54 protein-coding genes (2 of these 54 only partly in view) are annotated in these 55,823 nt (G+C 69.5%); 33 read left to right on the forward strand and 21 right to left on the reverse strand.

Annotated features, from left to right (window positions below; all coding sequences use genetic code 11):
* From KCI33_RS03835 to phnN, 6 genes are all read left to right on the forward strand, one after another.
* Positions 1 to 493: the 3' end of a carbon-phosphorus lyase complex subunit PhnI gene (locus KCI33_RS03835; protein WP_212523437.1), read on the forward strand. Its footprint begins 590 nt before the window's first position; only the last 493 of its 1,083 coding nucleotides appear in the window; the start codon falls outside the window, past its left edge; it ends in the stop codon at positions 491 to 493.
* A gap of 5 nt (positions 494 to 498) precedes the next feature.
* On the forward strand, positions 499 to 1,368 hold the full coding sequence (locus KCI33_RS03840; RefSeq protein WP_282960706.1) for an alpha-D-ribose 1-methylphosphonate 5-phosphate C-P-lyase PhnJ: 870 nt from the start codon (positions 499 to 501) through the stop codon (positions 1,366 to 1,368).
* Positions 1,369 to 1,441: 73 nt separating this feature from the next.
* Positions 1,442 to 2,212, forward strand: a complete 771-nt coding sequence (gene phnK / locus KCI33_RS03845; protein ID WP_212523439.1) for a phosphonate C-P lyase system protein PhnK — start codon at positions 1,442 to 1,444, stop codon at positions 2,210 to 2,212.
* Positions 2,213 to 2,217: 5 nt separating this feature from the next.
* A complete protein-coding gene (locus KCI33_RS03850) occupies positions 2,218 to 3,195 on the forward strand; it encodes a magnesium transporter CorA family protein (protein WP_212523440.1) in 978 nt (325 codons plus the stop codon).
* Between the two features lie 22 nt (positions 3,196 to 3,217).
* Positions 3,218 to 3,898 (forward strand): phosphonate C-P lyase system protein PhnL, encoded by a 681-nt coding sequence (gene phnL, locus KCI33_RS03855; protein ID WP_212523441.1) that lies wholly within the window; start codon positions 3,218 to 3,220, stop codon positions 3,896 to 3,898.
* Complete coding sequence (gene phnN, locus KCI33_RS03860; protein ID WP_212523442.1) at positions 3,898 to 4,440, forward strand: phosphonate metabolism protein/1,5-bisphosphokinase (PRPP-forming) PhnN; 543 nt, start codon at positions 3,898 to 3,900, stop codon at positions 4,438 to 4,440. Before phnL ends, phnN begins: the two co-directional genes overlap by 1 nt.
* Here the strand turns inward: phnN and KCI33_RS03865 are convergent.
* Entirely contained in the window at positions 4,422 to 5,111 is a 690-nt protein-coding gene (locus KCI33_RS03865) for a DUF1045 domain-containing protein (protein WP_212523443.1), read from the reverse strand. The genes phnN and KCI33_RS03865 overlap by 19 nt on opposite strands.
* A 79-nt stretch (positions 5,112 to 5,190) precedes the next feature.
* Between KCI33_RS03865 and KCI33_RS03870 the strand changes: the two genes are divergently transcribed.
* Positions 5,191 to 6,330, forward strand: a complete 1,140-nt coding sequence (locus KCI33_RS03870) for an alpha-D-ribose 1-methylphosphonate 5-triphosphate diphosphatase (protein WP_212523444.1) — start codon at positions 5,191 to 5,193, stop codon at positions 6,328 to 6,330.
* A 63-nt stretch (positions 6,331 to 6,393) separates the two neighbouring features.
* A complete protein-coding gene (locus KCI33_RS03875; protein WP_212523445.1) occupies positions 6,394 to 6,732 on the forward strand; it encodes a phasin family protein in 339 nt (112 codons plus the stop codon).
* A 52-nt stretch (positions 6,733 to 6,784) separates the two neighbouring features.
* Here KCI33_RS03875 and argE read toward each other — a convergent pair whose 3' ends face one another.
* Together argE and KCI33_RS03885 are read right to left on the reverse strand one after the other, a co-directional pair.
* A complete protein-coding gene (gene argE, locus KCI33_RS03880) occupies positions 6,785 to 7,963 on the reverse strand; it encodes an acetylornithine deacetylase (RefSeq protein ID WP_212523446.1) in 1,179 nt (392 codons plus the stop codon).
* Position 7,964: 1 nt separating this feature from the next.
* Entirely contained in the window at positions 7,965 to 9,149 is a 1,185-nt protein-coding gene (locus KCI33_RS03885) for a M24 family metallopeptidase (RefSeq protein ID WP_212523447.1), read from the reverse strand.
* Positions 9,150 to 9,311: 162 nt separating this feature from the next.
* On the opposite strand from KCI33_RS03885, the gene KCI33_RS03890 reads away from it, so the two are divergent.
* The 5 genes from KCI33_RS03890 to KCI33_RS03910 all read left to right on the forward strand — a co-directional run bounded on the left by KCI33_RS03890 (position 9,312) and on the right by KCI33_RS03910 (position 13,879).
* Positions 9,312 to 9,569 carry a hypothetical protein gene (locus KCI33_RS03890; protein ID WP_212523448.1) on the forward strand — a complete coding sequence of 86 codons (258 nt, stop codon included), beginning with the start codon at positions 9,312 to 9,314 and terminating at the stop codon, positions 9,567 to 9,569.
* A gap of 240 nt (positions 9,570 to 9,809) precedes the next feature.
* Entirely contained in the window at positions 9,810 to 10,304 is a 495-nt protein-coding gene (locus tag KCI33_RS03895) for an Lrp/AsnC family transcriptional regulator (protein WP_212523449.1), read from the forward strand.
* Between the two features lie 111 nt (positions 10,305 to 10,415).
* Entirely contained in the window at positions 10,416 to 11,900 is a 1,485-nt protein-coding gene (locus KCI33_RS03900; RefSeq protein ID WP_212523450.1) for an NAD-dependent succinate-semialdehyde dehydrogenase, read from the forward strand.
* A 132-nt stretch (positions 11,901 to 12,032) separates the two neighbouring features.
* Entirely contained in the window at positions 12,033 to 13,403 is a 1,371-nt protein-coding gene (locus KCI33_RS03905; RefSeq protein ID WP_212523451.1) for an aspartate aminotransferase family protein, read from the forward strand.
* A gap of 68 nt (positions 13,404 to 13,471) precedes the next feature.
* On the forward strand, positions 13,472 to 13,879 hold the full coding sequence (locus tag KCI33_RS03910; protein WP_212523452.1) for a hypothetical protein: 408 nt from the start codon (positions 13,472 to 13,474) through the stop codon (positions 13,877 to 13,879).
* A 190-nt stretch (positions 13,880 to 14,069) separates the two neighbouring features.
* Here the strand turns inward: KCI33_RS03910 and KCI33_RS03915 are convergent, their stop codons facing one another.
* The 15 genes from KCI33_RS03915 to KCI33_RS03985 all read right to left on the reverse strand — a co-directional run bounded on the left by KCI33_RS03915 (position 14,070) and on the right by KCI33_RS03985 (position 29,635).
* On the reverse strand, positions 14,070 to 15,755 hold the full coding sequence (locus KCI33_RS03915) for a bifunctional protein tyrosine phosphatase family protein/NAD(P)/FAD-dependent oxidoreductase (protein ID WP_212523453.1): 1,686 nt from the start codon (positions 15,753 to 15,755) through the stop codon (positions 14,070 to 14,072).
* A gap of 132 nt (positions 15,756 to 15,887) precedes the next feature.
* On the reverse strand, positions 15,888 to 16,589 hold the full coding sequence (locus tag KCI33_RS03920; protein WP_212523454.1) for an HAD-IA family hydrolase: 702 nt from the start codon (positions 16,587 to 16,589) through the stop codon (positions 15,888 to 15,890).
* Positions 16,586 to 17,245 (reverse strand): phosphoglycolate phosphatase, encoded by a 660-nt coding sequence (gene gph, locus KCI33_RS03925; RefSeq protein ID WP_349252175.1) that lies wholly within the window; start codon positions 17,243 to 17,245, stop codon positions 16,586 to 16,588. The genes KCI33_RS03920 and gph overlap by 4 nt, the downstream gene beginning before the upstream one ends.
* A complete protein-coding gene (locus tag KCI33_RS03930; protein WP_212523455.1) occupies positions 17,245 to 17,799 on the reverse strand; it encodes a thioredoxin family protein in 555 nt (184 codons plus the stop codon). The genes gph and KCI33_RS03930 overlap by 1 nt, the downstream gene beginning before the upstream one ends.
* Positions 17,799 to 18,743: an MBL fold metallo-hydrolase gene (locus KCI33_RS03935; RefSeq protein WP_212523456.1), complete on the reverse strand. Its 945-nt coding sequence runs from the start codon at positions 18,741 to 18,743 to the stop codon at positions 17,799 to 17,801. Before KCI33_RS03935 ends, KCI33_RS03930 begins: the two co-directional genes overlap by 1 nt.
* Positions 18,744 to 18,808: 65 nt before the next feature.
* Positions 18,809 to 19,507, reverse strand: coding sequence for a ribulose-phosphate 3-epimerase (rpe, locus tag KCI33_RS03940; protein ID WP_212523457.1), 699 nt, complete (start codon positions 19,505 to 19,507; stop codon positions 18,809 to 18,811).
* Entirely contained in the window at positions 19,504 to 20,451 is a 948-nt protein-coding gene (cbbX, locus tag KCI33_RS03945; RefSeq protein WP_212523458.1) for a CbbX protein, read from the reverse strand. The genes rpe and cbbX overlap by 4 nt, the downstream gene beginning before the upstream one ends.
* A 76-nt stretch (positions 20,452 to 20,527) precedes the next feature.
* The gene (locus KCI33_RS03950; RefSeq protein ID WP_212523459.1) at positions 20,528 to 20,917 is read right to left on the reverse strand and encodes a ribulose bisphosphate carboxylase small subunit; all 390 of its coding nucleotides are present in this window, start codon (positions 20,915 to 20,917) and stop codon (positions 20,528 to 20,530) included.
* A gap of 12 nt (positions 20,918 to 20,929) precedes the next feature.
* The gene (locus KCI33_RS03955) at positions 20,930 to 22,393 is read right to left on the reverse strand and encodes a form I ribulose bisphosphate carboxylase large subunit (protein ID WP_212523460.1); all 1,464 of its coding nucleotides are present in this window, start codon (positions 22,391 to 22,393) and stop codon (positions 20,930 to 20,932) included.
* A 35-nt stretch (positions 22,394 to 22,428) separates the two neighbouring features.
* Positions 22,429 to 23,508 carry a class II fructose-bisphosphate aldolase gene (gene fba / locus KCI33_RS03960; RefSeq protein ID WP_212523461.1) on the reverse strand — a complete coding sequence of 360 codons (1,080 nt, stop codon included), beginning with the start codon at positions 23,506 to 23,508 and terminating at the stop codon, positions 22,429 to 22,431.
* A gap of 11 nt (positions 23,509 to 23,519) precedes the next feature.
* Entirely contained in the window at positions 23,520 to 24,728 is a 1,209-nt protein-coding gene (locus KCI33_RS03965; protein WP_212523462.1) for a phosphoglycerate kinase, read from the reverse strand.
* Positions 24,728 to 25,723: a type I glyceraldehyde-3-phosphate dehydrogenase gene (gene gap, locus KCI33_RS03970; protein ID WP_212523463.1), complete on the reverse strand. Its 996-nt coding sequence runs from the start codon at positions 25,721 to 25,723 to the stop codon at positions 24,728 to 24,730. The genes KCI33_RS03965 and gap overlap by 1 nt, the downstream gene beginning before the upstream one ends.
* Positions 25,720 to 27,723, reverse strand: coding sequence for a transketolase (gene tkt / locus KCI33_RS03975; RefSeq protein WP_212523464.1), 2,004 nt, complete (start codon positions 27,721 to 27,723; stop codon positions 25,720 to 25,722). Before tkt ends, gap begins: the two co-directional genes overlap by 4 nt.
* An 11-nt stretch (positions 27,724 to 27,734) precedes the next feature.
* Positions 27,735 to 28,607 (reverse strand): phosphoribulokinase, encoded by an 873-nt coding sequence (locus KCI33_RS03980; RefSeq protein WP_212523465.1) that lies wholly within the window; start codon positions 28,605 to 28,607, stop codon positions 27,735 to 27,737.
* 20 nt (positions 28,608 to 28,627) lie between these two features.
* The gene (locus tag KCI33_RS03985) at positions 28,628 to 29,635 is read right to left on the reverse strand and encodes a class 1 fructose-bisphosphatase (protein ID WP_212523466.1); all 1,008 of its coding nucleotides are present in this window, start codon (positions 29,633 to 29,635) and stop codon (positions 28,628 to 28,630) included.
* Positions 29,636 to 29,740: 105 nt separating this feature from the next.
* Between KCI33_RS03985 and cbbR the strand changes: the two genes are divergently transcribed.
* Positions 29,741 to 30,661: a LysR family regulator CbbR gene (gene cbbR, locus KCI33_RS03990; RefSeq protein ID WP_212523467.1), complete on the forward strand. Its 921-nt coding sequence runs from the start codon at positions 29,741 to 29,743 to the stop codon at positions 30,659 to 30,661.
* Positions 30,662 to 30,679: 18 nt separating this feature from the next.
* Here the strand turns inward: cbbR and KCI33_RS03995 are convergent, their stop codons facing one another.
* Positions 30,680 to 31,570: a LysR family transcriptional regulator gene (locus tag KCI33_RS03995; protein WP_212523468.1), complete on the reverse strand. Its 891-nt coding sequence runs from the start codon at positions 31,568 to 31,570 to the stop codon at positions 30,680 to 30,682.
* A gap of 114 nt (positions 31,571 to 31,684) precedes the next feature.
* Between KCI33_RS03995 and KCI33_RS04000 the strand changes: the two genes are divergently transcribed.
* The 19 genes from KCI33_RS04000 (at position 31,685) to KCI33_RS04090 (ending at position 54,395) form a co-directional block, all read left to right on the forward strand.
* Entirely contained in the window at positions 31,685 to 32,590 is a 906-nt protein-coding gene (locus tag KCI33_RS04000) for a LysR family transcriptional regulator (RefSeq protein ID WP_212523469.1), read from the forward strand.
* Positions 32,587 to 33,987, forward strand: a complete 1,401-nt coding sequence (locus tag KCI33_RS04005; RefSeq protein WP_212523470.1) for a DASS family sodium-coupled anion symporter — start codon at positions 32,587 to 32,589, stop codon at positions 33,985 to 33,987. Before KCI33_RS04000 ends, KCI33_RS04005 begins: the two co-directional genes overlap by 4 nt.
* Before the next feature lie 175 nt (positions 33,988 to 34,162).
* A complete protein-coding gene (locus tag KCI33_RS04010) occupies positions 34,163 to 35,209 on the forward strand; it encodes a C4-dicarboxylate TRAP transporter substrate-binding protein (protein ID WP_212523471.1) in 1,047 nt (348 codons plus the stop codon).
* Between the two features lie 108 nt (positions 35,210 to 35,317).
* A complete protein-coding gene (locus KCI33_RS04015; RefSeq protein WP_212523472.1) occupies positions 35,318 to 35,827 on the forward strand; it encodes a TRAP transporter small permease in 510 nt (169 codons plus the stop codon).
* 4 nt (positions 35,828 to 35,831) lie between these two features.
* Positions 35,832 to 37,169 (forward strand): TRAP transporter large permease, encoded by a 1,338-nt coding sequence (locus KCI33_RS04020; RefSeq protein ID WP_212523473.1) that lies wholly within the window; start codon positions 35,832 to 35,834, stop codon positions 37,167 to 37,169.
* Positions 37,170 to 37,206: 37 nt separating this feature from the next.
* On the forward strand, positions 37,207 to 38,016 hold the full coding sequence (locus KCI33_RS04025) for an IclR family transcriptional regulator (RefSeq protein WP_212523474.1): 810 nt from the start codon (positions 37,207 to 37,209) through the stop codon (positions 38,014 to 38,016).
* 86 nt (positions 38,017 to 38,102) lie between these two features.
* On the forward strand, positions 38,103 to 40,199 hold the full coding sequence (locus KCI33_RS04030; protein ID WP_212523475.1) for a 3-hydroxyacyl-CoA dehydrogenase NAD-binding domain-containing protein: 2,097 nt from the start codon (positions 38,103 to 38,105) through the stop codon (positions 40,197 to 40,199).
* Positions 40,200 to 40,215: 16 nt separating this feature from the next.
* Complete coding sequence (locus KCI33_RS04035) at positions 40,216 to 41,391, forward strand: acetyl-CoA C-acyltransferase (protein WP_212523476.1); 1,176 nt, start codon at positions 40,216 to 40,218, stop codon at positions 41,389 to 41,391.
* A gap of 15 nt (positions 41,392 to 41,406) precedes the next feature.
* The gene (locus tag KCI33_RS04040) at positions 41,407 to 42,603 is read left to right on the forward strand and encodes an acyl-CoA dehydrogenase family protein (protein WP_212523477.1); all 1,197 of its coding nucleotides are present in this window, start codon (positions 41,407 to 41,409) and stop codon (positions 42,601 to 42,603) included.
* 1 nt (position 42,604) lies between these two features.
* On the forward strand, positions 42,605 to 43,738 hold the full coding sequence (locus KCI33_RS04045) for an acyl-CoA dehydrogenase (RefSeq protein ID WP_212523478.1): 1,134 nt from the start codon (positions 42,605 to 42,607) through the stop codon (positions 43,736 to 43,738).
* Between the two features lie 3 nt (positions 43,739 to 43,741).
* Complete coding sequence (locus KCI33_RS04050; protein ID WP_212523479.1) at positions 43,742 to 44,167, forward strand: PaaI family thioesterase; 426 nt, start codon at positions 43,742 to 43,744, stop codon at positions 44,165 to 44,167.
* A complete protein-coding gene (locus KCI33_RS04055) occupies positions 44,164 to 44,964 on the forward strand; it encodes an enoyl-CoA hydratase family protein (RefSeq protein ID WP_212523480.1) in 801 nt (266 codons plus the stop codon). Before KCI33_RS04050 ends, KCI33_RS04055 begins: the two co-directional genes overlap by 4 nt.
* The gene (locus KCI33_RS04060; protein ID WP_212523481.1) at positions 44,961 to 45,995 is read left to right on the forward strand and encodes a nitronate monooxygenase; all 1,035 of its coding nucleotides are present in this window, start codon (positions 44,961 to 44,963) and stop codon (positions 45,993 to 45,995) included. Before KCI33_RS04055 ends, KCI33_RS04060 begins: the two co-directional genes overlap by 4 nt.
* Positions 45,992 to 47,524 carry an AMP-binding protein gene (locus KCI33_RS04065; protein ID WP_249138902.1) on the forward strand — a complete coding sequence of 511 codons (1,533 nt, stop codon included), beginning with the start codon at positions 45,992 to 45,994 and terminating at the stop codon, positions 47,522 to 47,524. Before KCI33_RS04060 ends, KCI33_RS04065 begins: the two co-directional genes overlap by 4 nt.
* Positions 47,525 to 47,789: 265 nt before the next feature.
* Entirely contained in the window at positions 47,790 to 49,049 is a 1,260-nt protein-coding gene (locus tag KCI33_RS04070; RefSeq protein ID WP_212523482.1) for an imelysin family protein, read from the forward strand.
* Between the two features lie 21 nt (positions 49,050 to 49,070).
* Positions 49,071 to 50,609, forward strand: a complete 1,539-nt coding sequence (locus KCI33_RS04075; protein ID WP_212523483.1) for a di-heme oxidoredictase family protein — start codon at positions 49,071 to 49,073, stop codon at positions 50,607 to 50,609.
* Positions 50,609 to 51,592 carry an imelysin family protein gene (locus KCI33_RS04080; protein ID WP_212523484.1) on the forward strand — a complete coding sequence of 328 codons (984 nt, stop codon included), beginning with the start codon at positions 50,609 to 50,611 and terminating at the stop codon, positions 51,590 to 51,592. The genes KCI33_RS04075 and KCI33_RS04080 overlap by 1 nt, the downstream gene beginning before the upstream one ends.
* Before the next feature lies 1 nt (position 51,593).
* Positions 51,594 to 52,673, forward strand: coding sequence for a DUF1513 domain-containing protein (locus KCI33_RS04085; protein WP_212523485.1), 1,080 nt, complete (start codon positions 51,594 to 51,596; stop codon positions 52,671 to 52,673).
* A 213-nt stretch (positions 52,674 to 52,886) separates the two neighbouring features.
* Positions 52,887 to 54,395, forward strand: a complete 1,509-nt coding sequence (locus KCI33_RS04090) for a malonyl-CoA synthase (RefSeq protein ID WP_212523486.1) — start codon at positions 52,887 to 52,889, stop codon at positions 54,393 to 54,395.
* 151 nt (positions 54,396 to 54,546) lie between these two features.
* On the opposite strand, the gene KCI33_RS04095 is transcribed toward KCI33_RS04090, so the two are convergent.
* Both KCI33_RS04095 and KCI33_RS04100 read right to left on the reverse strand, forming a co-directional pair.
* On the reverse strand, positions 54,547 to 55,290 hold the full coding sequence (locus tag KCI33_RS04095; RefSeq protein WP_212523487.1) for a fumarylacetoacetate hydrolase family protein: 744 nt from the start codon (positions 55,288 to 55,290) through the stop codon (positions 54,547 to 54,549).
* Positions 55,287 to 55,823 carry the 3' end of a CoA transferase gene (locus tag KCI33_RS04100; RefSeq protein ID WP_212523488.1) on the reverse strand. 675 nt of this gene lie beyond the right edge of the window, so 537 of the gene's 1,212 nt are visible here — the last part of the coding sequence; the start codon falls outside the window, past its right edge; its stop codon occupies positions 55,287 to 55,289. The genes KCI33_RS04095 and KCI33_RS04100 overlap by 4 nt, the downstream gene beginning before the upstream one ends.

A 55,823-nucleotide genomic window follows, 5' to 3' on the forward strand; every position in this document is an offset into this window, starting at 1 on the left:
CCGCGGCGACGAGGGGTTCGTGCTGTCAATGGCCTATTCCACCCAGCGCGGCTACGGCCGCAACCACCCTTTCGTGGGCGAGCTGCGGGTGGGGCAGGTGGCCGTGGAGATGGACATCCCCGAGCTCGGCTTCGCCGTCGAGATCGGCGAGATCACCCTCACCGAGTGCGAGACGGTGAACCAGTTCAAGGGCTCCAAGACCGAGCCGCCGCAATTCACACGCGGCTACGGCCTGACCCTCGGCCATACCGAGCGCAAGGCGATCTCGATGGCGCTTGTCGACCGCGCGCTGCGCTGGAAGGAACTGGGCGAGGACAATGTGGGCGCCCCGGCGCAGGACGAGGAATTCGTGCTGAGCCATGCCGACAACATCCAGGCCACCGGCTTCCTCGAGCACATAAAACTTCCGCATTATGTGGACTTCCAGTCCGAACTTGAACTGGTGCGCAAACTGCGCGCCGAGGCGGGGCAGGCAGGTGAGGCCCGGACATGACCGACCTGAACCAATATAATTTCGCCTATCTCGACGAGCAGACAAAGCGGATGATCCGCCGCGCGCTGCTCAAGGCGCTGGCGATCCCCGGCTACCAGGTGCCCTTCGCCAGCCGCGAGATGCCGATGCCCTATGGCTGGGGCACCGGCGGCGTGCAGGTGTCGGCCGCCTGCCTGACGCCAGAGGACCGGTTCAAGGTGATCGACCAGGGCGCCGACGACACCACCAACGCGGTCTCGATCCGCAAGTTCTTCGAACGCACCGCCGGCGTGGAAACCACCGAGCGCACGGCCGAGGCGACTGTGATCCAGACCCGCCATCGCATCCCCGAAGAGCCGCTCGGCGAGGGGCAGATCCTGGTCTACCAGGTCCCGATCCCCGAACCTCTGCGTTTCCTCGAGCCGCGCGAGACCGAGACGCGCAAGATGCACGCGCTGGAGGAATACGGGCTGATGCATGTGAAGCTCTACGAGGATATCGCGCGCCACGGCAAGATCGCCACCTCCTACGCCTATCCGGTGAAGGTCCAGGGGCGCTATGTGATGGACCCGTCCCCGATCCCGAAATTCGACAACCCCAAGATGGAGATGGCCGCGATCCAGCTGTTCGGCGCCGGGCGCGAACAGCGCATTTACGCGGTGCCGCCCTACACAAGTGTTGTCAGCCTCGATTTCGAGGACCATCCTTTCGAGGCCAGCAAGGTCGATCAGCCCTGCGCGCTGTGCGGGGCCGGCGACACCTATCTCGACGAGGTGATCATGGATGATGAAGGGGGGCGGATGTTCGTCTGTTCCGACACCGATTACTGCGCCACGCGCCGGGCGGAGGGCCATCTCGGCGCGCTGGGCGTGCCCGCTGAGGACAGCGCGGCATGAGCGCGGAAAAATCTTCCCAGGATCTTTGCCGGGACTTTTCGGAAAAGCCCCGGCCGGCAAGAAGGAGAGGGCAATGACGCCTCTGCTGGACGTCCGCAACATCGCCAAGCGCTACGGTGCCCGCATCGGCTGCGCCGATGTCTCCTTCGACCTCTATCCGGGCGAGGTGATGGGCATCGTGGGCGAGAGCGGCTCGGGGAAATCCACGCTGCTCAACTGCCTCGCCGGGCATCTTGAACCCGACGCCGGCGAGGTCCTGTTCGACACCCGCGCCGAGGGGCCGAGGGACACCGTGACCATGTCCGAGCCCGAGCGGCGCATGCTGGCGCGCACCGACTGGGCCTTCGTGCACCAGAACGCGCGCGACGGGCTGCGCATGGGCGTCAGCGCGGGCGGCAACGTCGGCGAGCGGCTGATGGCCGTGGGCGCGCGCCACTACGGTCAGATCCGCGAACAGGCGCTGGATTGGCTGGAACGGGTCGAGATCGCCCCGGATCGGATCGACGACCGCCCCAGCGCCTTCTCCGGCGGCATGCAGCAGCGGCTTCAGATCGCGCGCAACCTCGTCACCGGGCCGCGGCTGGTGTTCATGGACGAGCCCACCGGCGGTCTCGACGTCTCGGTGCAGGCGCGCCTGCTGGACCTGCTGCGCGGGCTGGTGCGGCAGATGGGGCTGTCGGCGATCATCGTGACCCATGACCTCGCGGTGGTGCGGCTGCTCGCCGACCGGCTGATGGTGATGAAATCGGGACGGGTGGTGGAAACCGGCCTGACCGATCAGGTTCTGGACGACCCGCAGCATGCCTACACGCAGTTGCTGGTCTCCTCGGTTCTGCAGGTGTGAGCGGGATGCTGTCGGCCTACGAATATCGCGACGGGCGGCTGGTGGCCGCCGGGGAGGCGCTGGAGCAGACGATCTGGATCGACCTGTTCCAGCCGACCGAGGAGGATCTCGCCCGCGCCGCGCCGCTGGCCGCCGGGGCGACGCTGCCCAGCCTCGCGGACATGAAGGAGATCGAGATCTCCAACCGGCTCTACCGCGAGGGCGACGTCGATGTGGTGACCGTGATGCTGCCGGCGCTGGAGCCCGATGAAACGATCTCGACGGGGCCGGTCACGTTCATGCTGGGCCCGGAGCGGCTGATCACCATCCGCCACCACGCGCCGCGCCCCTTCCAGACCTATCCGCAGCGCGCCGACAAGAGCGGCTTTGGCTGCGCCACGCCCGAGGCCGTGGCGCTGGGCCTGACCGAGGAGATCGTGGCGCGGCTCGCCGACCTGCTGGAGCGGGTGGGCGACAGGCTCGACGGGGTGTCGCGCGACGTGCTGGGCAGGCCGGGCCACGGCGCCCGCCAGCAAAGCGCGCAATTGCAGACGGTGCTTGAGCGCGTCGCGCGCGCGGGCGACGTGCTCAGCCGGCTGCGCCTGTCGCTGCTGACGCTGGAACGCGGCCTCGGCTTTCTCATGCAGACCGTCGTGGCGCCCGGCCCCAAGGATGGCACGAGCCCGCTGCGCGCGGTGATCGCGACCCAGCTGGCGGACATTCACGCGCTGGTCGAACATGCCGATTTCCTGTCCTCGAAGGTCAGCCTGGTGCTGTCGGCCACGATGGGGATGATCGACCTGGCGCAGAACGACACCGTCCGCATTGTTTCTGTGGTGGCCGCGCTGTTCATGCCGCCGACGCTCATCGCATCGCTCTACGGCATGAACTTCACCCATATGCCCGAACTCGCCCAGCCCTGGGGCTACCCGGTGGCGCTGGCGCTGATGGTGGCCTCGGCGGGGCTGACCTTCCTGTTTTTCAAATGGCGGGGCTGGCTCTAGCGCCCCCGCAAAGGACGGACCGATGATCCAGATCAGCGACCTTGAGAAAAGCTTCACCCTGCACAACCAGGGCGGCGCGGTGATCCCGGTGATGGCTGGGGCGCACCTCAGCGTGGCCCGCGGCGAATGCGTGGCGCTGGTGGGTGCCTCGGGCGCGGGAAAATCCACCCTGATGCGGATGGTCTACGGCAATTACCTGTCGCAAGGCGGAATGATCCTGGTGGGCGGCGTCGATGTCGCCAGCGCCGAGCCGCGCGAGATCCTCGACCTGCGCCGCCGCACGCTGGGCTATGTCAGCCAGTTCCTGCGCGTCGTGCCCCGCGTGCCCGCCGTCGAGGTGGTGGCCGAGCCGCTGTTCTGCGTGGGCGTCGCGCGCGACGAGGCGCTGGCGCGCGCCCGCGCCCTGCTGGCGCGGCTGAACATCCCCGAGCGGCTGTGGGGCCTGTCGCCCACCACCTTCTCGGGCGGCGAGCAGCAGCGCGTGAACATCGCCCGCGGCTTCGCCCACGACTACCCGGCGCTACTGCTGGACGAGCCCACCGCCAGTCTCGATGCGCGCAACCGCGAGGTGGTGCTGGACCTGATCGAGGAGGCCAAGGCGCGCGGCGCCGCGATCCTCGGCATCTTCCATGACGAGGCCGCCCGCGACCGGGTCTGCGACCGCGAACTCGACGTGTCGGGCTTCACGCCGCGGGCGGCGTGATGGCCGGGCGGCTGTTTGCCGTGGTGGGCCCATCGGGCGCGGGCAAGGACACGCTGATGGCCGCGGCCGGCGCGCGTCGGCCGGATCTGGTGCTGGCGCGCCGGGTGATCACCCGCCCCGCCGATGCCGGCGGCGAGGCGTTCGACGGCGTGACCGAGGCCGAGTTCCTGAAGCGGCGCGACGCGGGCGATTTTGCCCTGTGGTGGCAGGCGCATGGCCTTTATTACGGTATTCCCGCCAGCATCGACCGGGCGCTGGCCGAGGGCCGCGACGTGGTCTTCAACGGCTCGCGCGCGGTGCTCGCTGCGGCGGTGGCGCGCTATCCGCAGATGGCGGTGCTGCTGGTCACCGCCAGCGCCGAGGTGCTGGCCGAACGGCTGGCCGCGCGCGGCCGCGAAAGCGCGGGCGAGATCGCCGCGCGACTGGGGCGCGCGGGCTTCGCCCTGCCGAAGGGGGTGGAGGCGCGCGAGATCCGCAATGACGGCGCGCTCGGCAACGCGGTCGCCGCCATGCTGGCCGCGCTTCAGCCCGAGAGGGCGTAGCGGTGCAGCAGATGGAACCGCCCGTCCTCCGCCTCGCCGAACAGGCACAGGTTGTCCACGCGGAAGGGCGCGGGCAGGAGCGGGGCCACGACGGGGCCGAGCGCGGCCTCGACCGCCCCGGCTTCGCCGCGCTCCAGCCTTCCGGTCAGGGTCAGGTGAAAGCGGAATTCCCCAAGCACATAGGGGTAGCCCCATTTCTCCAGCAGCGCGCGCTGCGCGGGGCTCAGCCGTGCCGGGTTGCGCCGGGCGATCTCGGCCTCGGACGGCGGCGCGCGGAACCGGTCGAGCGCCCGCACCGTCTCTGCCGCCAGTGCCGCCAGCGCGCCGGTGTCGCCTTTCGGCGTCAGCGCGAGGAAGGCGCCCAGCCGCGACAGCCCCAGCCCCTCCAGCGCGACCGGCGCCAGCCGCGCGCAGAGCGCCTGCGCCGCCGCGTGCAGCGCCTGGGCGCTTTGTCCGCCGGCCAGGCGAAAGGGGGGCTTGATCGTGCCGTGAAAGCCGTATTTGCGCGGCGTCTCGGTCAGCTCCGCCACCGGGCGGGGCAGGGCGGCGACATCCGGGTGCGCCACCTCTTTGCCCGTTGCCGGGTCCCAGCCCAGCCAGGCCGCGCCGAATTCGGCCAGCGGCCCCGGCTCAGGCGCGAAATAGATGGCGTAACGCCTGTAATCCCACATGGCCTGTCCCTGCCTTGTCCTGCGCCTCAAATGCGCCCGAGCTTTGGCATGGCCCGCGATCTTCCTCAAGGAGACATGCATGTCTGAGACCGTTTTCGCCAATGCCACGCTGGTGTTGCCGACCGAGACCCTGCGCGGCGCGCTGCGGGTGGAAGATGGCCGGATCGCCGCGATCGACGCCGGCGCCTGCGTGCCCGCGGGCGCTGTGGATTGCGGCGGCGATCTGCTGATGCCCGGCCTGATCGAACTGCACACCGACAACCTGGAGCGCCACATCCAGCCCCGCCCCAGGGTCGACTGGCCGCACGCCAGCGCCATCATCGCCCATGACGCGGAACTGGCGAGCGTGGGCATCACCACCGTCTTCGACGCGATGCGCGTGGGCTCGATCCCCACGGGTAAGGGCCGCTACAAGGCCTATGCCCGCCAGCTCGCCTCCGAGTTGCTGGAGTTGCGCGCCAGGGACGCCCTTCGGATCAGCCATTTCCTGCATCTGCGCGCCGAGGTCTGCTCGGAAACGCTGGTGGCTGAGATGGCGGAATTCACCGATCACGACCGGGTGGGCATCGTCAGCCTGATGGACCACACGCCGGGCCAGCGGCAATTCCGCGACATCTCCAAGCTCAGGCAATATGTGATGGGCAAGAACAACCTCTCCGAGGCCGAGTTCGCCGAGCATGTCGCCAACCTGACCGAGCTGCGCGCGCGGTTGGGCGACCGGCACGAGGCGGCGGCGGTGGCCGAGGCGCGGCGCTACGGCGCGATCCTGGCCAGCCATGACGACACCACGGCCGCGCATGTGGCCACCTCGGCCGCGCATGGCATCAAGCTGGCCGAGTTCCCCACCACGGTCGAGGCCGCGCGCGCCTGCCACGACCACGGCATCGCGGTGATGATGGGGGCGCCGAACCTGATCCGGGGCGGGTCGCATTCGGGCAACGTGGCGGCCCGGGATCTGGCCGAGTGCGACCTGCTGGATATCCTTTCGTCCGATTATGTGCCCTCGGCGCTTATGATGGCGGCGGTGATGCTGGGCGACCTGTGGGACGACATGGCGCGCGGCATCGCCACCGTGACCCGGGCGTCGGCCGACGCCGCCGGTCTGCCCGACCGTGGCCGCATCGAGATCGGCGCGCGCGCGGATCTTGTGCGTGTCGCCCGGATCGAGGGCACGCCGATGGTGCGCGCGACCTGGGTTCAGGGGCGGCGGGTGGCCTGAGGTTTTGCCTGCGCCGCCTTTTGCTGTATGAGAAGCGCCACAGGCAAAAAAGGAGGCCCTGCAATGGCGAAGAAACCGGACCCGACCGACCTGACCAATCCCTTCGCGGCCTTCATGCAGGCCCAGGCCCAGGCGATGGGGCGGATGACCGCCTTCAACGGCGCCGTGGCCGAGGCGATGGGGCGCTACGGCCAGGAATTCGTCGGCTTCGTGCAGGACCGCCTGGAGGAGGACGCACGGACCCAGCAGGAGCTGCTGGCCTGCCGCGACCTCACCCAGCTGGCCGAGATCCAGAGCCGGTTCCTGGAACGCGCCATGCAGCAATACACCGACGAGACCGGCAAGCTGGTCGATCTCGGCCGCGAGATGTTCGATCAGGCGGTCCGGCAGGCGAAGGGCTGAGATCGCAGGCTCTACTGCCCGGCGGTTTCCGCCGGGCAAGGGCGCCCTGACCTCAGGCGCTGCGCGGCACGGCCATCAGCATCGGCGCGAGGCCGGCCAGCATGCCCAGGCAGGCGTCGAGCTGGTCGCGGCTGACGAACTCGTCTGGCTTGTGGGCCTGCGCGATGGAGCCCGGTCCGCAGACCACCGCCGACATGCCCAGCGACTGGAATAGTCCGGCCTCGGTGCCGAAGGCCACGCATTCCGCAGCGTCGCGTCCGGTCAGCTGCGCCACCAGCGCCCGGGCGGCGTTGCCGGGCATCGGCTCCAGCCCTGCCACCTCGCCGATCACCTGCGTCGAGATGTCGGCGGCGGGATGGACCGCACGCATCGCCGGCAGCAACTCTTCCTCGACGTAGCGGGTGATCTCCTCTTTCACGAAATCGGCGTCGGCCTGCTGGACGGGGCGCATTTCCCATTCCACCTCGGCCTTGCCGGCGATCACGTTATGCGCGACGCCGCCCGCGATGCGGCCGAGATTGATCGTGGTCCAGGGCGGGTGGAAGGGGCTGTTCGACGGCGCGCGCTCGATCAGCGCCTGTCGCAGTTCCAGCAGGCGGGTGACATAGCGCACCGCGTATTCGGCGGCGTTGACGCCAGCGTCAGGGTCCGAGCCGTGGCCCTCAAGCCCGATGAATTCGGCGGTGTATTCGCAGCAGCCCTTGTGCGCCTCCACGATATGCATGAGCGTCGGTTCGCCGATGACGGCGATGGAGGGACGCAGGCCGCGCAGGCGCAGCGCCTCTACCAGCGCCTGCCCACCGAGGCAGCCGACCTCCTCGTCATGGGTGAAGGCGAAATGGATCGGGCGCGAAAGACGCTGTGCGGCGAAGTCCGGCGCCATCGCCACCGCGGCGGCGATGAAGCCCTTCATGTCGCAGGTTCCGCGGCCATAAAGCCGCCCGTCCTCGCCGCGGTGCAGGGCGAAGGGGTCGGTGGACCAGTCCTGATCCGCGACCGGCACCACGTCGGTATGGCCCGACAGCACGATGCCGCCGTCCCCCTCCGGGCCCAGCGTTGCGAAGAGGTTGGCCTTGGTGCCCGAACTGTCGGCCAGCACCTCGACCCGCGCGCCGATATCCTCCAGCCGGTTGGCGAGGAAGGCGATCATGTCGAGATTGCTGTCGGAGGAAACGGTGGGAAAACCGATCAGCTCGGCCAGCAGCGCCTCGGTGTCTTGCAGCCGTCCCATGTCAGCCCTTCACGATCAGCTTGCGCGGGCGGTTGCAGAAGGTCTCGGCCGGGCCGCTGTCGCGGATCAGGATCGACTCGGTGATCTCAAGCCCCCAGTTCTCCATCCACAGCCCCGGCATGAAATGGAAGGTCATGCCCGGCTCCAGCACGGTCTCGTCCTCGGTGCGCAGCGAGACGGTGCGCTCGCCCCAGTCGGGCGGGTAGCTCAGCCCGATCGGATAGCCGCAGCGCGCGCCGCGCTCGATGCCCGCGCGCGTCAGCGGCGCGGCAAGGGCATTGGCGATGTCACAGGCGCGGTTGCCGGCGCGCGCGGCCTCCAACCCCGCTTCCAGCCCCTCGACCAGTGCCGCCTCGGCGCGGAGGATGTGCTCGGGCGGGGTGCCGAGGAAGACCGTCCGGCAGAGTGGCGCATGGTAGCGGCGGTAGCAGCCCGAGATCTCGTAGAAGGTGGCCGCCCCGGTTTCGAACCTGCGGCCGTCCCAGGTCAGGTGCGGGGCGGCGGCATCGGGGCCCGAGGGCAGCAGCGGCACGATCGCCGGGTAATCGCCCCAGTCCTCGCCCGTGCCGCGGATCGCGTCGCGCAGGATCTCGGCCACCAGCTCGTTCTTGGGCAGGCCGGGCTCGACCCGCTCGACGATGCCATCGACGATGCGCTCGGAGATCGCCGCCGCGCGGCGCATGAACCCCAGTTCCTCGTCCGATTTCACGCCGCGCTGCCAGTTCACCAGCGCCGTGGCGTCGATCAGCTCGGCCCCGGGCAGTTCCTCGCGCAGGGTCAGGTAAGCCTTGGCGGAGAAATAGTAATTCTCCAGCTCCACGCCGATCCGCTTGTCGCCGTAGCCACGCGCCAGGATGATCTCGGCCAGGTCCTGCATCGGGTGGCGCTCGGTCGATTGCACGAAATGGTCGGCATAGCCATGCACCTGGCTGTCCACCATCCAGACCGTGCGCAGCGCGCCGTTCGCGTCCTGCCGGCGGCCCCACCACAGCGGGTCTGCATCGTGGAACACCAGCACCCCCTGGTGCACATAGAAGGACCAGCCGTCATAGCCCGTCAGCCAGGCCATGTTCGAGGGATCCTCGACAAACAGAAGGTCGATGCCGGCCTTCTCCATCGCGGCGCGGGTCTTGGCCAGGCGGCGGTCGTATTCGGCACGGCTGAACGGGGCATGCTGTTCGGACATGGGCGGACTCCGGGTAAGGGATGCGGGATGTTGACTTTTGGGGGGGGCGCGTGCTGCGTTGCGAATGCGTTACGCCTGCGCCCACTGTGACAATGTCGCACGCCGCCGCCAAGAACCTGCCCGACGCGACATTCTCGTGTCTGTCCGCGACAAGGAGGCCCCATGTCCCCGACCCTGGCCGACATCCTGCGTGGCCGGGCCCGGATCGCCCCGGTGGCGACCGGCGCCCCCCTGGTGCCCGCGCCGGATGCCCGCGCGGCCGCCGGGCGGCCGGTCTGGCTGAAGCTGGCGAACATGCAACCGCTCGGCGCCATCGTCACCGGGCGCAATCTGGACATGGCGCGGTTCGCCCGTATCGTGGGCGGGAAAGACGTCCGGCTGGGCGCGATCTCCGCGAAAGGGCAGAGCCATGGCGCATGACATCCTGATCCCGACCGAGGCCGCGGGGCGCGCGGCCGAGCGGGCGGGCCAGTGCACCCGCGGCCTGCCGCCGGAGCCGGGCGGTCCGATCACCGGCGGATGTCCCGGCGCGCCCCGCGCCCGGACAGATCACGATCTGCGATCTTTCCGGCAGGGGCGCCCGCGGCAGCGCCATCCCCACCGATGCAGCGGCGCGCGAGAAATGCGCCTGAACCGGCCTCAAGACAAGGGCGTAACCGAATGACAAGGTTGGACAATCGCGATCTGGAGATTTTGCGGATCCTGTCGCGCGAAGGGCGCATCACCAAGGCCGAGCTGGCCGGCCGGATCAACCTTTCGCCCACCCCCTGCTGGGAGAGGCTGAAGCGGCTGGAGAAGGCCGGGATCATCGAGGGCTACCGCGCCGAGATCGGCCTCAAGGCGCTCGGCCCGCATGTGATGGTCTTCGTCTCGGTCGAGCTGGAGGGTCACCGGGCCGAGGATTTCCGCCGCTTCGAGACCGCCATCGATGCGCAGCCCGAGGTGACCGGCTGCTGGGCGCTGGGCGGCGGCTTCGACTACCTGCTTCAGGTGGTCACCCGCGACATCGACAGCTACCAGCGACTGATCGACCGGATGCTCGATGCGCGGATCGGGCTGGCGCGCTATTACAGCTATGTGGTGACCAAGCCGGTGAAATCCTCCGGGCTGCCGCCGCTGGAGATGCTGCTCGGCGAGGGCGGGCAGAAGAAGTGACTGCCCGCGCCGCGCGCGCAAGGTGATTTTTCTCCGGCCGCGGGCGCCTTTGGTCACATCCTCGCCCGGAAACGGGCCAGTGTCGGTGCAACCCGGCACAGGAGGTATGTCATGACCACGCAAAAGCCCCTTCCCGTTTCGGCCCTCTCCGGCCTGCGCGACCCGCGGCTGGTGCGCGGTTTCTCCTATATCGGCGGGCGCTGGTGCGCCGCGGCCGATGGCGCGACCTTTGCCGTGACCGATCCCGCTGACGGCGCGCATCTGGGCGAGGTGGCCAGCCTCTCGGCGGCCGAGAGCGCGGCCGCGGTGGACGCGGCGCAGGCGGCCTTTGCCGGCTGGTCCGGACGCCTGCCGCAGGAGCGTTCGGCGCTGCTGCGCCGCTGGTTCGAACAGATCGTCGGGAACCGCGAGGATCTGGCGCGGCTGATGGTGCTGGAGCAGGGCAAGCCGATCTCCGAAGCGCGCGGCGAGATCGACTATGCCGCCAGCTTCGTCGAGTTCTACGCCGAGGAGGCCAAGCGCCCGAATATCGAGGGGGTGACCAGCCATCTGCCCGACGCCGAGGTCGAGTTGTGGCGGGAGCCCGTGGGCGTGGCCGCGCTGATCACGCCGTGGAACTTTCCCTCGGCGATGCTGACGCGCAAGGCTGCCGCCGCCTTGGCCGCCGGCTGCACGGTGGTCGCGCACCCCTCGGCCGAGACGCCGTTCTCGGCGCTGGCGCTGGCCGAACTGGCCGAGCGCGCGGGGCTGCAGCCGGGGGTGTTCAACGTGGTCACGGGGGACGCGCCGACCGTGGTGAAACCCTGGACCGGGGACGCGCGGGTGCGCGCGCTGTCCTTCACCGGCTCGACCGGCGTGGGCAGGCTGCTCTACCGCCAGTGTGCCGACACCGTGAAACGGCTGGTGCTGGAACTGGGCGGCCACGCCCCCTTCGTCGTCTTCGCCGATGCCGATCTCGACCGCGCGGTGGTCGAGGCGATCAAGGCCAAGTTCGCCACCTCGGGGCAGGATTGCCTCGGCGCCAACCGCTTCTACATCGAGCGCCCGGTCTACGAGGAATTCTGCGCCCGTTTCGCCGCCGCGACCGAGGCGCTGAGCGTGGGCCGCGGCATGGACGACCCCGATATCGGCCCGCTGATGAACGCGGCCGCGCTGGCCAAGCAGCAGGCGCATGTCGCGGACGCGCTGGCGCAGGGCGCGCGGCTGCTGACCGGCGGCGAGGTTCATCCGGCGGGGCCGCTCTTCTTCCGGCCCACGGTGCTGGCCGACGTGCCCGACGGCGCCCGCATCATGCGCGAGGAGACATTCGGCCCAGTGGCGGCGCTGACCCCCTTCGAGCGCGAGGAGGAGGTTCTGGCGCGGGCCAATGACAGCGAATACGGGCTGGTGGCCTATCTGCACACGCTGGACCCGCGGCGCATCTACCGCTGCACCCGCGCCCTGCAATTCGGGATGGTGGCGGTGAACCGCACCAAGGTGACGGGCGCGCCGATTCCCTTTGGCGGGATGAAGCAATCGGGCGTGAACCGCGAGGGCGCGCGTCAGGGCATGGAGGCCTTCACGGAGGTCAAATACGTCTGCCGCGACTGGGCCTGAGGCGGGGTCTGCGCACCGCCTTCGGGCGTGGCGCGGTGCGGGAGGCCGGGCGCCTCCGGCGGGGATATTTGGGGCCAGAAGAAAACAGGCGCGCCCGGGACGGGGCGCCGCCGCGAACGGAAAGGAAAGGCTATGCTGAGGAACGATCTGCTTGAGCAATGGGACCGGGAGAATTTCTTTCACCCCTCGACCCACCTGGCGCAATTCGCCCGCGGCGAGGCGCCCCAGCGCGTCGTGACCGGGGGCGAGGGGGTCTTCATCGAGGACCGCGAGGGCAACCGGCTGCTGGATGCCTTTGCCGGGCTATACTGCGTGAACGTGGGCTACGGGCGGCGCGAGATCGCCGAGGCCATCGCGCGGCAGGCGCAGGAGCTGGCCTATTACCACGCCTATGTGGGGCATGGCACGGAGGCCTCTATCACGCTTTCCAAGATGATCCTCGACCGGGCGCCTGCGCATATGTCGAAGGTCTATTTCGGCCTCAGCGGGTCGGACGCCAACGAGACCAACATCAAGCTCATCTGGTATTACAACAACATCCTCGGCCGGCCGGAGAAGAAGAAGATCATCTCGCGCTGGCGCGGCTATCACGGCTCGGGGCTGATGACCGGCTCGCTGACCGGGCTGGAGCTGTTCCACAAGAAATTCGACCTGCCGCTGGCGCAGGTGATCCACACCGAGGCGCCCTATTACTACCGCCGCGCTGACGACGCGATGAGCGAGGAGGAATTCTCGGCCCATTGCGCGGCAGAACTGGAGGCGCTGATCGCGCGCGAGGGCGCCGACACCATCGCCGCCTTCATCGGCGAGCCGGTCCTGGGGACGGGGGGCATCGTACCGCCGCCTGCCGGTTATTGGGAGGCGATCCAGGCGGTGCTGGAAAGACACGACATCCTGCTGGTGGCGGATGAGGTGGTCACGGGCTTTGGCCGGCTGGGCACGATGTTCGGTTCCGAGCACTACGGGCTGAGGCCCGATCTGATCACCATCGCGAAGGGGTTGACCTCGGCCTATGCGCCGCTGTCGGGCTCGATCGTCTCGGAGAAGATGTGGAAGGTGCTGGAGCAGGGCACGGACGAGAACGGCCCGATCGGCCACGGCTGGACCTATTCGGCGCATCCGATCGGGGCCGCGGCGGGGGTGGCGAACCTGAAACTGATCGACGAGCTGGACCTGGTGCGGAACGCGGGCGAGACCGGCGCCCATTTCCTGGGAGCGATGCGCGACGCGCTGGGCGGGCATGCCCATGTGGGCGAGGTGCGCGGCGAGGGGATGCTCTGTGCCGTGGAACTGGCCGAGGACCGCGCCGCGCGCCGCCTTTATGACCCGGCGGGCAAACTCGCGCCGCAGGTGGTGGGGGAGATGGCCAGGCAGGGCGTCATCGCCCGGGCCATGCCGCAGGGCGACATCATAGGCTTCGCCCCGCCGCTGTGCCTGACGCGCGCGGAGGCCGACAGGGTGGTCGAGGTGACCGCGCAGGCGGTGAGGGCGGTCCTCGGCTGAGCGCTGCCGCGGTGGACAGGCCGGGCGCCGCCTGCCATCCTTGCCGGGCGGAAATCTCGGGAGGGGGCATGGTCGGGCGGAACTTCTTGGCGGCGGGCGCAGCGCTTGCCCTGGCCGCGCCGGCCGGGGCGGGGGCGGACCCCTGCGCGGCCAACGGGTTGTTGCCCTGGGCGGCCTGGGTGGCGAGCGTCGAGCAGATGAACCCCGGCATCTTCCATTTCGAACTGCCCGCGCCGCACCGCGACCGGCTGCTCGGCGCCTATCCCTGCGAGGACAGGGGCGTGGGCTGCCCGCCCGACCGGGTGGAGGTGTTCTACTGCACCGGAAACAGCATGGTGCTGTTCGCCTATGAGAAAAGCGGTTGCGCCATCCGGGCCGAGCAGGTCCCGCTGGAGACCTACCGCGCCGTGCTGGGCGGCGCGGTCCTGTGCCGAAATGGCGGAGAGACGACCGACCGCGCCCTGTTGCCGGAGTGACGGCTGCGGCGCGGCATGTCCGAGGCTGGGCATTCGAGGACCGGCGAGCACCCGCCCGCCTGAGGGCCGGGCGGGCGCTGTCCGGCGCAAACCCCGGGCGGGGGACATGATCGGAGTGGCGGCTGGGCCGACGCGGTGCGCCGGTTCGCCCCGACAAAAAGCCCCCGCATCGGGATGCGGGGGCTTTTTCTCATTCGGTGCCGATCTTCTTGAAGGTCATGTCTGGCTGGGCGAGGTATTCGCGGCCCCGGAACATGCCCTGCCAGTACATCGGCGGCAGCATCCGCTCCTTCAGGAACCAGGCGCGGCGCGAGGGACGCTTGCCGTCGATGATCCATTCGGGGAAGGAGGGCATCAGCTTGCCGCCGTAGCCGAACTCGGCCAGCACGATCTTGCCGCGCTCCACCGTCAGCGGGCAGGAGCCGTAGCCGTCATACTGCGCCACCAGATCGTGACCATCGAGCACGGCGAGCGCGTTGACCGCGGCCACCGGGGCCTGCTTGCGCACGGCGGCGGCGGTCTTGGCGTTGGGCGTGCTGCAACCGTCGCCGAGGCCGAAGATGTTGGGGTATTTCCTGTGCTGCAACGTGGCCTGATCCACGTCCACCCAGCCTGCGGCGTCGGCCAGCGGCGAGGCCTTGATGAAGTCGAGGCCCGTTTGCGGCGGGCAGACATGCATCATCCCGAACTCTTTCTCGACGGTGGTCGTGGTCTCGCCGTCGGTCACCTCGAAGGTGGCGACCTTGTTCGCGCCGTCCACCTTCACCAGGTTGTGGTTGAAGGACAGCGTGGCGTCGTAGCGTTCCACATATTCCATCAGCGCGGGGACATATTCGGGCACCCCGAAGAGCACCCCGCCGGCGTTGCAGAACTCCACGTCGATGTCCCTCAGGACCCCGGTGCGCAGCCAGTAGTCGGCCGACAGATACATCGCCTTCTGGGGCGCGCCGGCGCATTTGATCGGCATCGGCGGCTGGGTGAACAGCGCCTTGCCCTTGCGCAGGCCGCGCACCAGCTCCCAAGTATACGGCGCGAGGTCGTAGCGGTAGTTCGAGGTCACGCCGTTCTTGCCCAGCGTGGCGGACAGCCCCTCCACCGCGTCCCAGTTCAGCTTCAGTCCCGGCGCCACGATCAGAACCTCGTAGCCGTAGCGCTCGCCGTTCTCCAGCGCCACCTCGTTCTTCTCGGGCAGGAATCCGGCCACCGCGCCGCGGATCCATTTCACGCCGTCGGGCAGAACCTCGCCCATGCGGCGCATGGTCTGGCCCTTTTCGAACACGCCGGCGCCGACCAGCGTCCAGCCGGGTTGATAGTAATGCTCCTCGCGCGGCTCGATGATCGCCACGCGGGCATGCGGGCGGCGCTTGAGCAGCGAGGCCGCGGTGGCCACGCCGCCCGCGCCGCCGCCCACGATCAGCACGTCGTAGCTTTCGGGGCGGGGGGTGTGGACCTCGGCGCCGAAACGCTCCTCCATCATCGGGCGCAGACCGCTGAGGTCATAGCCGGCCTTGGACGTGGCCGCGAGGATCGCGTCGGGCGACAGCATCTTGGCGCGGGTCAGCGCCCACAGCGTGGACGAGCGCGTGCCGGTCCGGCAATAGGCCAGGATCGGGCCCTTGCAGGTGCTCAGCACGTCCTCGAAGCTGCGGATCAGGTCGTCGGTGAACTGGCCGGGCTTGATCGGCAGGTAGCGGAACTCGACCCCCGCGGCGCGAGCGGCCTCGGCGATCTCGGCGGCGGGGGGCTGATCGTCGGCCTCGCCGTCGGGGCGGTTGCAGACGATGGTCTTGTAGCCCGCCTGCACGGCCCGCGCGACATCGGCGGGGCGGATTTGCGGAGACGCCGCGAAGCTCGGCGCGATGGGTTTGATTTCCAAATTGACCTCCCAGATGGCGGGCGGACCGCGCGGGCCGCGCGGGCGCCCAAAAATCCCGACGCGCGAAACATACAAAAGTTTGAATGTTTCGCAAGAGCGCGGCGATCACATCTCGCCGCTTTTCGCCCCTTTTCAGCCCGCGAGCGCGGCGCGCAGGACCGGCGGCAGAGGTCCCGTCTCCAGCCCCTGCAGCCGCCAGTCGGCGGCCGAATGGTCCTCGTTCCGCGTGTAGGCCGAGGCAGTCATCGCCACCCGCAGCCCCGCGCCCCTGGCCGAGAGCAGCCCGTTCAGGCTGTCCTCGAAGGCGAGGCAATGATCGGCGGGCAGGGCGAGCTTGTCCAGCGCCAGAAGATAGAGATCGGGCGCCGGTTTCTGCGCTGCCACCATGTCGCCCGAGGCGATCGCGTCGAACACCGCGTCCGCCGGCCGGCGCCAACAGCATCGGCAGAGCGCCTCGACGTTGCGCCGGCTGGTGGTGGTGGCCACGGCAAGCTTCAGCCCGGCCTCTCGCGCGGCCGCGACCAGGTCGGCCACGCCGGGGCGCAGCGACAGCCCGCCGCGCGCCAGGATCTCGCCGTAGCGGGCGGTTTTCTCCTGGTGAAGCTGCGCGATTTCGTCGTCGCCCAGGCGGGGGGCGCCCGCTGGCAACCCGTCCTGCCAGGCGCGCAGGCGCTCCTTTCCGCCAGCGGTTTTCAGGAGGCGTCCGTAAGTGTCCCGTCCCCAGTGCCAGCCGAGCCCGCGGTCGGCGAAGCTCCGGTTGAAGGCTTCGCGGTGCGCCTCCTCCGTCTCGGCGAGCGTGCCGTCGAGATCGAAGATCAGCGCGCGCAGCGTCATGCCGGGACGGGGGCGAGGCGGGCGACGATGCCGGGCAGGTCCGTGAAATCGGCGAAGGCGGCGTCGAAACGCAGCTCCGCGACCGGGGATTTGCGGTAGCCCTCGGTGAACAGCGCGAAGGGCAGGGCGGCGCGCGCGGCGGTCTCGGCGTCCACCTCGCTGTCGCCGACATAGACGGACCGTTCGCGCCCCAACGCCTGCGCCGCGGCTTGCAGCGGGGCCGGGTCGGGTTTCTTCACCGGCAGGGTATCGCCGCCCACCACCACCTCGAACAGGCGGTCGAGGTCGAAGATTTTCAGGATCTCGCGCGTCGGCCCCTCGGGCTTGTTGGTGCACAGGCCCAGACGCGCGCCGCCGTCGGCCAGCCCCTCGAGTACGCCGCGCACATTGGGGTAAAGCCGCGTCAGCGTCGCCGGGTCGGCGTTGTAATGGCGCATGAAGATGTCCAGCAACGCGGCGTGCCCTTCGGCACCGAGCCCGCGCGCGCGCATGATTCGCTCGACCAGCACCGGCACTCCGTTGCCGATGAAGCCGCGGATGGCGTCGTAGCTGAGCGCCTCCTGGCCGATCTCGGCCAGCATCCGGTTGGCGGCGGCGTGGATGTCGGGCGCGCTGTCGATCAGCGTGCCGTCGAGGTCGAAAATCACCGCGCGCATCAGGCGTCCTTCCATTTGATCGAGCAGCCCATGGAGGGAACCTGCTCCGCCGGGCCTTTCCCTGTCTCGGCAACCTGTTTCATCGCCTCGAAAAGGTCGCGGCGCAGGTCGGGCGGCCCGGCCTCTTTGCGCGAGGCATCGAGGCGCCCGCGGTATTGCAGGCCCAGACCGGCGTCGAAGCCGAAGAAATCGGGCGTGCAGGCGGCGCCGTAGGCGCGCGCCACCTGCTGGCTCTCGTCATGCAGATAGGGAAAGGGCAGGGCGCGTTCCGCGGCCAGCGCCGTCATCTCGTCGAACCCGTCGGCGGGGTAGGCCGCGGCGTCGTTCGAACTGATCGCCACGACGCCCACACCCAGCGCCTGCAGATCCTGCGCGTCGCGGATGATCCGGTCCAGAACCGCCTGCACATAGGGGCAGTGGTTGCAGATGAACATCACCAGCGTGCCCCTCTCCCCCGCCACTTCGGCCAGGCGCCATGTCCGGCCATCGGTGCCGGGCAGCGCGAAATCGGGCGCGCGCCAGCCGAAATCGCAGACCGGGGGAGAGACGGGCATCACTCGAACTCCATTTCCGCGAAGACCACCCCGGCGTTCTTGGTGGCCAGCTCGTTATAGGTGTCGAGATGTTCATAGGGCGACTGGTCGACGTAATAGGCGTCGTCCAGCGCGCCGCCGTTTTCCAGGTGCTCGCCGATCTTGCCGCGCAGGTATTTCAGGTAGCCCACGGTGTGGTTGCGGACCTGCGCCAGGTTGGTCGGGTTGCCGTGGCCGGGGATGATGTAGGCGGGGTTCATCGGCTCCAGCGCGGTCTCCCAGGTTTCGATCCAGCAGCTTGTGCAGGTCTCGGTGAAGATCGGGGGCATGCGGCCGTTGAAGGCGATGTCGCCCGCGATCATCAGGTTCTGCTCGGGCAGCCAGACCTGGGTGTCGCCGGGGCTGTGCGCGGGGCCGAGGTGCAGCACCTCGATGCGCATGCCGCCCATCTCGATGTCGTAGCGGTCCTCGAAGGTGATGGTCGGCGCGACCAGCCGGGTGCCCTCGGAATTCTCGCGGGCATAGCGCTTCATCCCCTCAAGGATCTGCGGGCCGTATTCCTCGAATTCGGCGGCGGCCTCGACATGGGCCAGAACGTCGATCCCCTGATCCGTCCAGTAGTTGTTGCCGAGCATGGCGTGGCCCTGGCCGTTCTCGTTGATCACCAGCTTCACCGGCTGGCCGGTGACCTCGCGGATCTCGGCATGCAGCGCCTCGGCCAGTTTGGCGTTGGCGCCGCCGTTGATCACGATCACCCCGTCTCCGGTGACGATGAAGCTGAGGTTGTTGTTGTGGCCGGCGTTCTCATAGGTCGGCGGCGCTGTTGCGCCGATCGCCGACCAGACATTCGGGATCACCTCGAACGGTTTGTCGTAAAGCACCGATTGCGGGTATTTGTCGGCGATTGTCTCGTCGGCAAAGGCGGGCATGGCGATACATGCCACCAAAATGGCTTTGCGGATCATCAAATGGTCTCCCTTCTACTCCGGGCGCGAGCATAGACATATTCGCATATGTCGCGCCAGAGGGGTCAGGCCGCCTTCCGCGCCCCCTCGGCCGCGGCGCGGATGGTGCGGATGTTTTCGCCATAGACGCTCGGATTGTCGACCGAGCCGCCCTTGAACACCGCCGAGCCCGCGACCAGAACGTCGGCGCCCGCCGCCGACATCAGCGGCGCGGTCTCGGGCGTGATGCCGCCGTCGATCTCGATATGGATGGGGCGGTCGCCGATCATCGCGCGCAGCTTCTTCACCTTGTCGATCTGCGAGTGGATGAATTTCTGCCCGCCGAAGCCCGGGTTCACCGTCATCACGCAGACCAGATCCACCATGTCGAGCAGGTATTCCACATCCTCGATCCCCGAGCCTGGGTTGATCGCCAGCCCTGCCTTGGCGCCCGCGCCGCGGATCGCCTGCAGCGTGCGGTGGATATGCGGCCCGGCCTCCAGATGCGCGGTGATGATGTCGGCGCCCGCCTCGGCGAAGGCGTCGATATAGGGATCGACCGGCGAGATCATCAGATGCACGTCCATCACCGTCTTGATATGCGGCCGGATCGCGGCGCAGAGCGGCGGACCGAAGGTCAGGTTGGGCACGAAATGCCCGTCCATCACGTCCACATGCACCCAGTCGCAGCCCTGCGCCTCGATTGCCCGGATCTCTTGGCCGAAATTGGCGAAATCGGCCGACAGGATCGACGGCGCGATCTTGATGGAACGGTCGAAGCTCATCTCTGTTCTCCCTCATGGCTGGGGCGGTCCACGTCGAGCCCGCCCCGGAAGACGCGGCTGGCGCGGATGTCTTCCTCGCAGATGGTGCTCAGGTCGTCCGCCGTCAACGGGCCCTTGGCTTCCGTAAACAACCGGTTCGCCTGGCGCAAGCGGGCCCGGTCCAGCGCGTTGCGGATCGACCGGGCGTTGGCGAAATGCGGCTGGGCGCGGCGCAACGCGATATAGTCCTCCAGCGCCGCCTTCGCGCCGGCGTCGAGGCGATAGTTCTGCTCGCCGAGCATCTGCTCGGAAATCTCCATCAGCTGGCCGTCGGAGTAATCGGGAAACTCGACGTGATGGGCGATGCGCGACCGGAAGCCGGGGTTGGCGGAAAAGAACCTGTCCATCCGGTCGGCGTAGCCGGCCATGATCACCACCAGGTCGTCGCGGTTGTTCTCCATCACCTGCAGCAGGATCTCGATCGCCTCCTGCCCATAGTCGCGCTCGTTGTCCGGGCGGTAGAGGTAATAGGCCTCGTCGATGAACAGCACTCCGCCCATCGCCTTCTTCAGCACTTCCTTGGTCTTGGGCGCGGTGTGGCCGATATACTGGCCCACCAGGTCGTCGCGGGTGACGCTGACCAGATGCCCCTTGCGAACATAGCCCAGCCGGTGCAGCAGCCCCGCCATCTTCATCGCCACCGTGGTCTTGCCGGTGCCGGGATTGCCGGTGAAGCTCATGTGCAGGGTGGGGGTCTCGTGGCTTAGCCCCATGGATTTGCGCGCCCGCTCCACCAGCAGCAGCGCGGCGATCTCGCGGATGCGCCGCTTCACCGGCTCCAGACCGATCAGCTCCTCGTCCAACTCGCGCAACACCTCGCCCACGCCCGAGGCTTCGTATTCGGCCGCCAGGTCCACGCTCTGCGGACGCTCCTCTCCGGCCGCGGCCGGGGTTTCGGAATTCATCGCGCCTCTCCCTTTTTCTTCTGGCTGGAAATATCCCGGGGGGTCCGGGGGGCTGGCCCCCCGGCCCGGTCGCCGCTCAGCGCCGCACGTCCCAGGCGTATTTCTGGGCGCGGTCCACGAAATCCGTGCGCTGCATGTGGATCGTGGGCTCCTCGGCCGGGCGATTCACGATGAAGGACATCTTCACCGATTCCACCCCGCGCTCGTCGCAGAAGGCGTTGATGCGGATGTATTTCCCGCCATGCGCCGTGCGGCAGCCGTCCAGTTCCATCATCACGCCCTTGGCGTCGCGCAGGTCGAACATGGGGTTGCCCCACATCTCCCAATAGGTGTTCCGCGGATGCGGGTCGCCGGTGTATTCGATCCCGATCGCCCAGCCGTTTTCCAGACAATATTCCACCTGGCGGGTGATCTGGACATCGTCGAGGTCGGGCAGGAACGAAAAGCAGCCTTGAGTGATACGCATGTCGTGGTCTCCTTACATCGCCGGGGTCGCGCTGGGCACGAAATCCGAGGTGTCGGTCGAGCTGTAGTCGAAGGTGATGTTGCCCCAGGTCTCCAGCGCGGCCTCCAGCGGCTTGCACCACCTGGCGGCCTCGCGCAGGATCTCGGGCCCTTCGGTCCGGATGTCGCGGCCTTCGTTGCGGGCCAGCACCATCGCCTCAAGCGCCACGCGGTTGGCGGTCGCGCCGGCCTGGATGCCCATCGGGTGACCGATCGTGCCGCCGCCGAACTGCAGCACCACGTCGTCGCCGAACAGGTCCAGCAGCTGGTGCATCTGGCCGGCATGGATGCCGCCCGAGGCCACCGGCATGACCTTCTTCAGGTCGGCCCAGTCCTGCTCGAAGAAGATGCCGCGGGGCAGGTCCACCGCGTTGCGGGTCTCGCGGCAGACGTTGTAATAGCCCTGCACGGTCAGCGGGTCGCCCTCCAGCTTGCCCACGGCGGTGCCGCAATGCAGGTGGTCGACGCCGGCGAGGCGCAGCCACTTGGCGATCACGCGGAAACTGATGCCGTGGTTCTTCTGGCGGGTGTAGGTGCCGTGGCCCGCGCGGTGCATGTGCAGGATCATGTTGTTGTCGCGGCACCATTTCGAGATCGACTGGATCGCGGTCCAGCCCACGATCAGGTCCACCATCACGATGACCGAGCCCAGCTCCTTGGCGAACTCGGCGCGGGCATACATCTCTTCCATGGTGCCCGCGGTGATGTTGAGGTAGTGGCCCTTGATCTCGCCGGTCTCGGCGCTGGCCTTGTTGACCGCCTCCATGCAGTAGAGGAAGCGCTCGCGCCAGTGCATGAAGGGCTGCGAGTTGATGTTCTCGTCATCCTTCATGAAATCGAGCCCGCCCTTCAGCCCCTCGTAGACCACCCGGCCGTAGTTCTTGCCGCTGAGACCCAGCTTGGGCTTGGTAGTGGCGCCCAGCAGCGGCTTGCCGAACTTGTCCAGCCGCTCGCGCTCGACGATCAGGCCGGTGGGCGGGCCGGCGAAGGTCTTCACATAGGCGACCGGGAAGCGCATGTCCTCCAGCCGCGCCGCCTTGAGCGGCTTGAAGGAGAACACGTTGCCGATGATCGAGGCCGTCAGGTTGGCGATCGAGCCTTCCTCGAACAGGATCAGGTCGTAGGCGACATAGCAGAAATACTGCCCCGGGGTGTTCGGCACCGGCTCGACCTTGTAGGCCTTGGCGCGGTAGCTGTCGCAGGCGGTCAGCCGGTCGGTCCAGACCACCGTCCAGGTCGCGGTCGAGCTTTCGCCGGCGACCGCCGCCGCGGCCTCGATCGGATCGACGCCTTCCTGCGGGGTGATCCGGAACAGCGCCAGAACGTCCGTGTCCTTCGGCTCGTAATCGCCGTCCCAGTAGCCCATCTGGGCGTATTTCAGAACGCCTGCCTTGTAGCGCTCCTTTCCCTTGATCTCGGTCTTGCTCTGTTCGGTCATGACGGGTCCTCCTCTGCCGGTCGGGTCGGGTCAGCTCAGGCGGCTTGGGCCGCTTCTGTTTTGGGGTCGAGGCTGCCATCGGCGTAGCGCGCAGCCATGTCGTCGAGGTCGATGACCTTGATCCGCGAGGCGTGGCCGGCGGTGCCGAAACGCTCGAAGCGGTCGCGGCAGAGATCCTCCATCTCCTTCATCGCCGGCACGAGGAACTTGCGCGGGTCGAATTCCTGCGGTTTCTCGGTGGCGACCTTGCGGAACTGGCCGGTCATGGCCATCCGGCAATCGGTGTCGATGTTGACCTTGCGCACGCCCATGTGGATGCCCTTCTCGATCTCCTCGACGGGCACGCCGTAGGTCTGGGGCATCTCGCCGCCGAATTCGTTGATCAGATCCTGGAGGTATTGCGGCACGCTCGACGAGCCATGCATTACCAGATGGGTGTTGGGCAGCTTGCGGTGGATCGCCTCGATGGTGGACATCGACAGGATGTCGCCGGTGGGCTTGCGGGTGAACTTGTAGGCGCCGTGCGAGGTGCCGCAGGCGATGGCCAGCGCGTCGCACTTGGTCTTCAGCACGAAATCGACGGCCTGATCGGGGTCGGTCAGCAGCTGGTCATGGCTGAGCTTGCCCTCGGCGCCCGAGCCGTCCTCGGCCGCGGCCTCGCCGGTCTCGAGGCTGCCCAGCACGCCCAGCTCGCCCTCGACCGAGGCGCCGACCCAATGGGCCATGTCCGCCACCCGCCTGGTGATGTCCACGTTATACTCGTAGGAGGCCGGCGTCTTCATGTCCGCCTCAAGCGAGCCGTCCATCATGACGGAGGTGAAGCCGTGCCGGATCGCCGTCATGCAGGTGGCCTCGTTGTTGCCGTGGTCCTGGTGCAGGCAGACCGGGATATCGGGATACATCTCGGCCAGCGCCTGCACCATGTGGCGCAGCATGATGTCGCCGGCGTATTTGCGCGCGCCGCGGCTGGCCTGAAGGATCACCGGCGCGTCCACCGCCTTGGCCGCCTTCATGATGGCGAGGCCCTGTTCCATGTTGTTGATGTTGAAGGCCGGAACGCCGTAGCCGTGCTCGGCCGCGTGATCCAGAAGTTGCCTCAGGGTGATAAGTGCCATTGTGCCCTCCTTCAGGCAGCTTGATCGGCGCGGGAGAGCGCCGCGATGCCGGGGAGAACGCGCCCCTCCAGCCATTCCAGAAACGCTCCACCGGCGGTGGAGACATAGGTGAAGTCATCGGCCACGCCGGCCGTGTTCAGCGCCGCCACAGTGTCGCCGCCGCCGGCGACCGAGACGCAGAGACCGGCGCGGGTCAGCTCGGCCGCGGTTTCGGCCAGCGCCATGGTGGACTGGTCGAAGGGCGGCACCTCGAACGCGCCGAGCGGCCCGTTCCACAGCACCGTCTGGACCCCGGCCAGAACGGCCTGGAACCGGGCGAGCGCGCGCGGGCCCGCGTCGAGGATCATCGCCTCCTCCGGGCATGCGTCCCAGGCCACGATGCGCTTGCGCGCGCCTTCCTTGAATTCCTTGGCCACCACCACGTCCTCGGGCAGCAGGATCGAGCAGCCCGATTGCGCGGCGAGTGCCTCGATCTCCCGCACGGTGTCCACCATGTCGGGCTCGTGCAGCGACCGGCCCATCGGCGCGCCGCGGGCGAAAAGGAAGGTGTTGGCCATGCCGCCGCCCACGATCACCGCGTCAAGCTTGCCCACCAGGTTTCTCAGCACCGGGATCTTGGTCGAGACCTTGGCGCCGCCGACGATGGCGACCGAGGGGCGCCTCGGCGCCTCCAGCGCGCTTTTCAGCGCCGCCATTTCCTCCATCATCAGCGGGCCGGCGGCGGCGGGAAGGAACCCGGCGACCGCCGCGGTCGAGGCATGCGCGCGGTGGGCGCAGGAAAAGGCGTCGTTGACATAGATGTCGCCAAGCGCGGCGAACTGGCGGGCAAGGGCCGGGTCGTTGACCTCCTCGCCCTTGTTGTAGCGCACGTTCTCGCACAGCAGCGCCTCGCCGTCCTGCAGCGCATTGGCGTGATCCTCCGCCGCGCGGCCCGCCGAGACGTCGGAGAAGCGCACCGGCACACCCAGGTGCTCGGCCAGCGCCGGGCGCAGCTTGTCCACCGAAAGGGTGGGGTCGAGCGCCCCCTTGGGCCGGCCCATGTGGGTCAGGATGACCAGCCGCGCGCCCTGCGCGAGCAGCGGCCTCATCCCTGCGGCGAAGCGGGCGATGCGGGTCGCGTCGGCGACCTTTCCGTCGCGGACCGGCACGTTCAGGTCGGCGCGCACCAGCAGGCGCTTGCCCTTGACGTCAAGGTCGGTGATCGGGGTGATGCCCTCCATCACAGGCCCCCCATGTGCACGGCATTGTCGGCCATCCGGCAGGAAAAGCCCCATTCGTTGTCGTACCAGGCCAGCACCCGCACCAGCCCGTTCAGGACCTTGGTCTGATCGGCCGCGAAATTGCAGGAATGGCTGTCGTGGTTGTAATCGACCGAGACCTTGGGCTCGGTCTCGTAGCTGACGATGCCCTTCATCGCGCCGTCCGCGGCCTCGGCCATCAGCGCGTTGATCTCCTCGGCGGTGACGGATCTGGAGGGCTTGAAGGTCAGGTCCACCGCCGAGACATTCGGTGTCGGCACCCGGATCGCCGAGCCGTCGAGACGGCCGTTGAGTTCCGGCAGCACCTCGCCGATGGCCTTGGCCGCGCCGGTGGAGGTGGGGATCAGGCTCAGCGCCGCGGCGCGGGCGCGGTAGAGATCCTTGTGCCGGCGGTCCAGCGTCGGCTGGTCGCCGGTGTAGGAATGCACCGTGGTCATGAGGCCGCTTTCGATCCCGATCGCGTCGTTCAGAACCTTCGCCATGGGCGCGAGGCAGTTGGTGGTGCAGGAGCCGTTGGAGACGACCCTGTGCGCGGCGGTCAGCTTGTGGTGGTTCACGCCGTAGACCATGGTCAGGTCGGCGCCCGTGGCCGGGGCCGAGACCAGAACCTTGCCCGCGCCATGCGCCAGATGCACGCCCGCGGCTTCGCGCGAGTTGAACACGCCCGAGCATTCCAGGACGATGTCGCAGCCTTCCCAGTCCAGCTCCGTCGGGTCGTAGGTCGAGAACACCTTCATCGGGCCGCGGCCCACGTCCATGGTGTCGCCCGCGACCGTGATCTCGCCGGCAAACCGGCCATGCACGCTGTCGTATTTCAGCAGGTGGGCGTTGGTCTCGATCGGGCCGGTGGCGTTGATCTTGACCACCTCGATGTCGCGGCGGCCCGACTCGATGATCGCGCTGAGCGTGCAGCGGCCGATGCGGCCCATGCCGTTGATGCCGACGCGGACGGTCATTTCCGGCCTCCCTTCGCGGTCAGGGCGCGGGCGGCCCCGGCCACGGCCTCGGGCGTGATGCCGAAATGGTCGTAAAGCTCGTGTATCGGGGCCGAGGCGCCGAAGCTCGACATGCCCACGAAGGCGCTGTCGGCGCCCAGGATCGGCGCCCAGCCCTGTTCCACGGCCGCCTCGACGCCGACGCGCGGCGCAGCGCCCAGCACCGCGGCATGATAGGCCGCGTCCTGCTGCGCGAACAGCTCGAAGCAGGGGGCCGAGACCACGGCGGCGCGGATGCCGTCCTCGGCCAGCAGGTCGGCGGCCTTCACGGCGATCTCCACTTCGGAGCCGGTGGCGATCAGGGTCACGTCGCGCGCGCCCTCGGCCTCGCGCAGCACATAGGCACCCTTCGCGGTGAGGTTCTCGTCCACATGATCGGTGCGCAGGCAGGGCAGGTTCTGCCGGCTCAGCGCCAGGATGCTGGGGGTGCGGGTGGCGCCGGCGGCGATCTCCCACGCCTCGGCCGTTTCCACCACGTCGCAGGGGCGGAAGACGTTGACGTTCGGCATGGCGCGGAACGAGGCGAGATGCTCCACCGGCTGGTGGGTCGGGCCGTCCTCGCCCAGCCCGATGCTGTCATGGGTCATGACATAGGCCACCGGCACCTGCATCAGCGCCGATAGGCGGATCGCCGGGCGGCAGTAGTCGGTGAATACCAGGAAGGTGCCGCCATAGGGCACGAAGCCGCCATGCAGTGCGATGCCGTTCATCGCCGCGGCCATGCCGTGCTCGCGGATGCCGTAATGGATGTAGTGCCCGCCGTAATTCTCGCGCGTGACCGGGGCCATGGCGCCGGTGCGGGTGAGGTTGGAGCCGGTCAGGTCAGCCGAGCCGCCCACCAGGTTGGGCAGGGTGTCGTAGATCACCTCCAGGGCCATGGCGCTGGCCTTGCGGGTGGCGACCTTGGGCGCCTCCTCCGAGAGCTTTGCCTTGTAGGCGCGGATGGCGCCGGCCAGCGCGTTCTTGTCGGCGGCGGCGAGCGAGGCGTCGAAGGCCCCGGCCAGCGGCGAGGCCGCCAGACGCGCCTCCCAGGCCTGGCGCGCGGCCTGGCCGCGCCGGGCCACGGCCCGCCACGCGGCGCGGGCCTCCTCGGGCAGTTCGAAGGGCGGGTGGTGCCATCCCAGCGCGGCCCGCGTGGCGGCGATCTCCTCGGCGCCCAGCGGCGCGCCGTGGGTGGCGGCGGTGCCCTGCTTGGTCGGCGCGCCATAGCCGATCACCGTGCGGCAGGCGATCAGCGAGGGGCGCGGATCCTGCCGCGCGGCCGCGATCGCGGCGGCCACCGCCTCGTTGTCGTGGCCGTCCACCGCCTGAACATGCCAGCCGCAGGCGGCGAAGCGCGCCTTCTGGTCGGTGGAGGTCGACAGCTCGGTCGAGCCGTCGATGGTGATCTGGTTGTCGTCCCACAGCACGATCATCCGGCCCAGCCGCATGTGGCCGGCCATGTCGGCGGCCTCGTGGCTGATGCCCTCCATCAGGCAGCCGTCGCCGGCGACGACATAGGTGTAGTGATCGACCAGATCGTCGCCGAAACGGGCGTTGTGCATCCGCTCGGCCAGCGCCATGCCCACGGCGGTGGCGATGCCCTGTCCCAGCGGGCCGGTGGTGGTCTCGATCCCCTCGGCATGGCCGTATTCGGGGTGGCCCGCGGTGCGGAATCCCATCTGCCGGAAATTCCTGACCTGCTCGATATCCATGTCGGCGAAGCCGAGCATGTGGTTGATCGCGTAGATCAGCATCGAGCCATGCCCCGCCGACAGCACGAAGCGGTCGCGGTCGGGCCAGTTGGGCGACGATGGATCGATGGCGAGGAAGCGGTTGTAGAGGACGGCGGCCACGTCGGCCATGCCCATCGGCATGCCCGGATGGCCGGATTTCGCGGCCTCCACGGCATCCATGGCGAGCGCCCGGATGGCGTTGGCCATGATCGGCTCGGCGGCGGTGTTGACGGTCATCTGGTTCATCTCGGGACTCCTCAGGCGCGTTTGGATTCGCTGACCAGCCGGTCGATCATCGGGGTGAAGATCAGCTGCATGGCGAGGTCGAGCTTGCCGCCCGGAATGACGATCGAATTCGCCCGGCTCATCCAGCTGTCGTGGATCATCGAGGTCAGGTAGGGGAAGTCGATCCCGCGCGGGTTGGCGAAGCGGATCACCACAAGGCTTTCGTCGGCGGTTGGAATCCAGCGTGCCACGAAGGGGTTGGATGTGTCCACCACCGGCACGCGCTGGAAATTCACGTCGGTCTGGGTGAATTGCGGGGTGATGCAATGCACATAGGCATGCATCCGGCGCAGGATCACGTCGGTCACGGCTTCGGTGGTGTAGCCGCGCTTTTCCTTGTCGCGGTGGATCTTCTGGATCCATTCCAGGTTGATCACCGGCACCACGCCGATCTTGAGGTCGGCATATCGGGCGATGTTCACCTCGTCGTTGACCACCGCGCCGTGCAGCCCCTCGTAGAACAGCAGGTCCGAGCCCTCCTCGAAGGGCGCCCAGCCGGTGAATTCACCCGGCGGCACGCCGTAGCGGTCGGCCTCGTCGGCGTCGTGCACATAGTGGCGGGTGCGGCCGCGGCCGGTCTCGCCATATTCGAGGAAAACCCGCTCCAGCTCGACCAGCTCGTTGGCGTCATAGCTGAAATGGCTGAAGCCGGGATCGCCCTCGGCATAGCGCCGCTCCAGCTCGGCCTTCATGTCGGCGCGGTTGTAGCGGTGGAAGGCGTCGCCCTCGATCGACACCGCCTTGACCCCTTCGCGGCGGAAGATCTGGTCGAAGGTGTGCTTGACCGTCGAGGTGCCGGCCCCCGAAGAGCCGGTGACCGAGATGATCGGGTGCTTCTTGCTCATTGCGAACCGCCTTTCGGGCGTCAGGCGCGGAACAGGCCGCGCTTGCCGAAGAGGGCGGAAACCTCGCTCTCGGGCAGGTCGTGATAGGTGGCGACGCGGGCGACCTTCTCGGCCGAGCCGAAGACGAAGGGTGTGCGCTGGTGCAGCCGGGTCGCGGCCTGGCCCAGGATCTGGTCCTGCCCGTCGGTGGCCATGCCGCCGGCCTGCTCGATCACGAAGGCGATGGGCGCGCATTCATAGACCATGCGCAGCCGGCCCTTCTCATATCCCTTGCGCTTGTCGCCGGGGTAGAGGAACACGCCGCCGCGGCTGAGGATGCGGTGGGTCTCGGCCACCAGCGAGGCCACCCAGCGCATGTTGAAATCCTTGTCGCGGGGGCCTTCGGCGCCGGCGATGCAGTCGTCGATATAGGCGCGGATCGGGTTCGGCCAGTGGCGGTAGTTCGAGGCGTTGATCGCGAACTCATGCGAGGTGGCGGGCACCTTCACCGCGGCATTGATCAGCACGAACTGGCGGCTGTCGGGGTCCAGCAGATATTCCTGCGTGCCGGCGCCGAAGGTGACCACCAGCATGGTCTGGGGGCCGTAGATGATATAGCCGCCGGCGATCTGCTCCGAGGCCGGGCGCAGCACGCTCTCGTCGCCGCCCGCCTTGGCCTGGAACACCGAGAAGATGGTGCCGATGGAGACGTTGACGTCGATGTTGGACGAGCCGTCCAGCGGGTCGATGGCCAGCGCGTAGGCGCCCGCGGGGTCGAGTTCGACCACCTCTTCCTGCTCTTCCGAGGCATACCAGCGCACGCCGGCCGATTTCAGCCGCGCGGCGAAGGCGTCGTCGGCGATGATGTCCAGCGCCTTCTGGCCGTCGCCGCCGGTGTTCACGCCGACCTCCTCGCCCAGGGCCGCGCCGAGCGGGCCGCGCTGGATCGTGTGCGCCAACTGCGCGCCGACCTCGCAGAGCGCCGCCATCAGGGGGCGCAGGGGGGCGGGAATGTGTTCCATGTCCCGGATCGGTTGCTCGCTCGTCATTCGTTCCTCCCGATTCTGGCGGCAGACCGCGCGTTGCCGTTGCTATTTCAGGAAATCATCGAATATAAAATTTAAAATGCTCAAAGCCGAATTCAGGAAAATTTAATGCCCAGGCCAGAAGCCGTTACTTTCAAGCAGTTACGCGCGCTTTCCGCAGTCGCGTCCTGCGGCACTATGACCGCGGCCGCGGAAATCATCGGGCTGACCCCGCCGGCGGTGCACACGCAACTGCGCCAGCTGGAACAGAATTTCGGCTGCAAGCTGCTGAGCCGCGGGCGCGGCGGGGGCACGGCGCTGACGCTTCAGGGCGAAGCGGTGCTGACCGCCGCGCGCAAGATGGAGGCTGCGCTTTCGGCCTGCGCGGAGCGGGTGCGCGCGCTGAACGAGGGCCGCGAGGGCCTCGTCAATCTCGGCGTCGTCTCCACCGGCAAGTATTTCGCCCCGGCGCTGGTGGCGCGGCTGCAGCGGTCCTATCCCGAGATCGAGGTGCTGCTGAAGGTGGGCAACCGCGACTCGGTGCTGGCCTGGCTGGAGGACGCGACGGTGGACATGGCGATCATGGGCCGCCCGCCGCGCCTGCCGGGGGTGGTCTCCACCGCGCTGGGCGCGCATCCGCATGTGCTGATCGCGCCGCCCGACCATCCGCTCGCCGGCCGCGAGGAACTGTTCGCGGAGGACCTGGTGAACGAGACCTACATCGCCCGCGAGCAGGGCTCGGGCACGCGCATCCTGATGGACCGCTTTCTCGACCGGCTGGGCGAGGGGCGGCCCTATCCGTCGATCGAGCTGAGCTCGAACGAGACGATCAAGCAGGCGGTGATCGCCGGGCTGGGGCTGGCGCTGATCTCGCGCCACACGGTCACGGACGAGTTGCGCGGCGGCCGGCTGATCGAGCTGCCGGTGCGCGGCCTGCCCATTGTGCGGCAATGGTACATGGTCCATCGCAACGACCTGCCGATGGACGCGGCGAGCCGCAACATCCACGATTTCATCTCCGGGCTCGACGGCGCCTTCCTGCCGCGCTGAGGCCGGCCGGTCCGCGCCTCAGGCGCGCGCCTCGGCCAGCCGCCGTGCCTCGGCGATCAGGGCGTCCAGAACGGGCGGGAAGGGCTCGCGGTGCGGGGCGACCAGCCCGACCTGATGCGCCGCCTTCGGATCGGTGATCGGCACCGCGCGCAGCTCGTCCGCGCCGAGGAACAGCTGCGCCGTCTTCATCGGCAGTACAGTCGCCCAGTCGCCGCTCTGGAGATGGCTGACGAGCGCGATGACCGAGTTCGATTCCAGCCGCGGCGCGGGCTGCGCGCCGGCCTCGGCCATGTGCTGGTTGACGATCCGGCGGTTCTGCATGTCCGGCGTCAGCAGGCACAGCGGCAGCGCCGCCAGCTCCGCCCAGCCGACCGAGGCGCGCCCGGCCAGCGGGTGATCGGCGCGCAGCACCAGGTTGTAGTGCTCGTGATACAGGGGGACCGTCGTCACCCGGCCCAGCGGCTCGTTGTCGAGATAGGTGATGCCGGCGTCGATGCGGTGGTTTTCGAGCTGGGTCAGGATCTCGTCGGAATTGCGCGAGGTGACGGTGAAATGCAGCCCCGCGTGGCGCGCGCTGAGCGGCGTGGTCAGTTCCGCCACCATCGCCAGCGCGGTCGGGATCACCCCGATCCGCAGATTGCCCGACAGCCCCTGTTTCACCGCGCGCATCTCCTCGCGCAGGGTGCGCGCGTCGCCGGTGATCCGGCGCGCCCATTCCAGCACGCGCTGACCCTCGGGCGTCAGCCCGCGAAAGCGCGAGCCGCGCCAGACCAGCATGACCCCCAGCTGATCCTCAAGCTGCTTGATCGCCGCCGACAGCGTCGGCTGGGTCACGCCGCAGCTTTCGGCGGCGCGGCCGAAATGCTCCTCGGTGGCGAGGGCGATGAACATCTCTAGCTTGTCGATCATGGCGGCCATCCTTGCACCCTTTCCCGGCGCAGGGAAAGGGCGGCGTTGCCCGCGGCTATATGCGGAAACCAGAATGAAATTGATCGCGAGGCCCGGTGTGCTATGCGTGAACGCATGGATTGGCGCGCCGTGACATTCGACTGGAACCGGGCCCGGGCCTTTCTCGTCACCGCCGAGGAGGGCTCGTTGTCGGCCGCCGCGCGGGCGCTGGGGCTGGCGCAGCCGACGCTCGGCCGACAGGTGGCCGCGCTGGAGGAGGAACTCGGCGTCGCCCTGTTCGAGCGCGCCGGCCGCGGCCTGACCCTGACGCCCACCGGGCTGGAACTGTTGGAGCATGTCCGGCGCATGGGCGAGGCCGCGGGGCGCGTCTCGCTGGCCGCGACCGGCCATTCGCAGCAGATCGAGGGCTCGGTCACCATCAGCGCGGGCGAGGCCTATGCCGCCTTCCTGCTGCCGCCGATCCTGTCGCGGCTGCGCCTCTCGCATCCCGGCATAAGGGTCGAGATCGTGGCCTCCAACACGGTCAGCGACCTGCGCCGGCGCGAGGCCGATATCGCCATCCGCAACGCCCGCCCCGCCGATCCCGAACTGATCGCGCGCAGGATGGGCGACGACGCGGCCCGGCTCTATGCCGCGCCGGCCTATCTCGACCGGCTTGGCCCGTTGCGCGGCCCCGGCGACCTGGCGCGGGCCGATTTCATCGGGTTCGACGAGGGCGGCGCGCTGCGCGAGGCGCTGAACGCGCTGGGGCTGGGCCTGGCGCGCGACAATTTCACGGTGCTGAGCGGCAGTCACCTGGTGCAGTGGGAATGCGTCCGGCGGGGGCTGGGCATCGGCGTGATGCCGGCCGCGATCGGCGATGCCGACCCCCTGGTGCGCCGGGTCCTGCCCGATCTGCCGCCGATCCCCTTTCCGGTCTGGCTGACCGCACACCGCGAGTTGCACAGCAGCCGAAGGATCCGGCTGGTCTTCGACCTGCTGGCCGAGGCCCTGGCGGACCTCCCGGAGACCGGGGCGTGACGCGGCGGCGGTTGAGCGGCGCGCCCATGGCGCTGATGGCGGGGATGCTGTGCCTCGCGCTGCCCCTGATCGTGCCGCCGCCCGCCGGCCTGCCGGAGCCGGCCTGGCGCGCCGCGGGGCTGGCCCTGCTGATGGCGCTCTGGTGGCTGACCGAGGCGCTGCCGCTGGCAGCGACGGCGCTGGTGCCGCTGGCGCTGGCGCCGCTTCTCGGCCTTGCGGGGCTTGACACTGTGGCGCCGGCCTACAGCCATCCGCTGGTCGTGCTGTTCCTGGGCGGCTTCCTTCTGGCCAGGGCGATCGAGCGCTGGGGGCTGCACCGCAGGGTCGCCTTCGCCCTGCTCGGCCTGGCCGGCGACCGTCCGGGCCGGGTGCTGGCGGCGATGATGGCGGCCACGGCCTTTCTCAGCCTGTGGATCAGCAACACCGCCGCGGCGATGGTGATGGCCCCCATCGCCGCCGGGATCGCCGACACCCAGGCCCGTGCCGGGCGGTTTCCCGCGGCGCTGATGCTGGGGGTGGCGTTCTCGGCCACGATCGGGGGCATGGGCACGCTGATCGGCACGCCCCCCAACGCGATCTTCGCCGCCTACATGAGCCGCGCCCACGGCATCGAGATCGGCTTCGCGCGTTGGGCGATGGCGGCGCTGCCGGTGGCGGCGGTGCTGCTGGTGGCGGCCTGGGCGGTGCTGGCCCGCGTGACGCCCGGACTGGGCGAGGGGCGGCTCGCGCCGCGCCAGGACGCGGCGCCGGGGCCGATGGGCCCGGCCGAGCGGAGAGTGGCGCTGCTGGCCGGGCTGACGGCACTGGCCTGGATCGCCCGGCCGCTGCTGAACGGGCTGTTTCCCGGCCTCGGTCTCAGCGATGCCGGGATCGCGGTGCTGGCCGCGCTGGCGCTGTTCGTGCTGCCCTCGGGGCAGGGCGGGCGGCTGCTGGACTGGAGCCACGCCGCGACGCTGCGCTGGGATGTGCTGATCCTGTTTGGCGGCGGGCTGGCGCTGGCCGGGCTGCTGGAGGGCAGCGGGCTTGCCGGCTGGATCGGCCAGCGGGCCGCCACCTTGCAGGGGCTTTCGCTGCCGCTGCTCATCGCCGTCATGGCGGCGCTGATCGTGCTGGTGGGGGAGCTGGCCAGCAACACCGCGATGGCCTCGATCTTCCTGCCGATCGCCGGCGCGGCGGCGCTCACGCTGGGGGCCGATCCGGTGGCCTTCCTGCTGCCGGTGGCGCTGGCCGCCTCGCTGGGCTTCATGCTGCCGGTGGCCACGCCGCCGAACGCCATCGTGTTCGGGCACAAGGCGGTGGGCCGCGCCGACATGCTGCGCGCGGGCGCGCTACTCGATCTCATCGGCATCGCGGTCGCGGTCGCCGGCGGCGTGCTGCTCGGGCCCTATCTGGGCTGAGAACTCCGCCGCTCCCTGTCCGGGCGGGCGGTCCGGGCCGCCCACCCCATCCCAATTCCAAATACCGCCGCCCGCCGCCGCGTCACATGCCGCGGCGCTTGTGAATCGGCATGGCATCGCGTAAAAAAATCGCATAGCAGTATCAAATTCTGCATAGTAGAACTGGGAGGAGTTCATGAGGGGTTTCCTGAAAGGCGCCATCGCTGGCGCCATGATCTGGGGCGCTGGTGCCGCGAGCGCGCAGACGCTCTTTGTCGGCGAGGCGGGCCCGAACCGCGGCGCGCGCGCCGAGGCGCTGCAATGGTTCGCCGACACCGCGACGGAACTGACCGGCGGGTCGCTCGATCTCGACATCCAGTGGGGCGGCGCGCTGTTCAAGGCGGGCGCCGCGGTCAACGCGATCGCCGATGGCGTGGCCGATCTCGGCACCATCATCGCGGTCTACTTCCCGCAGGAAATGGTCGCCTACGGCATCGCCGACCTGCCGCTGGAGAACCCCGACGCCTGGGTGGGGATGCGCGCGACGGATGAGCTGATGCGGACCAACGAGGCGATCCGCCGGAACCTCGCCGAGATGAACCTCGTCTATCTCGGCACCTTCACCACATCGGCCGTCCATATCGGCTGCAAGGGCGCCGCGATCCGCTCGGTCGAGGACATCAGCGGGCTGAAGGTGCGCGGCGTGGGGGCCTATGGCGACACCTTCAAGGATTTCGGCGCCAACATGGTCAGCATGTCGGTCTACGATGCCTACCAGGGGCTCGACACCGGGCTGCTCGACTGTTCGCAGGGCTATTCCTACGCGACCGCCGCGCTGAAGCAGCACGAGGTGATCGACAGCTATACGCTGCTCAACTGGGGGCAGGTCGGGGCGCTGGGCATCTTTATGAACAAGGATGCCTTCGACGGGCTCGACGCCAAGACCCAGGGCGCGCTTCTGACCGCGGGCGAGGGCATGGCCGACGAGCTGGGCCGGCTGATCACCGCCGACAACGCCGCCGCCATCGAGACCATGAAGGCGGCAGGCGTCGAGGTGATCACGCTTCCCGACGCGGATCGCGCCAAGCTGATCGAAACCGGGGCGGGTTATGTCGGCAAATGGGTCGAGCGCGCGAATGCCGCCGGGCTCGACGGTGCGGCGCTGATCGGGGAATACAAGGCGCTGCTTGCGAAATACGCCGCCGAGCGCGACGCGAAGGGCTATCCCTGGGAGCGCGGCTGAGCCTTGACCCGGTCCGCTGAGGGGCGTTCCCGGCCGTGCCGGGAATGCCCCGCTCCGCCGCCACCCCGCCATGGGCCCGAAACGGCCCCGACCCAACCGAGGTGATCCATGCTTCGCCGTATCGAGAGCCTGCTGCTCGATCTCGCCGTCATCGCCATCATCGGCCTTGGCGCGCTCATCACCGCCAGCGTCGTGTTGCGCGCGGTGTTCAATTCGGGCGTGCCCGACACGATCGTCATGGTGCGCGAGCTGATGGTGGCGGTCGTCGTGCTGCCGCTGGCCGCGACCACCGCCAAGCGGGCGCATATCGTGGTCGAATTCGTCTCCGACAGGCTGCCCGAGAGGGCGCGGAACGGGCTGGTCGTCTTCGGATCGGTGTTCGGCCTTCTGGCGCTGACGCCGCTGATCTACGCGGGCTGGCGCGAGGCCGCGCATGCCCTGAGTTCCGGCGCCATCTTCTTCGGCGAGCTGTCCTTGCCGAAATGGCCGGGGCGGCTGATTTTCCTGGCCGGAATATCCTTTTGCTGGCTGCGGCTGCTGCTGATGGCGGTCGCGGATATCCGTGCGATCCGGCAGGGCCGGCCGCTCACCGAAACTGCCCACGAGGAAGGGGTCTGATCCCATGGACGGTACGCTGGTCGGCCTGACGGCCTTTGGCGCGGTCATTCTGCTGCTCGCCCTGCGGGTGCCCATCGCCTTTGCCCTGGCAGGGGTGGCGACCGTGGGCGCCTTCGTGATCTTCGCCTTCCGAACCGGCGCCTTCACCCCGGAACGCGCGATCAAGCCCACGACATCGCTGGTCTTCTCGAATTCCTTCGACCTGATCCATTCCTACGATCTGTCAATGATCCCGCTGTTCGTGGCGCTCGGCCACATCGCCTACCGCGCTGAGATCACCACCCGGATCTACCACGCGGCACGGGTCTGGCTGGCGCGTGTGCCGGGCGGCGTGGCCATGGCCTCGGTCGTGGGCTGCGGCGGGTTCTCGGCGATCACTGGCTCGTCGATCGCCTGCGCCTCGACGATGGGGCGGATCTGCGCGCCCGAGATGCTGCGGATGGGCTACGACCCGCGCCTGGCCACGGCGAGCGTCGCGGCGGGCGGCACGCTGGGCTCGCTCATCCCGCCTTCGGTGCTGTTCATCATCTACGGCATCTTCACCGAGACCTCGATCAGCAAGCTTTTCCTCGCGGGCGTGCTGCCGGGCGTGCTGTCGCTGTTCGGGTTCCTGCTGGTCATCTACCTGTGGGTCTCCCGCAGCCCGTCCGCCGCGCCGCGCTTCACCGACGCGATCTCGCGGCGCGAGCGGCGCGATGCGGCGCTGGAGGCCTGGCCGGCCGTGGCGCTGTTCGGGATCATCGTGGGGGGCATCTATGGCGGCATCTTCACCGCGACCGAGGCCGCCGCGGTCTGCGTCAGCGCGGCCGCGCTGATCGGCTTCGCGCAGCGCAAGCTGACCTTGCGGGGCCTGATCGCGGCCCTGCGCGAGACCTGCGTGCAGACCACCAGCATCTTCCTGATCGCTGCCGGGGCCAAGATCTTCGTGGCCTTCGTCGCGCTGACCGGCGTCGCGCCGGCCATCGTGAGCTTCGTCACCGAGGCGCAGCTCTCGGCGCTTCTGCTTCTTTGCGCGATCGCGCTGATCTACCTGGTGCTGGGCATGTTCCTCGACCCGATCGGGATCATGGTGCTGACGCTGCCGCTGATGGTGCCGCTGGTCGAGGGCTATGGCTTCGACCTGATCTGGTTCGGCGTCGTGGTGATCAAGTTGCTCGAGATCGGGCTGATCACGCCGCCGGTCGGGCTCAATGTCTTCGTCATCGCCGGCGTGGTGGGAAAGGATGTGGCGATCGACCGCATCTTCGGCGGAACCCTCCGGTTTCTCAGTGTCGACATCGTGGTGCTCGTGCTCATAATGGCGTTCCCGATACTTTCGCTGCTGATCCCCAACTCGATGTAGGTTCGGGGCAGAGCCGATGGCGCAGGATGGAGATGGAATGGCTGTGACCGACGACGAGAGCGACCGCCGCTTCGCCACCACGCTGGCGCGTGGGCTGGCCGTGCTGCGCGCGTTCAGGCCCTCCGACGACGGGCTCGGCAATGCCGAGATTTCCGAGCGGACGGGGATTCCGAAATCCACCGTCTCCCGCCTGACCTTCACCTTGCAGGCGCTGGGATATCTCAACCACGCCCGCCGCCGCGACCGCTACCGTCCCGGGCCCGCGCTGCTGGCCCTGGGCAATATCGCAAGCTCGTCGATCTCCTTCGTCGAGTTGTCGGGCAGCATCATGCAGCGGCTGGCCGATGAGACCGGCACGCTGGCGCTGCTGCTGGTGCGCGACGACAACAAGCTGCTGATCGTGAAGACCTGGCGCCCGCGCAACGTGTCCTCGCTCTGGCTTGAGGTCGGCCACCGTCTGCCGTTCAACGGCTCCTCCTCGGGGCATGCGCTGCTGGCCGCGATGTCCGAGGAGATCTTCGCCAGGACCGTGGCGAATGTCGCCGGCGACCGCGGGCTGACGCCGGAGCGCGCGCAGGAGATCCGCAAGGACGCCTACAGCCAGCTCGTGACCCGCGGCTTCGTGATCGCCGACCCCAAGGAATATTTCGCCGCCAATATCCATGCGGTCGCCAAGCCGTTCCATTCCCGCGACCTGAGCGAGCCGGTGGTCTTCACCTGCGGCGCGATGCCCGAGGACCTGAGCCTTGAGCGGATGCGCGACGAGGTCGGCCCCAGGCTGAGCGAGGCCGTGCAGGAGCTGGAGCGGATCATGGGGCAGGGCTCGGCGATCGCGATGCGAAGTTGAAAAATTCTGCATGATGGAATTGTATTTGACATGCTGAGACTAAGAACCCAGCCAGATAGCCTGAGAAGAACGATGAAAGGTGAATCGTGACCGATCCAGTGAGATACGAGCGGGACGGCGGCATCGCCGTCGTGACCATCGAGAACGGTCCGGTGAACGCGCTGTCGCAGGCGGTCCGCGCCGGTCTCGACGCGGCGTTCGAACGCTTCGCGGCGGACGATGCGGCGCGTATCGCGGTGATCGTGGGGGCCGGGCGGCTGTTCATCGGCGGCGCCGACATCTCCGAATTCGGCACGCCGCCCGCGGCGCCCTTGCTGCCCGATGTGGTGGGCCGCATCGAGGCCAGCGAAAAGCCGGTCGTCGCGGCCATTCACGGCGCGGCGCTGGGCGGCGGGCTGGAGGTGGCGCTGGGCGCGCATTACCGCCTGGCGCTCGACGGCGCGCAGCTGGGCCTGCCCGAGGTCAAGCTCGGCATCATTCCCGGCGCGGGAGGCACCCAGCGGGCGCCGCGGCTGATCGGCCTGAAGGCGGCGCTGGCCATGATCCCGGCGGGCGGGACGGTGACGGCCGGCGCGGCGCTGGAGATGAGGCTGGTCGACCGTGTGGCGGCCGGCGAGGACGCGCGCGCGGCGGGCATCGCCTACGCCCGCGAATTGCTCGAACAGGGGGCGCCGGCGCGGCCCGTCGGTGCGCTTCCGCGCCCGGTGGCCGATGCGGCGGCCCTCGACGAGGCGCGCGCGCGGCTGGCCCGGAAAGCCCGCGGCGAGGTCGCGCCGCTCGCCGCCGTCGACGCGATCGAGGCCGCGACGCGCCTCGATCTGGCCGAGGGTCTGGCCGAGGAGCGGCGCATCTTCCGCGACCTGATGGAGACGCCCCAGCGCGCCGGGCTGGTCCACGCCTTTTTCATCGAGCGCAAGGTGGCCAAGCTGCCCGAGATCGACGGAATCGCGCCGCGCGGCCTGGACGCCATCGGCGTGGTCGGCGGCGGGCTGATGGGGGCGGGCATCGCGACCGCGGCCCTGCTGCGCGGGCTGCCCGTCACGCTGGTCGAGCGCGACGCCGCGGCGGCCGAAAAGGCGGCCGGCACGATTGCCGGCAACCTCGATGCCGCGGTGAAGCGCGGCAAGCTCGACCAGCCGCGCCGCGATGCAATCCTGGCGGAGAAGCTGACCGTTGCGACCGGATATGAGGCGCTGTCGCGGGCCGATCTGATCATCGAGGCGGTGTTCGAGGACATGGAGGTCAAGAAACAGGTCTTCGCCGCGCTGGACCGGGTGGCCAGGCCCGGCGCGATCCTGGCCACGAATACCTCCTATCTCGATATCGACGCGATCGCGGCCTCGGTCTCGCGCCCCTCTGACGTGATCGGGCTGCACTTCTTTTCTCCCGCGCATGTGATGAAGCTGCTTGAGGTGGTCGTCGCGGACAAGACCGCACCGGAGGTGACGGCGACGGCCTTCGCGCTGGCACGGCGCCTTGGCAAGATCGCGGTGCGCGCGGGCGTCTGCGACGGTTTCATCGGCAACCGCATCCTGTCGCATTGCCGCGCGGCGGCGGACCGGATGGTGCTGCAGGGCGCCAGCCCCTTTCAGGTCGACCAGGCGATGCGCGATTTCGGTTTCGCCATGGGGCCCTATGCGGTGGTCGATCTGGCCGGGCTCGACATCGGTTTCCTGACCCGGCAGCGCAAGGCGAGGGACCGCGACCCGCGCGACGTGGTGCCGACCTGGGCCGACGCGCTCTATCACATGGGGCGGCTTGGCCAGAAAACCGGGCGCGGCTATTACATCTACGAAGCGGGCAGCCGGGTGGGCCGCCCCGATCCGGGGGTGGAAGAGCTGATCGCCAAGGCCCGCGCCGAGGCAGGCGTCTCGCCGCGCGATTTCACCGACGAGGAGATCCGCCGCCGCTACATGGCCGCCCTGGTCAACGAGGCCGCGCGGGTGATCGAGGAGGGTATCGCGCAGCGCCCGCTCGATATCGACGTGACGCTGCTCCACGGCTACGGCTTCCCGCGCTGGCGCGGCGGGCCGATGAAATGGGCCGACATGACCGGGCTCGGCAGCGTGCTGGCCGATGTCCGGCGCTGCGCCGCAGAGGACGACTATTTCTGGCGACCCGCCCCGCTGCTGGAGCGGCTGGTGGCGGAGAACCGCAATTTCGACAGCCTGAACGCGGGCTGAGGGGGAGGGACCGGGAATGACCGACGCCGTCATCGTATCCATCGCGCGCACCGCCATCGGCAAGGCCGCGCGCGGCAGTTTCAACATGACCCACGGCGCCACCCTTGCCGGCCATGTCGCCGCCGAAGCGGTCCGGCGCGCGGGCATCGACCCCGCCCTGATCGAGGACAGTATCTGGGGCTGCGGCTATCCCGAATATGTCACCGGCGGCAACATCGCCCGCCAGGCGGTGATCCGCGCAGGCCTGCCGGTCAGCATCGCGGGCACCACGGTCAACCGCTTCTGCGCCAGCGGCTTGCAGGCGATCGCCATGGGCGGACACCTGATCGCCCATGAGGGCGCCAGGGCGGTTCTGGTCGGCGGGGTTGAAAGCATCAGTCTGGTGCAACCGCCCCCGCGCCATTCCCGCGAGCCCTGGATCGAGGCGCACAAGCCCGCGCTCTACATGACCATGATCGACACCGCCGACGTGGTGGCCGAACGCTACGGCATCTCGCGCGAGGCGCAGGACGCGCTGGGCCTGCAAAGCCAGATGCGCACCGCGGCGGCGCAGGAGGCGGGCCGTTTCGACGCGGAAATCGTGCCGATGCAGGTCACACGGGCGGTGACCGACAAGGCGACCGGCGAGGTCTCCGAGGTCGCAGCGACCATCGCGAGGGACGAGTGCAACCGCCCCTCGACCACGCTGGAAGCGCTGGCCAGGCTGGAGCCGGTCAAGGGGCCGGGCAGGTTCGTCACTGCCGGCAACGCCTCGCAGCTTTCGGACGGGGCCGCGGCGCTGGTGATGATGCACGCCCGCGAGGCGGAGCGTCTGGGGCTTGAGCCGCTGGGCCGCTACTGCGGCTTCGCGGTCGCGGGCTGCGAGCCCGACGAGATGGGCATCGGCCCGGTCTTCGCCGTGCCCCGCCTGCTGGAGCGTCAGGGGCTCGGCGTGGAGGACATCGACCTGTGGGAGCTGAACGAGGCTTTCGCCAGTCAGGCGATCTACTGCCGCGACCGGCTGGGCATCGACAACGAGATCTGCAACGTCGACGGCGGCTCCATCGCGCTGGGCCATCCCTTCGGCATGACCGGCGCGCGGATGACCGGTCATCTGCTGGCCGAGGGGCACCGCCGGGGCGCCAAGCGCGGCGTGGTGACCATGTGCATCGGCGGCGGCCAGGGCGCGGCCGGCCTTTTCGAGATTTTCTGAGAGCGGACCACCGGAATGGATCTGAACTATACCGACGAGCAGAAGGCCTTCCGCGCCGAGGTGCGGAGCTTTCTTGAGGAAAACCTGCCCAGGCGGCTGTCGGACAAGGTCGCGGGCGGCAAGCGCCTGACCAAGGCCGATCACGAGGAATGGCACGCCATCCTCAACGCGCGCGGATGGCTGGCCGCGAACTGGCCCGCCGAATATGGCGGCACCGGCTGGGACGCGGTGCGCCGCCATATCTTCGAGGAGGAGACGACGCGCGCCCACGCCCCGCGCATCGTGCCCTTCGGCATCAACATGCTGGGGCCGGTGTTGCAGAAATTCGGCTCGCAGGAACAGAAGGCCCATTACCTGCCGCGCATCCTGAACGGCGACGACTGGTGGTGCCAGGGCTATTCGGAACCCGGCGCAGGCTCGGACCTGGCCTCGGTCAAGACCAGCGCGGTGCGCGACGGCGACGCCTACATCGTCAACGGCCAGAAGACCTGGACCACGCTGGGCCAGCACGCCAACATGATCTTCTGCCTCGTGCGGACCTCGAAGGAGGGCAAGCCGCAGGAGGGGATCAGCTTCCTTCTGATCGACATGGAGTCCCCCGGCGTCGAGGTCCGGCCGATCGTGCTGCTGGACGGCGAGGCCGAGGTCAACGAGGTCTGGTTCAGCGACGTGCGCGTGCCCGCGGAAAACCTGGTGGGCGAGGAGAGCAAGGGCTGGACCTACGCCAAGTATCTGCTGACGCACGAGCGTACGAATATCGCCGGCGTCGGCTTCGCCACGGCCGGGCTGGCGACGCTCAAGCGCATCGCCAGGCTGGAGCAATCCGGCGGGCGGCCGCTGATCGAGAACCCGTTTTTCGCCGCCAGGATTGCCCAGGTGGAAATCGACCTGATGGCGATGGCCACCACCAACCTTCGGGTGATCGCGAAGACGGCTTCGGGACAGGCGCCCGGCGCCGAAAGCTCGATGCTCAAGGTCAAGGGCACGGTCATCCGCCAGCAGATCAACGCGCTGACCCGGCAGGCGGTGGGCCCCTACGCGATGCCCTTCGTCTCCGAGGCGCTGGAGGAGGGCGGCAACGCCGGGCCGGTCGGACCGGACTACGCGATGCCCGCGACCCAGAGCTATTTCAACAACCGCAAGCTGTCGATCTACGGCGGGTCCAACGAGGTCCAGCGCCAGATCATCAGCAAGGCCATCCTGGAGCTTTAAGATGAACTTCGACCTGACCGAAGAGCGCCAGATGCTGCAGGACGGCCTGCGCCGCTACCTGCGCGACACCGTCAGCCCCGAGCTGCTGGCCAGGGCCACCGAGAGCGAGGCCGGCCATTCCGGGGCGCTGTGGGCCGGGCTGGCCGAAATGGGCGTGATCGGCGCGCTGTTCCCCGAGGAGGTGGGCGGGTTCGGCGGCGCCGGCTTCGACCTGGCGCTGGTCTTCGAGGAGATGGGCCGCGCCGGTGCGTTCGAGCCGCTGCTGGAGACCGGCGTGCTGGCCGGCGGCCTGATCGCCGAGATGGGCGACGACGCGCAGAAGGCGCTGATCGAGGAGATCATCGCCGGGGCGGTGCAGATCGCCTTCGCCCATGCTGAGCCGGGCAGCCGCTACGATCTCGAACGCGTCGCGACCAGTGCCGAGCCGGGGCCGGAGGGCTATGTCCTCAACGGTCGCAAGGCGGTCGTGGCGGCCGCCCCTTCGGCGCAGCATTTCGTGGTCAGCGCGCGAACCGGCGGCGCGATGGCCGACGAGGACGGCATCTCGCTGTTCCTCGTCTCCGCCGGGGTCGCCGGGCTTTCGCTGCGCGCCTATCCGGTGAACGGCGGCGGCCGCGCCGCCGAGATGACGCTGGAGAACGTCGCGCTGCCGCGGGACGCGCTGCTTGGCGCCAGGGGCGCGGCCTTCCCGGCCATCGAACGCGCCGCGGCGCGCGCCACCGCCGCCGTCTCGGCCGAGGCGCTGGGGCTGATGGAGGCGATCCGCGCGCTGACCACAAGCTATCTGCGGACCCGCCAGCAGTTCGGCCGGCCCATCGGCAAGTTCCAGGCGCTGCAGCACCGCATGGCGGATATGCTGATCGAGATCGAGCAGGCGCGCTCGGCGGTGATCAACCTTGCCGGTCACCTCGACGCCGAGCGGACCGAGCGCGAGCGCCATGTCAGCGCGACCAAGAACCTGATCGGGCGTGTCGCCCGGCTGGTGGTCGAGGAAAGCATCCAGATGCATGGCGGCATCGGCATGACCCAGGAATACGCCCTGGCCCATCTGGCCAAGCGCCTGACCATGGTCGATCACAGGTTCGGCGACGCCGATTACCACCTCGAGCGGTTCATCCGCCTGTCGGCGGCCTGAGCGATGGGGCTGATCGAGAACGAAACCGGCGCGCAGCGCACCCTGGGCTACGTCCTCGACGTGGGGCAGGGCGACGGCTGCGCGCGCTGCTATCTCGACCTGACCGAGGCGCATATGAACCGCCACGGCGTGCTGCATGGCGGCATCGCGGGGCTGCTGCTGGACAACGCCATGGGCGCGACCGGCAGCCTGACCGTGGACGACAGCGGCCGCGCGCCGTTCCTGACCATCTCGCTGAACACCCAGTTCCTCGCCCCGGCGCGGGCCGGCACGCGGGTCACGGCGACGGGGCGGGTGACGGGCGGGGGGCGGTCGCTGCTGTTCATCGCCGCAGAACTCGTGGCCGGGGACGGCACCGTGATCGCCACCGCGACCGGCGTGTTCAAGCGCGTGCCGCAGCACCGGCTGGCCGAGGGGGGCGACGCATGAGCCCCCCGCTGGCCCGTATTGAGGATCTCGGCGACTGCCTTGTCGTCGTGAACGACAACATCGCCCGGCGCAACGCGCTGACCCCCGATCTCTACGACGCGCTCGGCACGGCTCTGGCGCGCGCGGGCGAAGAGGCACGGATCGCCTCGGTCATCCTCTGGGGCGCCGGCGGCTTCATCTGCTCGGGCGGCGACCTGACCCAGCTGGCCCGCCGCCGCGAGCTGCCGCGCGCCGCGCGGCTGGAGCGCATCGAGGCGCTGCACGATCTGGTCCGCGCCATCGCCGCCTGTCCGAAACCCGTCATTGCCGCGGTTGAGGGCGGCGCGGCCGGGGCGGGGGCCTCTCTCGCTTTCGCCTGCGACCTGATCGTGGCTGCCGAGACCGCGCAGATCTCCGCCGCCTATGTGCGGGCCGGGCTGGTGCCCGACGGCGGTCTCACCGCCAGCCTGAGCGCGCTTCTGCCGCGCGCGCTGGTCTCCGAGATGCTGCTCTTGGGCGCGCCGGTGCCGGCGCGGCGGCTGCACGACCTGGGCGCGATCAACGCGCTGACCCCCGAGGGCGGCGCGCGCGAGGCCGCGATGACGCTGGCCGGGCGGATCGCCGCCGGGCCGTCCGGCGCGCAGGGGGCGATCAAGGGTTTGCTCGCCACTGCCCGTTCGCAGGGCCTCGCCGCCCAGCTCGACCGGGAACGCGACGCGATGGCCGATGCCGTCGCGGGGGACGAGGCCGGAGAAGGGATCGGTGCCTTCCTGGAAAAGCGCCGCCCGGATTTCGCCAGGCTGAGGTGCGCGCGATGAGCCCGCGCCCGGCCGATCCCGCGCTTGAAACGGCGCTGACCCGCACCTTCGGCCTGCGCCTGCCGGTGATCGCGGGCGGGCTGATGTGGCTGTCCGATGCGCGCTATGTGGCCGCCGGCGCGCGGGCGGGCATCCTGTCCTTCCTGACGGCGGCGAGCTTTCCCGACCCCGACGATCTGCGCCGCGAGATCGCGCGCTGCCGCGACATGGCCGCGGGCCGCCCTTTCGGCGTCAATGTCTCGATGCTGCCCAAGCTCGTTCCCGGCGAAAGGACCGCCGACGTGTTCCGCCTGATCGCGGATGCGGGTGTGCGCGTGGTCGAAACCTCGGGGCGCAACCCCGAACCCTATCTGCCGATCCTCAAGGACGCCGGGATCACCGTCATCCACAAGGTGCCCGGCGTGCGCTACGCGCTGAAGGCGCAATCGGTCGGCGTGGACATGGTGTCGATCGTGGGCGCCGAATGCGGCGGCCATCCCGGCATGGACCTGGTCGGCAGCATGGTCAATCTCGCACTGGCCGAGCGCCGGCTCGCCATCCCCTTCCTGATCGGCGGCGGCATCGGGGCGGGCAGCCAGATCGTGGCCGCGCTGGCCGCCGGGGCGGCGGGCGTTGTGATCGGCACGCGCTTCCTCGCCGCCGACGAGATCGGCGCGCATCCCGACTACAAATCCGCGATGGTCGCCGCCACCGAGCGCGACACCGCGCTGAGCATGGCCAGCCTGCGCAACACGATCCGCACCCTGCGCAACGAGACGACCGAGATCGTCGCACAGCTTGAGGCGGGGGACCCCGACATCGGGATCGAGGCGTTGATGCCCTATGTCGCGGGCGCCATCGGGCGGCGCGCCTATGAGACGGGGGATGTCTCGCGCGGGATGCTCTCGGCCGGTCAATCGTTGGGCCTGCTCGACCGCGCCGAGCCGCTGGCCGCGACGATCGCGACCCTCGAAGCGGAGGCCGCCGCCGCGCTCGCGCGCCTGCGGCCAGCCCCGGCGGCGCGCAAACCAAGGGAGGACGCGCATCCATGACAGACAGTCCCATGAACCGGATACACCAGATGCTCGCCGCGCATGTGGCCACGCGCCCCGATGCGCCCGCGGTCATCGACAGCGACGGTCGCGCGGTCGGCTGGCGCGACCTTGACGCGCGGATCGACGAGGCCGCCGACATGCTGCGCGCCCGCGGCGTGGGGCCGGGCGACCGCGTGCTGCTGGTGGCCGAGAACTGCCTCGCGGTGGCGGTGCTGATCTTCGCGGCCAGCCGTCTCGATGCCTGGGCGGTGCCGGTGAACGCGCGGATGGCCGGCGCCGAGATCGCGCGGATCGGGGCCCATGCCGCGCCGCGGCTGGCCCTCTACACCGCCCATGTCTCGAACGAGGCGGCCGCCCATGCCGACGCGGCCGGGGCCGCGCCGCTTGAGACCGGCTTCGGCGCGCTGCGCGTCGCGGCCTTCGCGGCGGACGCGCCCGAGCCGGTGGCGCCGGGCCCGGATCAGGTGGCGGTGGTGCTTTATACCACCGGCACGACCGGGCAGCCCAAGGGCGTGATGCTGACCCATGCCAACCTGATGTTCGCGGCACGCGCGTCGGCCGATCTGCGCCGGCTGACCCCCGAAGACCGCGTCTACGGCGCGCTGCCGCTGACCCATGTCTTCGGTCTCGCCTCGATGCTGATGGCCTCGGCGCTTGTCGGCTGCACGGTGCAGCTGGCCACCCGGTTCAGCGCCGGGGCGCTGTTCGCCGCGCTGCGGGACGGCGCGACGGTGGTGCCCGCGGTGCCCCAGATGCACGCGCTGCTGATGGCCTATGCCGCCGAGCACGGGCACGAAAGGCTGGGGTCCGCGCAGCTGCGCTACGTCTCCTCGGGGGCCGCGCCGCTCGACCCGACATGGAAGCGCAAGGCCGAGGCGTTCTACGGCGTGGCGCTGCAGAACGGCTATGGCATGACCGAGAGCACCGCCGGGATCTGCGGCACGCGCAACCCGATCGGCAGCCCCGACATCAGCGTCGGGCCGCCGCTTCCGGGCGTCGAGGTCAGGCTCGATATCTCGGCCGGCCACGAGGACGGCGTGGGCGAGGTCCTGACCCGCGGCCCGCATGTGATGAAGGGCTATTTCCGCAATCCCGAGGCGACCGCCGAGGCGATGACCCGGGACGGCTATCTGCGCACCGGCGATCTCGGCCGGATCGACGCGGAGGGGCGGGTCCATATCGTCGGGCGCAGCAAGGAGTTGATCATCCGCTCGGGCTTCAACGTCTACCCGCCCGAGGTCGAGGCGGCGCTGAACGACCACCCGGCGGTGGTGCAATCCGCCGTGATCGGCCGCCCCGCCGAGGGCGGCAACGAGGATGTGCTGGCCTTCGTGCAATGCGCCCGCCCCGGCGCGGTCGACGCGGCGACGCTCAAGGCTTTCGTGGCCGGGCGGCTCACCGCCTACAAACGGCCCTCGCATATCGTGATCGCCGATGCGCTGCCGGCGGCGGCGACCGGAAAGATCCTTAAAAATCGCCTGCTCGACCATTTCGCGGCCGAACTGGCGGCACTTGACGCGAGCTGAGCCGGCCCGTCGGGTGCGCCGCGCCCCCGACGGAGAGCCCTACGGCCGGCGACGCCCCCGGCCATTCCGAATGACGCGAGGTCTTGGCGGCGTCCGCAACCGGCTTGCGCCGGCTTCGGCGCGCGCGCGATTCCTGAAAAGGTGACAAAAAGAATCGGATAGACATATCCGACGGAAATGCTTAGGAATGCCGCGCCGGCGGAAACGGGTGCCCACGCCGGCAGTCCGAAGACCTCCGCATCCGACACCGACAGGGATGAGCTACATGAAATACCTCCTTTCCACTGCGGCCTGCGCCCTGGCCCTGGCCGTATCCCCGGCCTTTGCCGACCGGGCCGCGGTCCTCGACACCTATGCCGACATCGCCGAAGCGGCCTATGCCGACAGCCTTTCTCAGGCCGAGGCGTTGCGCGCGGCCGTGGCGGCGCTGGTCGCCGAGCCCTCGCCGGAGACGCTGCAGGCCGCCCGCGCCGCCTGGCGCGCCGCCCGCATGCCCTATCAGCAGACCGAGGTCTTCCGTTTCGGCAATGCCATCGTGGACGACTGGGAGGGCAGGGTGAATGCCTGGCCGCTGGACGAGGGGCTGATCGACTATGTCGATGCCGCCTACGGCGGGCCCACCGACGCGAACGAACTGGCGGCGCTGAACGTGATCGCCAATCCCCGGCCGGTGATCGCGGGGGTCGAGGTGGACGCGACCCGGATCACGCCCAAACTGATCGCCGGGACGCTGAACGAGGCGGACGGGATCGAGACCAACGTGGCGCGCGGCTATCACGCGATCGAGTTCCTGCTCTGGGGGCAGGACCTGAACGGCACCGGCCCCGGCGCGGGCGCGCGCGCCCATACCGATTTCGTGGCGGGCGAGGGCTGCACCGGCGGCCATTGCGACCGGCGCGCCGACTACCTGCTGGCCGCGACCGGGCTTCTGGTTGCGGATCTCGAGGAGATGGCGGCCAACTGGGTCGAGGGCGGGGCCGCGCGCGCCGCCGTCATGGCCGATGAGGACGCGGGCCTCGTGGCGATCCTCACCGGCATGGGCAGCCTGTCCTACGGCGAGCAGGCGGGCGAACGGATGCGGCTTGGCCTGATGCTGAACGACCCGGAGGAAGAGCACGATTGTTTCTCCGACAACACCCACATGAGCCACTATTACGACGGGCTTGGCATCCAGAACGTCTATCTCGGCCGCTACATCCGCACCGACGGCCGCGTGGTCGAGGGGCCGTCGCTGGCCGAGCTGGTGGCCGAGGCCGACCCCTCGCTCGACGCCGAGATGCGCGCCAAGCTCGACGCCACGATGGCGGCGCTTGGCGCGATCGTGACGGCGGCCGAGGGCGGCTTCGCCTATGACATGATGCTCGAACGCGGCAACGCCGAGGGCGAGGCCCTGATCATGGCGGGCGTGAACGGCCTGATCGACCAGACCCGCAGCATCGAACGGATCGTGACCGCGCTTGGGCTTGACCGGATCGCGTTCGAGGGGTCGGACAGCCTCGACGCCCCCGGCGCGGTGTTCGAGTAGGGGGCCGGGATGAAAAATGCTATGCACTGCGTTCGGCAGGCCGCGCGCCCGATCGGGATAGGGGGCGCGGCGGCGGCCTGGCTCCTCGCCGCTCCGGCCGGGGCGGGACCGCTGGACGAGCCGCACCTGGCCGTCGTTCCGCGCACGCCCGAGGAGGCCGCGCGGGTAGCCGCCGTCAGCGCGCCTGCGGCCGGCTTCGCCGCGCCCGAGCGCTTCGAGGCGCTGCCGGGCGGCGCAGCCACGGTGCGGGCGCGGCGCAACGCCGACGCCTTCTCGCAGCCCTCGGGCAACATGAGCTTTGCGCGCGAGCTCGATTTCAAGGTCGGCAACGGGCTATTCCGCAAGATCTGGGTTTCCGCCCCCTCGTCGACCGGGGCCTCGGACGGGCTCGGCCCGCTGTATAACGCGCGCGGCTGCCAGAACTGCCACATCAAGGACGGGCGCGGTAATGCGCCGGACGGGCCGGAGGACAACGCCGTGTCGATGTTCCTGCGGGTCTCGATCCCGGCCGGGCAGGCCATGGCCGGGATCGAGGACTGGATCGCCACCGCGCCCGATCCGGTCTACGGCACCCAGCTTCAGGATTTCGGGACGCCGGGCCAGAAGGCCGAATACCGCCTCGATATCGCCTATGAGGAGATCGAGGTGCCGCTTTCCGGCGGCGAGGTGGCGGCGCTGCGCCGCCCGACATACCGCGCCGCGGACCTCGGATACGGGCCGCTGCACCCCGAGGCGATGCTCTCGCCCCGCGTCGCGCCGCAGATGATCGGGCTGGGGCTGCTGGAAGCGGTCCCTGCCGCCGATATCCTCGCGCTGGCCGACCCCGAGGATGCAGATGGCGACGGCATCTCGGGCCGCCCCAACATCGTGCCGTCGGTCGAGTTCGGCCAGCCGATGCTGGGCCGGTTCGGCCACAAGGCGGGCACGCCCACGGTGCGCGAGCAATCCGCCGCCGCCTTTGCGGGTGATATCGGGATCTCGACCCCCCTCTTCCCGGCGCCCTGGGGCGCGTGCACCGAGGCCCAGGCCGGTTGCCGCGACGCCCCGCATGGCGGAGATCCGGCGCAGGGCGGGCTGGAGGTGGATGCCGGGGGGCTGGATCTGGTGACCTTCTACAGCCGCAACCTTGCCGTCCCCGCGCGGCGGGACGAGGGCGCGCCGGAGGTCCTGCGCGGCAAGGCGCTGTTCCACGCCACCGGCTGCGCCTCCTGCCACAACCCGAAATTCGTCACCCACCGCCTGGCCGATCGCCCCGAGCAGAGTTTCCAGCTGATCTGGCCCTATACCGACCTGCTGTTGCACGACATGGGCGAGGGGCTGGCCGACCATCGCCCCGAGGGCCGCGCCACGGGCACCGAATGGCGCACCGCGCCACTCTGGGGCATCGGTCTCACCGAACAGGTCAGCGGGCAGGCCCAGTTCCTGCACGACGGCCGGGCGCGGTCGCTGCTGGAGGCGGTGCTCTGGCATGGCGGCGAGGCGCAGGCCGCGCGCGACAGTGTCGTCGCCATGCCCAGGGCCGACCGCGCCGCCCTGATCCGTTTCCTGGAGAGCCTCTGATGCGACTTGCCCTCTGCCTCTGCGCCGCCCTCGCCGCGTCCCCCGCCGCCGCCGGGGTCGAGGAGGCGCTTGCCGGGCCCATCCTGCCCGGTCTCGCCGCCTTCGCCGGCGCCGCCGAAGACCTGGCCGAAGCCGCCCGCGCCGATTGCCGGGCCGATGCGCTGGCCCCGGACTACCACGCCGCCTTCGATGCCTGGATGGCGGTCGGTGACATCCGCCTCGGTCCGTCCGAGACCGGCGCGCTTGCCATCGCCTTCTGGCCCGACGACCGCGGCTTCACCGCACGCACGCTGAACAGCCTGATCGCCCAGCAGGACCCCGTGGCCGACGATGCCGCTGCCTTCGCGGAGGTGTCCATCGCGGCGCGCGGGCTGTTCGCCCTCGACATGCTGCTCTTTGACGAAACGCTCTCCGCCTACGGGCCCGACGACTACGCCTGCCGACTGGTCCGCGCCCTGACCGCCGATCTCGCGGGCCAGGCCGGCGCGCTGGAGGCGGCTTGGCGCGAGAGCTTCGCGCAGAGCTTGCGGACGGCGGGCGCGGCCGGGAACGCCACCTTCCTCTCACCGGATGAGGCGGTGCGCGCCCTCTATACCCAGATCCTTTCCGGCCTCGAATTCACCGCCGACAGCCGGATCGGCCGCCCGATGGGCAGCTTCGCGCGCCCGCGCCCGAAACGCGCCGAGGCGTGGCGCTCGGGCCGCAGCCTGCGCAATGTCCTGGCCTCGGTCGAGGCCTCGGCCGCGCTTGCGCGCGCGCTGGCGGGCCGCGACCTGCCCGAGACCGACGCCGCGCTGGCGCGGGTGCGCGTCGCGGCCGGACGCATCGGCGACCCGGGTTTTCAGGACCTGGCCGATCCCGCCGCGCGCCTGAAGGCAGAGATCCTCCAGCAGGAGGTGCGCGGCGTGAAGGCCGCGATCGAGGCCGAGCTGGGCGCGCAGCTGGGCATCGCGCCGGGTTTCAACGCACAGGACGGAGATTGACATGACCACAAGACGCCACTTCCTCGCCGGCCTCGTCGCCGCCTCTGCCGCGCCGCGCCTGGGCTGGGCGGCGGTGGGCAGCCCCGCCTATCTCGCCGCCGCGCGCGCGCCTGATGGCACCTTCGCGCTGCACGGGCTCGACGCGTCCGGGCGCGAGACATTTCGCGTTGCGCTGCCCGCGCGGGGCCATGCCGCCGCCGCGCATCCCGCCCGCGCCGAGGCCATAGCCTTCGCCCGCCGGCCCGGCCATTTCGCGCTGGCGATCGACTGCGCGACCGGCGCCGTGATCCGCCGCCTCGCCCCGCCCGAGGGGCGGCAGTTCAACGGCCACGGGGTCTTTTCGGCCGATGGCGCGGTGCTGTTCACCTCCGAGCAACGCGCCGAAGACAGCGCCGGGCGCATCGGCCTGTGGGACGTGGCGGCGGGCTATGCGCGCATCGGCGAATTCGACACGCGCGGCATCGGCCCGCATGACCTGCGCCTGATGCCGGACGGCGAGACGCTGGTGGTGGCCAATGGCGGCATCGCAACCGACCCGGAGGACCGCACCAAGCTGAACCTCGACACGATGGCGCCCAACCTCGCCTATCTCGGCGCTGGCGGTGATCTGGCCGAGCTGGTCACGCTGGCGCCCGAACTTGCCCAGAACTCGATCCGCCATCTCGCGATCCGCGACGACGGGCTCGTCGCCTTCGCGATGCAATGGCAGGGCGCGGCAGGCGCCGCGACGCCGCTTGTCGGGCTGCACCGGAGGGGGGCGCCGGTCACACTTGCCGCCGCGCCGCTGGCCGAGCAGCTGCTGATGCAGGGCTACGCAGGCAGCATCGCCTTCAACGGCTCCGGCGCCGAGGTGGCCATTACCTCGCCCCGTGGCGGACGGCTTCACCGTTTCGACGCGAAGGGGAATTTCGTCGCTGCGCTGTCGCGCGTAGAGATCTGCGGCCTCGCCCGTCACCCCGACGGGTTGCTCGCCAGCGACGGCCTTGGCGGGCTGATCCTGGTCGGCGCGGGCGGACCGAGGGCGCTGTCCAAGACGGCAAGCGCCTGGGACAACCATCTCGTGCCGCTGCCCCGGCCCTAGGGGCAGCCCTCCGCGCCGCCGTCCCGCAGGCGCCCGCCGCGATGTGGCCTTTTCGTCCTCTCCGGCGCGCAAAAGCCTCCTTCCAATGGACCAAGGGGCTGTCATGCATTAGCAATTTGCCTGAACCGCCCAGCCGGCGCGACGCGAAGGCGCGGCTCCGGCAAACCGGCGACGGACCCGCAGGATGTTCAGGCAAGAGGGATCGGACGACGCATGACCAACCCGCTCTACGAAGCGCTGCTCGGCCAGCATGAAGGCAAGGACACCGCGTTCCTGCACCTGCCCGGGGGCGCGACCCTGACCCATGCCGATTTCATCGCCCGGGCCGACCGCTTCGCCAATGCGCTCACCGCGCGCGGCATCGCGCCGGGCGACCGGCTGGCGGTGCAACTGACCAAATCGGCGGATGCGCTGGCGCTTTATGCCGGCTGCATCAAGGCCGGCATCGTCTTCCTGCCGCTCAACACCGCCTACACGGCGTCCGAGCTCGACTATTTCATCTCCAACAGCGGTGCGGCGCTGTTCGTGTGCGATCCCGCGTCCGAGGCCGCGCTGACCCCGGCCGCCGCGGCGCAGGGGATCTCCGTCATGACGCTCGGCACGGCGGGCGAGGGCAGCCTTGCCGCCGCCGCCGACGCGGCCGGCCCGCGCTTCGCCCCGGTGCCGCGCGGGCCGGACGACCTCGCGGCGCTGCTTTACACCTCGGGGACGACGGGGCGGTCGAAGGGCGCGATGCTGACGCAGGAGAACCTGCTGTCGAACGCCCGCGCGCTGCTCGACTGCTGGCGTTTCACCGCTGATGACGTGCTGCTGCACGCGCTGCCGATCTTTCACGCGCACGGGCTGTTCGTGGCGACCAACCTGACGCTGCTGGCGGGAGGCGCGATGATCTTCCTGCCGAAATTCGATGTCGAGGCCGTGCTGGCCGAACTGCCGAAGGCCACCTCGATGATGGGGGTGCCGACCTTCTATACCCGGCTACTCGACGAGCCGCGCTTCACCCGCGACCTTGTGCGCCACATGCGTCTCTTCATCTCCGGCTCGGCGCCGCTGCTCGCGGAAACCCATGCCCGCTTCGAGGAACGCACCGGCCACCGCATCCTTGAGCGTTACGGCATGACCGAGACCTCGATGAACACCTCGAACCCCTATGAAGGCGCGCGGCGCGCGGGCACCGTGGGCTTTCCGCTGCCCGGGGTCGAGATCCGCGTGGCCGACGGCGAAAAGGCACTGCCCGCGGGCGAGATCGGCACCGTCGAGGTGCGCGGGCCCAACGTCTTCAAGGGCTACTGGCAGATGCCCGAAAAGACCGCCGAGGAGATGCGCGCCGACGGCTTCTTCATCACCGGCGATCTGGGCCTGATCGACGAAGACGGCTACCTGCACATCGTCGGGCGCGGCAAGGACCTGGTCATCTCGGGCGGCTACAACATCTACCCCAAGGAGGTCGAGCTGCTGCTCGACGAACAGCCCGGCGTGCTGGAAAGCGCCGTCATCGGGGCCCCGCATCCCGATTTCGGCGAGAGCGTGGTCGCCATCCTGGTGCCCGAGGCCGGGGCCGCGATCGACCTCGATGCGGTGCGCGCGGCGGTGGGCGAAAAACTCGCCCGGTTCAAACAGCCGCGCCATTACGCGGTGATCGACGCGCTGCCGCGCAACACCATGGGCAAGGTGCAGAAGAACATCCTCCGCGAACGGTACAAACACGTCTTCGCCGGCTGACCTCGGCTGCCGGGCATCCCGGGCCGGAATAACGCAACATCCTTCTTCTGGCCCAAAATATCCCCGCCGGAGGCATCCCGAGCTTCCGGCCGCAGGCCGGATGCGAGACAAAAGCCTTGCGCCGAAGGCGCCCCATTCGACGGCGGGACACTCACTCCAAGGTGACGCCGATCGCCCCCAGCTGCGCGATCTCGCCCTGCGCGGTCAGCGGAAGGTCCCGCCAGGGCAGGCCGTTCAGCGAGCCGGTGATCACCACCTGGCCCGGCCGCAACCCGCCGCAATGGGTGCCCGCCATGCGCGCCAGCGCGCAGAAATTGGCGAAGGCGTCGCCGCCTGGCACCTCGGCCGCACCGTCGAGCAGGGTCTCGCCGCCGATCGCCAGCCGGGCGCGGACGCGGGAGGTGTCGAACCCGGCCCAATCCGCCGCGGCCTCGCCCAGCACCAGCGCGCCGTTGATCTGGTTGTCGGCCAGCTTCAGCGCCGAGGGCGCGCCTTGCGGATCCTCCAGCCGGCTGGCGACGATCTCGAACACCGGCAGAATTTCGGTCGCGGCGCGGGCGGCGGCTTCGAAACCGGAGTCCTGCGGGGCGGGCAGGGGGGCCGTGAGGCGGAAGCCGATCTCCATCTCCACGCCGACCGGCGCGCCCGCGGGCAGGCGGATCCGGCTGCCGCTGGGGTGGATGTCGCGGGCGAGGATCGGCGCCATGATCTGCGCCGCGCCGGGCTTGCAGGCGACCTTCCAGCCGCCCACCGGCCCGAGTTCCGCGACCACGGCGGCCTGCACCGCATAGGCCCCTGCCATGTCCAGCCCCGCGCCGCGCGACGCGGGAACCGCGGGGCCGCCGCCGTCGCGGGCCCGCAGCAACGCCTCGGCCAGCGCCTGCGCAGCCGTCATGCCGCGATCACCGCGCCCGCGGCGATCATCGCCTCGATCTGCGCCTCGCCGTAGCCGGCCTCGGCCAGAACCTCGCGGCTGTGCTGGCCGAGAAGGGGCGCCGGCCGGCGCACCGCGCCCGGGGTCTCGCTGAACTTCACCGGGTGGCCGAGGGTCTGCACGGTGCCGGCGCGCGGATGGTCGAGCTCGACGATCATCTCGCGGGCGCGGGCCTGCGGATCGGCGTGCATCTCCAGGATGTTCAGGACCGGGCCCGCGGGCAGGCCCGCCGCCTCCATCCGGTGCAGCCAGGTCCCGGTGGTCTCGGTCACTAGCGTCTCCTCGAGCAGGTTCACCAGCTCGGGCAGGTGCTGCATCCGGTCGTGGTTCGAGGCGAACCGCGGGTCGGTGTCCAGCTCGGGCTTGCCGATGACATCCAGGAACCGCAGCCAGTTGCGCTGGTTGGCGGCGCCCACGTTGATCCAGCCGTCGCGGGTCCGGAACGCCTGGTAGGGCGCGTTCAGCGGATGGGCGGAGCCCAGCGGCCCCGGCGC

The sequence above is a fragment of the Actibacterium sp. MT2.3-13A genome, assembly GCF_018139985.1.
Lineage (GTDB): Bacteria > Pseudomonadota > Alphaproteobacteria > Rhodobacterales > Rhodobacteraceae > JAGSOU01.

Coding starts and splice junctions, on each gene's coding strand:
- phnK (WP_212523439.1), top strand. CDS start 1,442: ATGACGCCTCTGCTGGACGTCCGCAACATCGCCAAGCGCTACGGTGCC.
- KCI33_RS03850 (WP_212523440.1), top strand. CDS start 2,218: ATGCTGTCGGCCTACGAATATCGCGACGGGCGGCTGGTGGCCGCCGGG.
- phnL (WP_212523441.1), top strand. CDS start 3,218: ATGATCCAGATCAGCGACCTTGAGAAAAGCTTCACCCTGCACAACCAG.
- phnN (WP_212523442.1), top strand. CDS start 3,898: ATGGCCGGGCGGCTGTTTGCCGTGGTGGGCCCATCGGGCGCGGGCAAG.
- KCI33_RS03865 (WP_212523443.1), bottom strand. CDS start 5,111: ATGTGGGATTACAGGCGTTACGCCATCTATTTCGCGCCTGAGCCGGGG.
- KCI33_RS03870 (WP_212523444.1), top strand. CDS start 5,191: ATGTCTGAGACCGTTTTCGCCAATGCCACGCTGGTGTTGCCGACCGAG.
- KCI33_RS03875 (WP_212523445.1), top strand. CDS start 6,394: ATGGCGAAGAAACCGGACCCGACCGACCTGACCAATCCCTTCGCGGCC.
- argE (WP_212523446.1), bottom strand. CDS start 7,963: ATGGGACGGCTGCAAGACACCGAGGCGCTGCTGGCCGAGCTGATCGGT.
- KCI33_RS03885 (WP_212523447.1), bottom strand. CDS start 9,149: ATGTCCGAACAGCATGCCCCGTTCAGCCGTGCCGAATACGACCGCCGC.
- KCI33_RS03890 (WP_212523448.1), top strand. CDS start 9,312: ATGTCCCCGACCCTGGCCGACATCCTGCGTGGCCGGGCCCGGATCGCC.
- KCI33_RS03895 (WP_212523449.1), top strand. CDS start 9,810: ATGACAAGGTTGGACAATCGCGATCTGGAGATTTTGCGGATCCTGTCG.
- KCI33_RS03900 (WP_212523450.1), top strand. CDS start 10,416: ATGACCACGCAAAAGCCCCTTCCCGTTTCGGCCCTCTCCGGCCTGCGC.
- KCI33_RS03905 (WP_212523451.1), top strand. CDS start 12,033: ATGCTGAGGAACGATCTGCTTGAGCAATGGGACCGGGAGAATTTCTTT.
- KCI33_RS03910 (WP_212523452.1), top strand. CDS start 13,472: ATGGTCGGGCGGAACTTCTTGGCGGCGGGCGCAGCGCTTGCCCTGGCC.
- KCI33_RS03920 (WP_212523454.1), bottom strand. CDS start 16,589: ATGACGCTGCGCGCGCTGATCTTCGATCTCGACGGCACGCTCGCCGAG.
- gph (WP_349252175.1), bottom strand. CDS start 17,245: ATGCGCGCGGTGATTTTCGACCTCGACGGCACGCTGATCGACAGCGCG.
- KCI33_RS03930 (WP_212523455.1), bottom strand. CDS start 17,799: ATGCCCGTCTCTCCCCCGGTCTGCGATTTCGGCTGGCGCGCGCCCGAT.
- KCI33_RS03935 (WP_212523456.1), bottom strand. CDS start 18,743: ATGATCCGCAAAGCCATTTTGGTGGCATGTATCGCCATGCCCGCCTTT.
- rpe (WP_212523457.1), bottom strand. CDS start 19,507: ATGAGCTTCGACCGTTCCATCAAGATCGCGCCGTCGATCCTGTCGGCC.
- cbbX (WP_212523458.1), bottom strand. CDS start 20,451: ATGAATTCCGAAACCCCGGCCGCGGCCGGAGAGGAGCGTCCGCAGAGC.
- KCI33_RS03950 (WP_212523459.1), bottom strand. CDS start 20,917: ATGCGTATCACTCAAGGCTGCTTTTCGTTCCTGCCCGACCTCGACGAT.
- KCI33_RS03955 (WP_212523460.1), bottom strand. CDS start 22,393: ATGACCGAACAGAGCAAGACCGAGATCAAGGGAAAGGAGCGCTACAAG.
- fba (WP_212523461.1), bottom strand. CDS start 23,508: ATGGCACTTATCACCCTGAGGCAACTTCTGGATCACGCGGCCGAGCAC.
- KCI33_RS03965 (WP_212523462.1), bottom strand. CDS start 24,728: ATGGAGGGCATCACCCCGATCACCGACCTTGACGTCAAGGGCAAGCGC.
- gap (WP_212523463.1), bottom strand. CDS start 25,723: ATGACCGTCCGCGTCGGCATCAACGGCATGGGCCGCATCGGCCGCTGC.
- tkt (WP_212523464.1), bottom strand. CDS start 27,723: ATGAACCAGATGACCGTCAACACCGCCGCCGAGCCGATCATGGCCAAC.
- KCI33_RS03980 (WP_212523465.1), bottom strand. CDS start 28,607: ATGAGCAAGAAGCACCCGATCATCTCGGTCACCGGCTCTTCGGGGGCC.
- KCI33_RS03985 (WP_212523466.1), bottom strand. CDS start 29,635: ATGACGAGCGAGCAACCGATCCGGGACATGGAACACATTCCCGCCCCC.
- cbbR (WP_212523467.1), top strand. CDS start 29,741: ATGCCCAGGCCAGAAGCCGTTACTTTCAAGCAGTTACGCGCGCTTTCC.
- KCI33_RS03995 (WP_212523468.1), bottom strand. CDS start 31,570: ATGATCGACAAGCTAGAGATGTTCATCGCCCTCGCCACCGAGGAGCAT.
- KCI33_RS04000 (WP_212523469.1), top strand. CDS start 31,685: ATGGATTGGCGCGCCGTGACATTCGACTGGAACCGGGCCCGGGCCTTT.
- KCI33_RS04010 (WP_212523471.1), top strand. CDS start 34,163: ATGAGGGGTTTCCTGAAAGGCGCCATCGCTGGCGCCATGATCTGGGGC.
- KCI33_RS04015 (WP_212523472.1), top strand. CDS start 35,318: ATGCTTCGCCGTATCGAGAGCCTGCTGCTCGATCTCGCCGTCATCGCC.
- KCI33_RS04020 (WP_212523473.1), top strand. CDS start 35,832: ATGGACGGTACGCTGGTCGGCCTGACGGCCTTTGGCGCGGTCATTCTG.
- KCI33_RS04025 (WP_212523474.1), top strand. CDS start 37,207: ATGGCTGTGACCGACGACGAGAGCGACCGCCGCTTCGCCACCACGCTG.
- KCI33_RS04035 (WP_212523476.1), top strand. CDS start 40,216: ATGACCGACGCCGTCATCGTATCCATCGCGCGCACCGCCATCGGCAAG.
- KCI33_RS04040 (WP_212523477.1), top strand. CDS start 41,407: ATGGATCTGAACTATACCGACGAGCAGAAGGCCTTCCGCGCCGAGGTG.
- KCI33_RS04045 (WP_212523478.1), top strand. CDS start 42,605: ATGAACTTCGACCTGACCGAAGAGCGCCAGATGCTGCAGGACGGCCTG.
- KCI33_RS04050 (WP_212523479.1), top strand. CDS start 43,742: ATGGGGCTGATCGAGAACGAAACCGGCGCGCAGCGCACCCTGGGCTAC.
- KCI33_RS04055 (WP_212523480.1), top strand. CDS start 44,164: ATGAGCCCCCCGCTGGCCCGTATTGAGGATCTCGGCGACTGCCTTGTC.
- KCI33_RS04060 (WP_212523481.1), top strand. CDS start 44,961: ATGAGCCCGCGCCCGGCCGATCCCGCGCTTGAAACGGCGCTGACCCGC.
- KCI33_RS04065 (WP_249138902.1), top strand. CDS start 45,992: ATGACAGACAGTCCCATGAACCGGATACACCAGATGCTCGCCGCGCAT.
- KCI33_RS04070 (WP_212523482.1), top strand. CDS start 47,790: ATGAAATACCTCCTTTCCACTGCGGCCTGCGCCCTGGCCCTGGCCGTA.
- KCI33_RS04075 (WP_212523483.1), top strand. CDS start 49,071: ATGCACTGCGTTCGGCAGGCCGCGCGCCCGATCGGGATAGGGGGCGCG.
- KCI33_RS04080 (WP_212523484.1), top strand. CDS start 50,609: ATGCGACTTGCCCTCTGCCTCTGCGCCGCCCTCGCCGCGTCCCCCGCC.
- KCI33_RS04085 (WP_212523485.1), top strand. CDS start 51,594: ATGACCACAAGACGCCACTTCCTCGCCGGCCTCGTCGCCGCCTCTGCC.
- KCI33_RS04090 (WP_212523486.1), top strand. CDS start 52,887: ATGACCAACCCGCTCTACGAAGCGCTGCTCGGCCAGCATGAAGGCAAG.
- KCI33_RS04095 (WP_212523487.1), bottom strand. CDS start 55,290: ATGACGGCTGCGCAGGCGCTGGCCGAGGCGTTGCTGCGGGCCCGCGAC.